Below are 54404 nucleotides of genomic sequence, written 5' to 3' on the forward strand. Positions count from 1 at the left end.
CCGCCCGCGACCACGCCGCCTCGGGACGATCGGCCACCGCATCGAGGATCCTCGTGTACACGGGGACCGCCTCGCCCTCCCGCCCCTGGGCCGCCAGCACGCTCGCGCGGGCGGCGAGGAGATCCCGCTCGGCGGCGGGGTCCGGGTCCGATTCGAGGTCCTGTGCCAGCCCGTCGACGGCGTCCTGGGCCGCGCGCAGCCGCCCGGCCCGCACCAGGGTGAGGACGTGTTCCAGCATGACGGCGGCCCTGAGCGCGGGCGGTTCCTCGAGCAGCCGGGTCGCCTCGTGCCGGGCCGTGTCCGTGGCCAGGGGATCGAAGGACGACAGGAGCGAGGCGAACCTGCGCGCCACCTCGTACTGCATCACCGGGTCACGCGAGAACTCGGTGCGGGCGAGGTGGAAGGCCTCGTTGGCCACGTCGAAGGCCTTCTCCCACTCGCCCAGCTCGCTGTAGACGCCGCTGAGGTCGGCCCTCGCCAGAACGCGGATGTCCCGGCGGGCTCCCGGCTCCTCGTCGGCCGACCGGATTGCCTCCTGGAACTGGATCACCGCCTGGTCGCGGTCCTCGATCTGCCACAGCAGGGTGCCGAGGCTCTTGCTGCTCAACGGGTCGTTGTAGACGTCGACACCTCGCCAGGTGGTCGCGAGTTCCTGGCGCGCGCGCAGCGCCTCGGGGGTCTTGAGCTCCAGCTCGTAGGTCGAGGCCAGCTCGCCCAGAGCCCATCTGCGCAGGACCTTGGGCAGCTTCTCGTCCTGCGACAGCCGGAGGAAGGTCCGCTCGGCGTGGGCGACGTCGTAGGCGTCTGTGGCCCGGCTCAGACGCTCGTCGAAGTAGTCGATCCAGGCCAGGTGCTCGGGCTGCTGCTGGTCAGGCGGCAGGCGGGTCATGAAGTCCCGGCCGGCCGTGATCAGTGACTTGTTCAGGCCGATGTCGTTGGTCGCCTCCAGCCGCTCGAACTGCATCTGCAGGAAGCTCATCCCACCGTCGAGAGACGCCAGCAGCCGGTGGTAGAGCGAGCCGAGCAGCAGGGCGCTACGCCGCGAGCGGATGAGGGAGTTCAGGCGGCGGAACCGCGCGGGGTCGGCGCGCTTGATCAGGGCGGCCAGCTCCCTGAGGTGCTGATCGGCCTCGACTGCCTCGTCGTACTGCCCCTGGTAGTGGTCGGCCAGGCGCAGATTGAGATTGACGAAGCGTTCCTCGTCCTCGGGGGTCGCGCGCCACCCCCGGAGCAGCGCGTCGCGGGTGTTGTCATGGAGGACGAAGCCGCCCTCGGCGCGGGGCAGCGCGAAGGGGTACTTCACGACCAGGTCGAGCAGTTCCCGGTCCCGCCGTGGATCGCTGTGCTCGCCCCGCAGCACCGAGAAGACCTGCTCATCGACGTGCCGCGGGAGGGCGCAGATCCGGATGGCTTCGGGCAGGTCGGCGTCCCGGCGGCCGGCAGCCTGCAGCACCTGGTCGACGAAGGCACGTTCGATGTCCTCGACGCCCTCGAACTGGGCGAAGAGATCCGTCAGCCTGCTCATGACTGCGGCCGCAGGTAGTCGTCGATGAAGGTGAGGATCTTCTCCAGCGACCAGCCGAGCTGCAGCTTCGACTGGATGAACCGGATGTCGTCATCGTCCGGCGCCGGGCAGCCGTTGAGGACTAAGAACTTGCTGACGTGCTCGGCCTCCCACTCGCTCAGCGACTTGACCGACCGCACGGTGGCCTCGAGCTCCTCCTCCGAGTCGAACAGGGGGCGGAACTCGTCGGGGCGCAGACCGTATCTCGTGTCCGGGGGATCGTAGGGGCGTCCGGCCACCACGACGACGAGCCGGTCGGGCCGCAGGCCGGGGTCGGGATGCAGCGCGTGATTGGCCAGGAACTCGTCCCGGATCCAGTCGCGCAGCTGCAGGTTGCACCGTTCCCAGGTGTCGAACATGACCACGACGGACTGAGTCGCGCAGACCACGCGGAGGTCATCGAAGAACGCCTCGACGCACCTCTGCTGCGCCCGCAGCTCCTGTTCCTCGGTGAACTCCGCGCGCTGCGTGATCTGCGTGATCTGCGCGTTCTGGACGTTTTCCAGGTTCACGCCGGCCGCGCGCGAGCCCTCGGAGACGGTGCCGATGGCGGCCATCGCCGACACGCGGACTCCGGAGGGGCCGTCACCGCTCTCCTCGAAGAGCGTGAAGTCCCTCAGCTCCCTGGCCCCGTTGAGCCGATTAAACTTGGCGAACCGCTTCTGCATCTCGACGCCGGTCACCTTCGTGAGGCCCTTGTGGATGCTCTTGACGAGCGCGAACGGCGAGGGATTGGCAGCCAGCCGGTCCAGCTCGACGAGGCAGCCGGAGGCCTGAGGCTTCATATCGAACTGGCAGTTGTACAGGAGCCGCTTCAGGAGGCTGCTCTTTCCCCGGCCGCCCCGGTCGCAGATCGTGAGCATGCGGCCCTGACCCGTCTCGGTCGACTCCGCCCCGGGAACGATGCGGCGGAACTCCTCCTGCTCGGCATGCCGGTCGATGAGGTCTCGAGGATCGAGTTCGGGCATGGTCCTGCCTCTTCCCGGCAGCCCGTCAGCTCCGACGGCCGGACGGCGGAGGGCGGGCACGGCGACCTGCTGCAACGGCGCGAGGAAGTTCAGGTTAGGTCGCCGCTCTAGCCGGGCCAAGGCAATTCGTCCTGACCGATGCATGGCCGCGCCACCGGCCCTTCCCGTGGTCACCCCGGAGTGCGGCGGGCGGCGGGCGGCGGGCGGCTGGCGGCGGAACTGTCAGCGGCCGGCTTCCGGACTCGACGGGCAGGGTTGACGTAGCCGGCTGGCTCCGAACAATGCCGGAACGGTTGTCTGGACACCTTGCACCGACTCGATCTGGCAAGAGTCGGGTGGCTCAGGACGGTGGCAGCCCAAGCGGCCGGGTCCTTCACGCCAAGGACGGCTGCGGAGTGGTCGCGGTGTGGTCGCGCACTGCCCATAACCGGGCGACAGGCGGCAGGACCCGGTGACCCGAAGGACGGCACCGACCAGCACAGGCGTCATCGGCCGCCACCATCCGACACGTCCGAACTGGGACTTTTAATCCGCAGGCTGGTTGTGGAGGCGGATGGCTCCAGGGCGAGTGGGGTGAAGGCGGCCCACGCATGTCTGTTCGCACAGACGTCACTGCTCAACTGCCTGTGCGCGGCGATCCCCGCACGCGAGCGCGTCATCACGGCCGAGGAGGTCTTCGAGCTCCGCGTACCGCTCCCGGACGTCGTCGCGATGCAGACCCGCCAGCCCAACCTCGAGGGCGCCGGGGAGATCCCGCTGCGCCGGCTGGTCAAGGAGGCGCTGCGGATGCGGCCCTCGCGGATCGTCGTCGGCGAGGTCCGGCAGGAGGAGTGCCTGGACCTGCTCATCGCGCTGAACAGCGGCCTGCCCGGCATGTGCACGCTGCACGCCAACAGCGCCCGCGAGGCGGTGGTGAAGATGTGCACGCTGCCGCTGCTGGCCGGCGACAACATCGGCCACGCGTTCGTCGTCCCGACCGTCGCGGCCAGCGTCGACCTGGTCGTGCACGTCGCCACCGAGCCCTCCGGGCAGCGCCGGGTGCGCGAGATCGTGGCCGTGCCGGGCCGCGCAGAGGACGGCGTGGTCGAGCTGGCCGACGTCTTCACCACCCGCGACGGGCGGCTGGTCCGGGCTGAGGGCTTCCCGCCGCACCCGGAGCGCTTCGCCGCCGCCGGCCACGACCTGGCCGCCCTCCTCGAGGCGCCGGCGTGGACCTGACCGGCGCGCTGCTCGGGTTGCTGCTCGGGGTGGGACTGCTGCTGGTGTGGCGCAGCGGGTCGCGAGCCCCGCAGCCGAGGACGGGACCGCGCCCGCCCGGACGCCGCGCACGGTTGCTCGCCGCGGCAGGCCTGACCGGCATCAACCCGGCCCAGCTGGTCGCCCTGCAGGTGGGGCTCGGGGCGCTGGCGACGGTCGTCGTCCTGCTGACCACCGGCACGGTCACCGTCAGCCTGGCCTTCGGCGTGTTCGGGTTCGTCCTGCCGCTCGTGCAGGTGCGCCGGCTGGCCGCCCGCCGCCGCGCCGACCTGCGCGAAGTGTGGCCGGAGGTGGTCGACAACCTCGCCTCCGCCGTCCGCGCCGGCCTGTCGCTGCCCGAGGCCCTCTCGGCACTGGGCACCCGCGGCCCCGAGGTGCTGCGGCCGCCGTTCCTCCGCTTCGCCGCCGACCACCGCTCCAGCGGCCGCTTCGGCGAGAGCCTCGACCGGCTCAAGACCGACCTCGCCGACCCGGTGGGCGACCGCATCGTCGAGACGCTGCGGGTGGCCCGGGAGGTCGGCGGCAGCGACCTCGGTCGGGTGCTGCGGACGCTGGCCGGCTTCCTGCGCGAGGACGCCCGCGCCCGCGCCGAGCTCGAGACCCGGCAGGGCTGGGTGGTGCAGGCCGCGCGGCTGGCCGTCGGCGCGCCCTGGGTCGTCCTCCTGCTGCTGGCCACCCAGTCGGCGACGCTGGCCGCCTACGACTCCCCGCTGGGCACCGGCCTGCTGCTCGGCGGCGGCGCGGTCTGCCTGGTGGCCTACCGGCTGATGCTGCGGATCGGCCGGCTGCCGCAGGACGTGCGGGTGCTGCAGTGAGTCCGGCGCTGCTGGGGATGCTCCTGGGCGGTGCCGCGGCCGCCGGGCTGCTGCTCGCCGTCGCGTTCGCGCCGCCGTTCCGCTCGGTGCGGCTGGTCGACCGGCTGGCGCCCTACGTGCACGACACCCCACCGCCGTCCCGGCTGCTGGGGACGGCGACCGAGCCCGGGCTGCTCACCGCCGCGCGCCGCGTGTTCGGCCCCGCGGTCACCGACGGCGCCCGGCTGGTCGACCGGGTGCTCGGCGGCCGCGCCGCCGTCCGCCGCCGGCTCGACGCCCTGGGCAGCGACCAGACGGTCGAGGACGTGCGGGTCGAGCAGGTCGTGTGGGGCGGCCTGGGCCTGCTCGGTGCGGCGCTGCTGACCGCGGTCGGGTCGCTGGCGGCCGGCGGCGTCAACGTGCTGTCGGTCGCGCTGCTGTGCCTGGCCGGGGTGCTCGGCGGCGTGCTGGGCCGCGACTGGTGGCTGACGCAGCAGGTGCGCCGGCGGGAGGAGCTCCTGCTCGCGGAGTTCCCGGTGGTGGCCGAGCTGCTGGCGCTGGGGGTGACGGCGGGGGAGAGCCCGACCGCGGCGATCGCCCGCGTCACCCGGCTCTCGGGCGGTGAGCTGGCCCGTGAGCTCGGCTCGGCGCTGGGCCGGGCGCGGGCCGGCGTGCCGCTGACCGAGGCGCTGCAGCAGGTGGCCGACCGGACGTCGGTCGACGCGCTGGCCCGCTTCGTCGACGGCCTGCTCGTGGCCATCGAGCGCGGCACCCCGCTGGCCGAGGTGCTGCGGGCCCAGGCCGCCGACGTCCGGGAGGCCGGCAAGCGCCGGCTGCTGGAGGCCGGCGGCCGCAAGGAGATCCAGATGATGGTCCCGGTCGTGTTCCTGGTGCTGCCGGTCACCGTCCTGTTCGCCCTGTTCCCGGGGCTGATCAGCATCGTCTCGCTGGCGCGGTGAGTGCCGGTGCACAACGGAGGAGGACGAGGGATGGCGGCGTGGGCCTGGGTGCTGACCCTGACGGCGCGGCTGCGGGAGGACGATCCCGAGCGGGGCGACGTCCCCGGCTGGGTGATGATCACGGTGATGACGGCGGCGCTGGTGCTGGCCATCCTCGTCCCGTTCCGCGAGGCGATCGTGGCGGCGGTGACCAACGCGCTGGCGTCGGTCACGAACGGTTGAAGGACCACCCTTCCCCCCACGCCTCGCACGCTCGGCGCGGGCCCCTAAAGGGTGGCCGTTCCAGCACGGTGCGGGACGGCGAGCGGGGGAGCGCGGTCGTCGAGTTCGTGCTGGTGTCGGTGCTGGTCGTGGTGCTGCTCCTGGCGGTGCTGCAGGTGGCCGTCTACGTGCACGTGCGCAACGTGGTGACCGCCGGCGCGCAGGAGGGTGCGCGGTACGCGGCCAACGCCGACGTGCCGGCGTCCGAGGCGGCCGGCCGGACGCTGGCGGTGGTGGCCCGGGCGACGTCGGTGCGGACCGCCGAGGGGCTGGCGTGCACCGCCGCGGAGGAGGTCGACGGCTCCGGGCTGGTGCTGGTGACCGTGCGCTGCCGCGGGGCGGTGCCCACGCTGCTGGCCGGGCTGGGCGACGTGCTGCCGCTGCAGGTGACCGGCCGGGCGGTGGAGGAGGCGCCGTGAGGTGGCTGCGGGCGCGGCTGGGCGGCGGTGAGCGCGGGTCGGCGCTGGTGGAGTTCGTGTTCGTGGCGCTGGTGGTGTTCGTGCCGCTGGTCTACGTGGTGGCCGGGTTCTCGGCGGTGCAGCGCGGGGTGTTCGCCTCGACGGCGGCCGCGCGGGAGGCCGGGCGGGCGCTGGCCACCGCGCCCGACGTCGCCACCGGCCTGGCGCGGGCGCAGCGGGCGGCGCAGCTGGCGGTGGAGGACCAGTCGGTCGAGGCCACCGACGTGCGGGTGGTCTACGCGCCGGCGGGCGCAGGATGCGACGCCGCGGGTGCGTACGCGCCGAGCCTGCTGCCGGGGGAGGAGTTCTCGGTCTGCGCGACGGTGACCGTGCGGATCCCGCTGCTGCCGGAGTTCGTCGACGCCAACACCGCGACCGGGCAGTTCGTCGTCGAGACCGACCGCTACGTCGACCGCTGACCGTGGCCGGTCCCCTCAGTTGATGCAGCTGGTGTCGCCGGCGGTCCGCCCCGGCTCCGCCGGGCCCTCGGCGGCCGACGTCACCGGCGTCACCGCCTGGCCGATGCCGGCGAAGTCCGCGCCGAGGACCAGGTCGACGGTCCCGGCGGTGGCCTCGTCGTCCACCTCGACGACGGCGCCCGGGACCTGCGCGGCGAGCGTGGCGGCCAGCGCCTCGTCGCCAGGGGCGTGCCGGACCGTCGTCCGGTCGTAGTCGCTGCGGTCGGCGTTGCCGAAGCCGCTGACCGGGAAGCCGGCGTCCTCCAGGTCGGCGGCGGCCGCGGCGGCCACGCCGGAGATCCCCGAGCCGTTGTCGACCTGCACCGGCACCTCGGAGGGCGCGACCGTGTCCGGCGCCGCCGGCGCCTCGGGGGCGTCCGGGGACTCCTCGGGCGGTGTCTCGGGCTCGGCGGACAGGTGGGCGAAGAAGTCGTGCAGCGTGTCCTCGTCGGCCAGCTCGACGATGGAGCGGCCCTGCTCGTCCTCGGCGGCGGCGTCGGCGATCGGCACGGTCTCGAACCGGATGCTGTCGGGGGTCACCGACTGCACCTGCCGGGCGAGGTCGAGCAGGTCGAGGTCGCGGTCGACGGTGAGCGACCGGGAGGCCGCCTGGACCAGCCTCCGCTGCGTGCCCAGGTCGAGCAGCACGTCGTCGGAGAGCATCTTGCGCAGCACGCCGGCGAGGAACACCTGCTGGCGGACGATCCGGTCGAGGTCGCCGCGGGGCAGGCCGTGGCGCTGCCGCACGAAGCGCAGTGCGTCGGCGCCCTCGATGACCTGCTCGCCCGCGGGGAAGACCGCGCCGGAGTAGGCGGAGTCGTCGACGGCCTCGCAGAGGTTGACCTCCACGCCGCCGACGACGCTGCTGAGCTGGAAGAAGCCGAGCAGGTCGACCTCGGCGTAGTGGTCGATCTGCAGGCCGGTGAGCCGGCTGATCGTCTGCACCAGCAGCTGCGCGCCCGCGGCCCGCCTCTCCTCGTCGGTCGCGGAGTCGGCTGCCCCCGACCAGCCGTGGGCGTAGGCGGCGTTGAGCTTGTCCCTGCCGTAGCCGGGGATCTCCACGTAGGAGTCCCGTGGGAACGAGACGAACGAGGCCTGCGACCCGTCGGCCGGGACGTGCGCCAGGATCATCGTGTCGGTGTTGATCCCGGAGTCGGTGCCGGCGTCGAGCTCGGCGAGCTGCTCGGGCGTGAGGTCGGCCCGGCTGTCGTTGCCGACCAGCAGCAGGTTCAGCGCCTCGGGGGCGTCCCCGGTCTCGGCGTTCCCCTCGGCGGGGAGGGCGTCGGTGCGGTTGACCGTCGCCTGCGCGACCCGCCCCAGGTACCAGCCCCAGCCGCTGCCGGCCAGCAGCACCAGCGACAGGACGGCGGCCACGGCCCGGGCGAGGACGACGGCCCGTCCGGTGCGGCGTCCGGTCCGGCTGCCGGCGGCCCCGGCGGCGTCCCGGCGGGAGCGGCCAGTGCGGGGGTCGAGCCGCGCAGGGAGCGGCCGACCCGGGAGGTCGCCGTCCTCGGTGCGGTCTGGGCCCACCGCACGGAGGGTAGGGACGAGCGGACCGGGCCAGAAGGGCCTGCGACGCGGGGAGCGCGCCCCGGGGGCCGTGAGCGGACGGCGCGGACGGCGGCCGGTGGCTCCGCCGCGGCCCGTCGTGCTCTGCCCACAGGTGTGGGCAGAGCACGACGTCGCACGGACCCACCGTGTCGGTCCGCCTGGTCCCGGTCGGCGCGGGAGCCGGGGAGGACGACGGGTCCGCGCTCGACGTGTCGGACCACGAGACGACCGAGGCGAGCGACCTGGTCACCGGCTGACCGCCCTCAGCGGACGTACGTCGTCCCCCCGCCGAGGGCGGTCAGCACGATCATGCCGGCGAAGGCGAGGACCAGGAACGCCACCACGACGGCGAACAGCAGCCAGCCGCGCTCCTCGAGTCCGCGCCGCTCGGGGTCGGCCGCGGCGTGCCCGGGCTCGTGCTCGGGCGCCGTGGGTGTCAGGGCGGCGGGGGAGTCCGGTACCTCGGGAGCCGGCGGCGCTCCTGCCGCCGGGCGGTGCGGTTGGTCGACGGGCGCGCTCATGGCGACTCCCTGCGGGGACCGGCCGACGGGGCCGGCAGCCGGGCGCCGGCGGCTCGGCGTCCGCCGCCCACGCTAGGACGGCCGGACACGGCCCGGAGGGGTCGGAGGTCCCTCACGGCAGGGACCGCACGGCACGCCCGGCCCGCCCCGCGGTGGTCAGCCGACGCGCAGCCCCAGCAGCTGGGCCAGCACCACGGCCTGCTCGGCGCGGATGCGGGCGCCGTCCAGGGGCAGGTCGCGCGGGTCGAAGGCGGTGAGGTCGCTGCCGCGCAGGTCCGCCCCCTGCCAGCGGCTGCCCTCCAGTGCCGCGGCCGACAGGTCGGCGTCGGTGACCGTGGCGCCGGTGAGGTCGGCGCCGCGCAGGTCGGCCTCGCGCATCCGCACGCCGGTGAACACGGTGCCGCGCAGGTCGGCGTCGACCAGCGTGACGAACGACCAGTCGCCGCCGCTCACCCGCAGCGGCCGCAGCGAGCAGCCGGCGAAGGCGCTGCCGAGGAAGGTGCAGTCGGTGAACTCCGCGGTGGTGAACGAGCAGCCGGTGAAGCGGCAGCCGCGGAACGCCGAGGCCTCGTGCCGGCCGGCGGACAGGCGGCAGTCGGTGAACGCGCAGTCCTCGAACGTCGCGCCCACCGACCCGGTCTCGCTGAGGTCGACGTCGACGAGGGTGCAGCGGAGGAACGACCGGCCCGACAGGTCCTCGCCGTACCAGTCCTCCCCGCGCAGGGTCTCGTCATCCCGGGCTCCGGTCACCGCGCGGCCCCGGGACGCTCCGGCGGCGGCCGTCGCACGCGGGCGGGGTCAGCCGCCGCGCTTCACCTCGCCCTGCACGATGCCGCCTATCGCCAGCCGCAGCGCCTCGTTGGAGGTGTCTCCCTCGGCCAGCGCGGCGCGCGCGTCCTCGGTCAGCAGCCCGGGGTCGACGTCGTCGAGCCAGGCGACGTCGTCGCCGTTGCGGCGGCCCACCTGCAGCCCGGTGTCGCCCTTGCGGACCACGTACCGGTCACCGTCGATGTCGAGGGTCAGGTCGTCGTTCATGGGCGGCCCCTACCCGCGCGGACGGCGGTACGCACCCGCACGATGACCGGCGTGGAGCCCGAGGACGTGGTCGAGGTGGTCGTCACCGGTCCGGACGCCGGCTGGCTGGCCGGGTACACGCGGACGCTGGTCGAGGAGCGGCTGGCCGCCTGCGGCCACCAGTTCGCCGCGATCCGGTCGGTGTACCGGTGGGAGGATCGGGTGCACGACGACCCCGAGGCCCGCGTCGCCCTGCACACCCGCCGGTCCCTGGTGCCGGCGGTCGTCGCCCGCACCGCCGAGCTGCACCCCTACGACGTCCCCTGCGTGCTCGCCCTGCCGGTGAGCGGCGGCAACGCCGACTACCTGCGCTGGGTGGTCGACCAGACCCGCGAGCCGTAGTCAGACGGAGAGGGCCAGCTTGCCGCGCACGTGCCCCTCGCGGGCCCAGCTCCGCGGCGCCGAAGTCGGCGATGATGACGACCCTGCCGGGGTCGCCGGTCAGCGCGACGAGGTCGCGCACCGAGCCCCTGCCCGCGGTGTCGACCGCGCCGTCGACCCCGTCGGGCGCGATCGCGCACCCGGTCGGCGAGCCCCTCGCCGTAGGGGGTGTGCAGAGCGCCCAGCGAGCGGACGAAGTCGGCGTTCGCCGGACCCGACGTGCCGATCACCTGCAGACCGCGGCTACGGCCACCTGCACGGTCGCGATGCCGACCCCGCCGCTGGCGCCGTCGACGACGACGGTCCGGCCCTCGGGCAGGCCGAGCAGGTCGAGCACCCGCACGGCGGTCTCCCCGGCCACGCCCAGTCCGGCGGCGGCCTCGAAGGAGACGTTGGGCGGCTCGGGCGCCCACGCGCGGAGGACGGCGTGCTCCTCTCGGACGGAGGTGATGTGCCGGCACGGCCCCTGCACGGTCCCGCGCCGAGCCTGCGAGGCGCGGGGGCAGGGGGTCCTCCCTCAGCCCGGCTCGCCGCGCAGCTTGCGCCGGGCCACCACGGCCAGGTCGACCAGCGCCACCGCGCCGAGGACGAACAGCACCACCGCCGGCCAGGTGGGCAGGTCGGTGCGCAGCCACAGGACGCCGGAGACGACGCAGACGACGAGGCCGAAGGCGGCCAGCACCAGCCGCAGCGTCAGCGCGGACTGCGCCGGGGCCGCGCCGAGGATGCCGGCTGTCGGGTCGTGGTGGTCGGGCAGACCCCGCGCGTACTCCTCACGGGTCCGCTCGCGCCGCGGTTCGCTCATGCCGTGGACCTACCCCCGCCGCGAGCGCACTACCCTGGATCGACGTGGCCGCTGACTTCGCCGTCGTCCTGGACGAGCTCGACACGACCCTGACGTCGATCGAGGCCGTCCTCGACGTCGACCGACTCCGCCGGGAGGTCGCCGAGCTCGAGGAGCAGGCCGCCGCCCCGGACCTCTGGAACGACGTCGAGGCCGCCCAGGCGCTGACCTCCAAGCTGTCCTACCTGCAGGGCGACCTGCGCCGGGTCGAGGACCTGCGCCGCCGGCTCGACGACGTCGGCCTGCTGCACGAGATGGCCGCCGAGGAGAGCGACGAGGCCGTCACCGCCGAGGCCGAGCGGGAGCTGAGCGCGCTGCGCAAGGAGATCGACGAGCTCGAGGTCCGCACCCTGCTCAACGGCGAGTACGACTCGCGCGAGGCGCTGGTCACCATCCGGTCGGAGGCCGGCGGCGTCGACGCGGCCGACTTCGCCGAGATGCTCATGCGGATGTACCTGCGCTACGCCGAGCGGCACCGCTACCCCGTCGAGGTCTACGACATCAGCTACGCGGAGGAGGCCGGCATCAAGTCGGCCACCTTCGCGGTCAAGCAGCCCTACGCCTACGGCACGCTGTCGGTCGAGCAGGGCACCCACCGGCTGGTGCGCATCTCGCCGTTCGACAACCAGGGCCGCCGGCAGACGTCGTTCGCCGGGGTGGAGGTGCTGCCGGTCGTCGAGCAGACCGACCACGTCGACATCCCGGAGAACGAGATCCGCATCGACGTCTTCCGGTCCTCCGGCCCCGGCGGGCAGAGCGTCAACACCACCGACTCCGCGGTGCGGATCACCCACCTGCCCACCGGCATCGTCGTCTCCTGCCAGAACGAGAAGAGCCAGATCCAGAACCGCGCCGCGGCGATGCGCGTGCTGCAGGCGCGGCTGCTGGCCAAGCGGCAGGAGGAGCAGCGGGCCGAGATGGACGCGCTGCGCGGTGAGGGCAGCAGCTGGGGCAACCAGATGCGCTCCTACGTCCTGCACCCCTACCAGATGGTCAAGGACCTGCGCACCGAGCAGGAGACCGGCAACACCGGCGCGGTCCTCGACGGTGACATCGACGGCTTCATCGAGGCCGGCATCCGCTGGCGCCGTCAGCAGGAGTCCGTGGCCGCCGGCTGACGGCCGGAGGACGCCGTCCGCCGGCGTCCTCGTGGGGTGCGAGTGACGGCCGGTCAGCCGCCGCGCGACCCGGCCTGCGCGTCCGTGGCGAACCGGTCATCCTGCGGCCCCGGGCAGGTACCGTGGCGCCTCGTGATCGAATTGCAACACGTCACCAAGCTCTACCCGGCCAGCAACCGGCCGGCCCTCGATGACGTGTCGACCGAGATCGACAAGGGCGAGTTCGTCTTCCTCATCGGCTCGTCCGGCTCGGGCAAGTCGACCTTCCTGCGGCTGCTGCTCAAGGAGGACGACCCCACGCGCGGCACGGTCGTCGTCAACGGCAAGACGCTCAACGGCATGAGCAAGTGGCAGGTGCCCAAGCTGCGCCGCTCCATGGGCTGCGTGTTCCAGGACTTCCGGCTGCTGCGCAACCGGACCGTGGCCGAGAACGTCGCCTTCGCGCTCGAGGTCATCAACAAGCCGCACCGCACCATCAAGCGCGTCGTCCCCGAGGTGCTGGAGATGGTCGGCCTCGACGGCAAGGCCAACCGGTTGCCGCACGAGCTCTCCGGTGGTGAGCAGCAGCGGGTCGCGATCGCCCGCGCGTTCGTCAACCGGCCGCTGGTCCTGCTCGCCGACGAGCCCACCGGCAACCTCGACCCGGAGACCAGCGAGGGCATCATGCTGCTGCTGGAGCGGATCAACCGCACCGGCACCACGGTGATCATGGCGACGCACGACTACCACATCGTCGACTCGATGCGCCGCCGCGTGATCGAGCTCAACGGCGGCCAGATCACCCGCGACCAGTCGCGCGGCGTCTACGGCGTCGGCCGGTAACGCCCCTCCGTCGACCCGCACCTCACGCAAGGGAACCCATGCGCGTCAACTTCGTCCTCTCCGAGGTGGCCACCGGGCTGCGTCGCAACCTGACCATGACGGTCGCGATGATCCTGACCACGGCCATCTCGCTCGGTCTCATGGGCACCGGCCTGCTCATCGCCGGGATGATCTCCGACATGAAGGAGATCTACTACGACAAGGTGCAGGTCTCCATCTTCCTGGCCGACGACGTCACCGACGAGCAGCGCAGCGCCATCGAGGCGCAGCTGGCCGACTCCCCGGAGGTGGCCAGCTACATCTACGAGTCCAAGGAGGAGGCCTACGAGCGCTTCCGGCAGCAGTTCAGCCAGCAGCCCGAGCTGGTCGAGAACACCCCGCCGGACGCGCTGCCGGAGAGCTTCCGCGTCGAGCTGGTCAACCCCGAGCGCTACGCGGTCGTCGCGGCGGCGTTCCCCAACGGGCAGAACGGCGTCGACCAGGTGCGCGACGAGGGCGACTTCCTCGACCGCCTGTTCAGCCTGCTCAACGGCGCCCGCAACGCGACCATCGCCGTCGCGGTGGTGCAGGCGCTGGCGGCGTTGCTGCTGATCTCCAACACCATCCAGCTGGCGGCGTTCAACCGGCGCAACGAGACCAACATCATGCGTCTGGTGGGGGCCTCGCGCTGGTACACGCAGCTGCCGTTCATCCTGGAGGCGGCGCTGGCCGGTCTCATCGGCGCGCTGCTCGCCGTCGGCGGGCTGGTGCTCACCAAGGTGCTCTTCGTCGACAAGACGCTCGCCGGTCCGATCAAGGCCGGGATCATCCCGCCGGTCGACTGGAGCGCGATCGCCACGATCAGTCCGATCATCGCCGCGGCCGGCGTGGGCCTGGCCGCCGTGGCCGCCTACGTGACGCTGCGCCTCTACGTCCGGCTCTGACGCCGCGACCCGAGGGACGCCGCGGACTCCGAGGCCCGTGCGTTCCGCGGCCCACGGTGGGTAGTACCGGGCCGGAGCGGACAGGGGAGGGCGGCATGACGACGGTCGACGTCGCCGGGGTGCGCGAGCACGCGGTGGCCGGTGCGGAGGACGTGGACACGGGCCGGGCCGACGTGCGGCCGGCGCTGCGCCGGCTGGGTGCCGTCGGGGCGCTCGGCGCCGAGGACGACGACCCCACCGCGGCGCTGGTGGCCTCGGTCCGGCTGGTCCGCGAGGTGGCGGCGCTGTCCCTGGCCACCGCGTTCTCCGTCTGGTCGCAGCGGATGGTGATCGAGTACCTGCGCTTCTGCCCGCCGCCGCCGTCGATGGCCGGCCTGGTGCGCCAGCTGCGGGCCGGGGAGGTGACCGGGGCGACCGCGCTCGCCCCGGCGGTCGCCGACCCCACCGGCGCCTCCGAGCTGCCCGTGTCGGCGCGGCCGGACGGCAGCGGGTGGCGGCTGTCCGGGACGGTCGGCTGGGCGTCGAACCTCTTCGACGACGCGGTCGTCGTCGTCCCCGTGCAGGCGCCCGACGAGGGCCGGCTGGTCGCGCAGTTCCGGCGCACCGACGACGGCGTCACGCCCACCGAGCCGCACCGGCTGCTCGGGCTCAACGGCACCGGCACCGGCGGGCTGCACCTCGACGGGGTCGCCGTGTCCGCCGACCAGGTGCTCAGCGAGGACCTCACCTCCTTCGTCGCGATGTGCCGGCCGACCAAGCTGCTGCTGCAGACGTCGCTCACCCTGGGCGTGGCCGACGCCGCCCTGGCCGCGGCCGCCCGGCACGCGGGCGGGGTCCTGCGCACCGAGCACGAGGAGCTGGTCGCCGCCCGCGACGACGTCGGCCGGCGGGTGGAGGACCTCGCCGCCGACCGGGTCGGGCTCGGGCCCGGGGGCCTGGCCCGGCTGCGGCTGGCCGGCCTGCAGGTCGCCGCGGACGCCGTCCGGCTGGAGGTGGCCGTCACCGGCGCCGGCGGCTACCGCGCCGGCAGCGCCACCGCCCGCCGGGTCCGGGAGGCGGCGTTCCTGCCGGTGCAGGCGCCCACCTACGCCCAGCTCCGCCGCGAGGTCGCGGCGTCCTGACCGCGCGACCGGGAGGAGCGCCGCGGCGCGCACGGTTAACCTGACGGCATGCCGCGTGAGACAGGGCGCAAGCTCATCGCCCAGAACAAGAAGGCGCGGCACGACTACTCGATCCTCGACACCTACGAGGTCGGCCTGGTGCTCACCGGCACCGAGGTGAAGAGCCTGCGGGCCGGGCGCGCCTCGCTGGTCGACGGCTTCGCCACCGTCGACGACGGCGAGGTGTGGTTGCAGCACGTGCACATCCCCGAGTACACGCAGGGCACCTGGACCAACCACGCTCCGCGGCGCAAGCGCAAGGTGCTCATGCACCGCGAGGAGATCGACAAGCTGATCGGCAAGACCCGCGAGGGCGGCCTGACGCTCGTGCCCCTCGACATCTACTTCAAGGACGGCAAGGTCAAGGCCACGCTCGCGCTGGCCAAGGGCAAGAAGTCCTACGACAAGCGGCAGGACCTCGCCGAGCGCGACTCGCGCCGGGAGATCCAGAAGGCCTTCGGCCGGTACGTGAAGGGACGTCGTTGAGGGGCATCGCGTACGACCGCTTCGGCGGCTCCGAGGTCCTGACACTGCGCGAGGACCTGCCCGAGCCGCCGGTGGGGCCGGACACGGTGCTCGTGCGCGCGCACGCCGCCGGGGTCAACCCGGTCGACGTCGGGATCCGCGAGGGGCACCTGGCCGGGTTCTTCCCGCACCACTTCCCGATCGTCCCGGGCTGGGACCTGGCCGGCACCGTCGAGGCGGTCGGGCCGGCGGTCCACGACCTCGCGCCCGGTGACGAGGTGTTCGGCTACCTGCGTCGTGACGACGTCCAGTGGGGGACCGCCGCCGAGCTGGTGCCCGCGCCACAGCGCTGCGTGGCGCGCAAGCCGGCGTCGCTGTCCTTCGCCGAGGCCGGCGCGCTGCCGCTGGCCGGGCTGACCGCCTACCAGGCGCTCACCGAGGCGCTCGACGTCGGCGAGGGCGACCGCGTGCTCGTCCACCGCGCGAGCGGCGGCGTCGGGTTCTTCGCCGTGCAGATCGCCGTCGCGCTCGGCGCGCACGTCGTCGGCACCGCCAGCCCGCGCAACCACGGCTTCCTCCGCGACGCCGGCGCCGAGGTCCTCGACCACTCCGCCGGGCCGATCAGTGGGCAGCTGTCCGAGCCGGTCGACGCCGTCCTCGACCTCACCGGCGGCGACGCGCTCGCCGACGCGCCGGCTCAGGTGCGCGACGTCGCCCGGATCGCCAGCGTCGTCGACCCGTCGGTCAACGACACGGGTGGGCGCTACGTGTTCGTCCGCCCCGAGCGGCACGACCTCGAGGAGCTCGGTCGCATGGCCGACGCCGGCCAGCTGCGCGTGGCGATCGCCAAGGCGTTCCCGCTGGAGCGCACCGCCGAGGCGCAGGACCTGGTCGCCGGCGGGCACGTGCGCGGCAAGGTCGTCGTCACGCTGCGCTCGTGAGCGTCCCGCCGCCGGCCGACGACGCCGACGTCCCCCGCTTCTGGCGGGAGCTGGGGCTGCCCGGCCTGGTGGACCTGCACGTGCACTTCCTCCCGCCGCGCGTGCAGGCGAAGGTGTGGTCGTACTTCGAGGCGGCGCACACGCACTACGGCACCGAGTGGCCCGTGCAGTACCCGCTGCCCGAGGACGAGCGGCTCGCCGTCCTCGGCCGGCTCGGGGTCCGGGCCTTCCCGACGCTGCCCTACCCGCACAAGGCGGGGATGGCCGCCTGGCTCAACGACTGGTCGCAGGACTTCGCCGCCGCCCACCCGCAGGTGCTGGCGTCGGCCACGTTCTTCCCCGAGCCGGAGGCGCCGCACTACGTCGCCGAGGCGCTCGACCGCGGCGTGCGGGTGTTCAAGGTGCACGTGCAGGTGGGCGCCTTCGACCCGCGCGACGCGCTGCTCGAGCCGGTGTGGGCGCGGTTGGAGGAGACCGGGACGCCGGTGGTCATCCACTGCGGGTCCGGTCCGCTGCGCGGCGAGCACACCGGCCCGGCGCCGATGACCGGCCTGCTCGAGCGCCACCCGCGGCTGCAGCTGGTCATCGCCCACCTCGGCATGCCGGAGTACCGGGAGTTCCTCGACCTGGCCGAGCGGTACGAGCGGGTGCACCTGGACACCACGATGTTCGCCACCGCCTTCACCGAGCGGCTGATGCCCTTCGACCCCGCCGATCGGCCGCGGCTGGCCGCGCTGCGCGACAAGGTGCTGCTCGGCAGCGACTTCCCGTCGATCCCGTACCCCTACGCCGAGCAGCTCGCGGCGCTGGCCGGCCTCGACCTGGGTGACGACTGGCTGCGCTCGGTGCTCTGGCACAACGGCGCCCGCCTGTTCGGGGTGGCCGCCTGAGGCTCCGCCGTCCCCGGCGCCCCCGTGCCCTCGCCGAGGAGGCCGGCGCCCGACGCCTCGGCGGCTACACCGAGCCGCACGAGGACGTGCGGATCCACGCCGACCCCGACGGCCACCCGTTCTGCCTGTTCATGCGGCCCGGCGAGCGCTGACCCGAGCGGCACAGGGCACTTGGCCACTGGTCCCGCGGACCGCCGCGGGTGTCGGCTGGACGCGTCGTCCCACCGGGAGGAGCGGACATGACCGGGACCCCTGCCGACCGGACGGTCGCCGTCGAGGACGGCACGGTCACCGTTGCCGGCGTCCGCTCGCCGTACCTGCACGCGGGCCCGGCGGACGCCGACGAGGCCGTCGTGTTCGTGCACGGCAACCCCGGTCCGGCCGAGGACTGGCGGCGCCTGGTCGGCCGCACCGGCGCCTTCGCCCGCGCCGTGGCGCCGGACATGCCCGGCTTCGGCGGCGCGGACAAGCCCGACTCCTTCGTCTACACCGTCGACGGCTACGCCCGGCACCTCGGCGGCGTCCTCGACGAGCTCGGCATCCGTCGCGCGCACCTGGTGCTGCACGACTTCGGCGGGGCGTGGGGGCTGTGGTGGGCGGCCGACCACCCCGACCGCTTCGCCAGCGCGACGCTGCTGGACATCGGGGTCCTCCGCGGCTACCGCTGGCACTCCCTGGCGCGCATCTGGCGCACCTCGGGACTGGGCGAGGTGTTCCTGCGGACCAGCACCCGCGCGGCGTCGCAGCGGTTGCTGCGCCGAGGGACTCCCCGCGGCCTGCCGCGCGAGGCGCTGGACCGGATGTACGACAGCCTCAAGGACCGCGGCACCCAGCGCGCCGTCCTCCGGCTGTACCGGGCCACCGACATCGCCGCCGTCTCCGAGGACCTGCACCGGCGACTGCACGGCAGCGACCGGCCGGTGCTGGCGGTGTGGGGACGGCACGACCCCTACCTGCCGGTGGCCTACGCCGACCGGCAGCGCGAGACGTTCCCCGGTGCAGAGGTCGTCGTGCTCGACGACAGCGGCCACTGGCCGATGCTCGACGACCCCGTGGCCCTGGAGGCCGCCGTCCTCCCGTTCCTGGAGCGGGTCACCGCCGGCAGCCGGGTGCCGGCGGACTCCCGGTAGCGACGGCGGGACGTCGCCACCGGTGCCGCCCGCGTCCCGGGCTGCGGCCCCGTGCCCGGACCCTCGCGGCCGCACCGAGCCGCACGAGGACGCGCGGGTCCACGCCATCCCGGCGCGTCACCCGTTCACCTCGTCGTGCGGCTGGGCCGGCCGCGCGGCCGACTACGCGCTCGGCGGCTGGTAGTGCGCCTGCACCTGACCCGCGGCGTCGACCTCCTCGGGGGTCATGAGGACGACGGTGCGCACGTGGACCGCCGCGCTGGCGTTGACCGTGAGCGCGATCGCGGCCGCGGTCCGGGCGTCGGGGAGGTCCACGATCGTGTAGACGTCGTCGGTGCCGAAGGCGAAGTCGAAGCTCTCCACCCGCCCGCCGGCGTCGGCGCACATCTTCTCGATGGCCGCGCGCCGGGCCGTGCCGCCCGAAGCCAGCACGGCCTTCGACCCCTGCGGTGTGTAGGTGGCGATGAAGAGGTACCGGGGCATGTCGACCTCCTGGGCTCGACCCCCGTGCGACCCGGATGCTCCCGACGGGCGCCGCCCGGCCGCAACGCCCGTGCGCGCGGCGACACCGGCGACGGCGTGGCGGCGACACAGCGTCGGGCCGCGGAACTCGGTCGCAACGCCGCCTGAGCGGACCTACCCTCCGGTGCCGTGCCCGACCTGCCCGACCTGCCCGACCTGCCCGACCTGCCCGACCTGCCCGACCTGCCCGACCTGCCCTACGGCCTCACCGGCCGGCCCCTCACCCTCGCCGACGCGGACGCCGCTGCCGGGTTGCTGGCCGCCGCCGAGGCCGTCGACGACACCGGTGAGCACGAGGACGCCGCCGACCTCACCGAGTGGTGGAGCCGCGAGACCGTCGACCTGGCCCGCGACGGCCGGGCCGTGGTCGACGCCGACGGCCGGCTGGTGGCCTGGGCGACGTCGATCGTCCCGCGCGGTGGTCGTGACGCCTTCCGCATCTGGTCCGAAGGGCGGGTGCACCCTGCCGCGCGCGGCCGTGGCGTGGGTCGGGCGCTGGTGGCCTGGCAGGTGCGCCGTGGCACCGAGCAGCACGCCGCGCTCGGGGGCGGGCTGCCGGGCCGGCTGGTGGCGGACACCTCCCCGGCGATGACGACAGCGGCGCGGCTGTTCGCCCGTGCCGGGTTCGAGGTCGAGCGGTACTACCACGTGATGGAGCGCCCCCTCGACGACCGGCCGGCGCCCCGGCCGCTGCCGGGCGTCGACCTGGTGCCCTTCCCCTGGGCCCGCGACGACGAGGTCCGCCGCGTGCACAACGCCTGCTTCACCGCGCACCACGGGTCCGCCGAGCGGGACGAGGTGGCCTGGCGGAACTGGTTCACCGGGCAGCGCGCCTTCCGACCCGACCTGTCCGTGCTGGCGCTCGTCGACGGCGCCGTCGCCGGCTACGTGCTCGGCTACGTGTACGAGGCCGACACCCGGGCCACGGGCGTGCCGACCCTGCACCTCGGCCAGGTCGGCGTCCTGCCCGCCGCGCGCGGCCGGGGCGTGGCGACGGCGGCCATCGCCGCGGCGCTGCGGGCCGCGGCGGACGACGGCTGTGCCAGGGCCTCGCTCGACGTCGACACCGAGAACTCCACCGGTGCCCTCGCCCTGTACGAGCGGGTCGGCTTCCGCACCGTCCGCACCCGGACGGCCTGGGCGTACCCGCTGCCCCGGCCGGCTGACCCGGCCGCTGGCTAGGGTGCCCGGCATGGTCAGTGCCGATCAGCTCGCGTCCCTCGACCCCGCTGCCGTCGGCCGCGCGCACCGCGCCGTCGAGCCGCTGCACAACCACGTGTACTTCGTGCCGGAGACCGAGCAGCACCTGACCGCCGCCGGGCTGCGGCCGGGGCGGATGGTCTACTTCGCCGGACGGTCGGCCCCCATGGGCGCCGTCGGCCCGGGCGTGGTGACGGCGACCTTCTCCAACTTCTCGCCGGCGATCGTGGCCCGGCACGTCCCGCGGGCGTGGACCCTGGCCTCTCCCGAGCAGGTCGTGACCGCGCGGCTGGCCGCCGCGCGCGCCTCGCTGACCCGGCTGCTCGGCGGCGAGCAGGCCGCGGCCGCACCGGAGGTCGCCGAGCTGGGCGACCTGCTCGCCGAGGCCTGCACCGTGCTCACCGCCGAGGGCCGCCCGCTCTACGCCGGCCACGCCGACCTGCCCTGGCCCGAGGACCCGGTCGGCCGGCTGTGGCACGGCGCCACCCTGCTGCGGGAGTGGCGTGGCGACGCGCACGTCGCCGTCCTCGTGCGACACGAGCTGTCGGGGATGGAGGCGCTGCAGACCCACGTCGCCACCGGCCGGGCCTTCCTCGAGCCGGTCGCGCAGACCCTGCGCGGCTGGACCGACGAGGAGTGGGCCGCCGGCTGGGCGCGGCTGGCCGGGCGCGGCCTGGTCGCCGACCGCACCCTCACCGAGGCCGGGCAGCGGCTGCGGGCCGACCTCGAGGCCGAGACCGACGCGCTCTCGACCACCCCGTGGTCGCACCTGGGCCCCGAGCGCACCGCCCGCGTGGTCGAGCTGGGCAAGCAGCTGTCGGGCACCGTCGTGGCGGCCGGCGCCTACCCGGCCGGGGTCTTCGCCGGCCGGTGACCCGCCTGCCCGAGGCCCCGGACGAGGGCCCGACCGCCGACCTGCTGCGCGCCCGCCGGCGGGGCGTCCTGACCACCCTCGACCGGCTGCTGCTGCACAGCCCGCCGGTGGCCGAGGGCTGGAACGCGCTGCTCGGCGCGCTGCGCGGCGGGACGACGCTGCCCGACGACCTGCGCGAGCTGGTGGTGCTGCGGGTCGCCGTCCTCAACGCCGCCAAGTTCGAGTGGACGTCGCACGCGCCCATCGCCCGCCGCGCCGGGCTCACCGACCTGCACCTGCGGGTGCTGCGCGCCGACGACGCGCTCGCCGAGCCGGTCTGGTCGCCGGTGCAGGCCGCCGTCCTGCGCTTCACCGACACCTCGACCCGCAGCGTCGCCGTCCCCGACGCCGTCTTCACCGCACTGCGGGAGCACCTCGACGACCGGCAGGTCGTGGAGCTCGCCGTGCTGGTCGGCGGCTACGCGATGGTGTCGCGGTTCCTCGTCGCCCTGGACGTCCCGCCGTCGACGGGAGAGGTCCCCGGCTGAGCCGGTCCTCTCCGGAGGGTGGGTGCCGACCATGACCCGGCCGAGGGGCACCTCACCCGGGGGAGTGCGGCGGCACGGTGCCGGGGCGTGTCACGATGGACGACGGCCCGCGCGATGCCGGCCGCCGCCGACGGGGAGGGAGAGCGAGCGCGTGCGCAGCGAACCGCCCAGTCCCAGTCCCGAGGTCCTCCCCGCCTGAGCCCCGGTCGCCGCGCGCGCCGGTGAGCTGCGCGGTGAGGACCTCCGCTGCGTCCTCGCCGTCCAGCGTCCCCCGGAGCCCCGTCATGGCCGACCGTCGCCTCGCGCCCCTGAGCGCCCTGTCCACCCTCGGGCGCCGTCCCCGTGCGACCACCCGCACCGTCGTCGTCGCGCCGCCGGCCGAGCCGGCGCACGAGGAGCGCCCGTCGCCGGTCGTCGACAACGCCGTCTACTCGACCGGCCGCCGGGTGGCCACGCCGGACTCGCCGGCCGAGAGCCACGAGTGGCTGGCCGAGGACCCCGACCGCCTGGTGTGGCTGGGCCTCTACCGTCCCGAGCCGGCCGAGCTGGGGGAGCTGGCCGAGCAGTACGACCTGCCCGAGCTCGCCGTCGAGGACGCCATCAAGGCCCACCAGCGGCCGAAGTTCGAGCGCTACGGCAGCACGCTCTTCGTCGTCCTCAAGGCCGCCCGGTACCTGGACGCGGCCGAGGAGGTCGAGTTCGGGGAGCTGCACCTGTTCCTCGGCCGGAACTTCGCCATCACCGTGCGGCACAGCGAGTCGCCGGACCTCTCGCGGGTCCGGCGGCGGCTGGAGAGCGAGCCGGACCTGCTCGAGAAGGGCAGCGAGGCGGTGCTGTACGCCATCCTCGACGCCGTCGTCGACGGGTACGCGCCGGTCGTCGCCGGGCTGGCCACCGACATCGACGAGATCGAGACCGAGGTGTTCCGCGGCGACCCCGGCGTCTCCCGGCGCATCTACGAGCTGTCGCAGGAGGTGCTGGAATTCCAGCGGGCCGCGCGACCGCTGACCGGCATCCTCGCCGCGATCACCGCCGGGTTCGACAAGTACGGCGTCGACGAGGAGCTGCGCAGCTACCTGCGCGACGTCGCCGACCACGTCGTCCAGGTCAACGAGCGGGTGGAGGGGTTCCGGCAGCAGCTGCGCGACATCCTCACCGTCAACGCGACCCTGGTGGCGCAGCGGCAGAACGAGGAGATCCGCGAGCTCACCGAGGCCTCGATCGCGCAGGGCGAGGAGGTCAAGAAGATCTCCGCGTGGGCGGCCATCCTCTTCGCGCCCACGCTGGTGGGCACGGTGTACGGGATGAACTTCCAGGACATGCCCGAGCTGTCGTGGCACCTGGGCTACCCGTTCGCCCTGGTGCTGATGCTGGGCGTGAGCCTGACGCTGTACGCCGTCTTCAAGCGCCGCGACTGGATCTGACGCCTCCGCCGCGCGTGCGCATGGGACCGGCCGGGGCGCCGGGGGAACAACCCGCTGGTGGTGCCGGTTAGGATGGGTGCACAACTGCACAGGGGGTGAATGGTCTCGACTGCGGTCGGGTGACCAGGGGAAGCGAGCCGAGGAAGCCGACGATGAGCTCGTTAACCACGCGTCGGAAAACACACAAGCGCCGACTCCAGTCAGCGCGAGTTCGCCCTCGCTGCCTAAGTAGCGAGGCGACTCTGTCAGCCCGGGTTCGTCATCGGCCCGGATCCTGGCATCAGCTAGATGACTCACCGTGAGCGCCGGTCGCGGGCGCGCGCGGGACACCGCACAGCGACTGGGCCCGTCACACCGACCTGTTCGCGGGATCGGTGGGGCCGAGCAGAGACGGAGCGGACTGCGCTCGGAGAAGCCCTGGGTATGCGTCGCAGGACGCGGGTTCGATTCCCGCCACCTCCACCCCGACGAGAGCCCGGGAGGACGTCGTCCTCCCGGGCTCTCGTGCGTCCGCGGCCCGGTGCTCAGCCGACGACCACGACGTCCTCGGTGAAGGCCGTCGTCAACCGCGGGTCGGCGAAGTTGTCGACGTCCTCGACGGCGGCGGCGAACTCCGCGGAGGTCCCCGCGGTGGCGAAGGCCTCCTGGTCGTCGAAGTACATGCTGGCCACCCCGAGGAACGGGGGCTCGCCCTCGGGCGCGGCCACGGCGTGCTGCTGCACGTAGCGGCGCACGCCCGGCACCTTCGCGGCGATCGGGCCGTGCGTCTCGCGCCAGTAGCGCAGCGCCTCCGCGCGGTCCATGCCGGGCTTCTCGTTGAGCACGAAGGTGACGGTGAACATCGTCGTTCCTGCCTCTCCGGTGGCCGCCGCAGCAGCGCGCGACGGTCGAGGTCGTCGGTACGGGAGGCAGACGCTAGCCCCGCCGGGCACCTGGTGCCCGCCGGGTGCGGGGGAGCCCCGCGCGGACGTCGTCCGCGCGGGGCCGCCGGCGGCCCGGGGCGGTCAGCCGCCGACGGGCGGGGTGGCCGGGACCGAACCGCCCGGCGCGTTGGGGGCCGCGCCCTGCCCCTGGGCGTCCTGCGCGTCCTGCGTGCCCACCAGTTCGCTCACCGCGTCGGTGGAGTCCCCGTCGTGCCGGTCGCGCCCCTTCGTGTCGTCGCTGCGGGGGTGGTCGACGGCGCTCTGTCGTTGCTCCACTGCACACCTGCCTCGGTCGGGTCCGGGACCTGGTCCTACCCCGGCCACCGCCGCGGTACCGCCCCGGTCGTGCTCCTGCGCCCGAGACCTCCCGTGCGTGCGGCGTGGCCCGAGCGGCGGGGCCGGCGGTCGGGGTGCTGGTCCGGCGGCGCCTGCCGGAGGTCACGCTGAGCTGGCCGGAGGCATGCCGGTCCGTCAGAGTGACGGTCGTCACCCCGCCCGAGGAGAGGGAGCCGCCGTGATCGAGAACGCCTTCTACACGCCCGAGGTGCAGGGCGCCTACCAGCTGCACTCCCTGGGCGGGTTCGACCTCGAGGAGGGCGGGCGGATCCCGGACCTGCGGCTGGCCTACGCCACCTACGGCGAGCTGAACGAGGCCAAGGACAACGCGGTCCTCATCCCCACCTGGTTCAGCGGCACGCACGCCACCTGGGAGCAGGTCTACATCGGCCCCGGCCGGGCGCTGGACCCGACGCGCTGGTTCATCATCGTGGTCAACCAGATCGGCAGCGGGCTGTCGACCTCGCCGCACAACACCGATGACGGGATCGGCATGTCGCGCTTCCCGCACGTCCGCATCGGCGACGACGTCCGCGCGCAGCAGCAGCTGGCCGCGGAGCTGTTCGGCATCGAGCGCTGGGCGCTGGTCGTCGGCGGGTCGATGGGAGCGCAGCAGACCTACGAGTGGGCGGTCCGCTACCCCGACCAGGTGCTGCGCGCCGCCCCGATCGCCGGCACCGCGCAGAACACCCCGCACGACTCCCTCTTCACCCGCACGCTCATGGAGGCGATCACGTCGGACCCCGGGTGGAACGGCGGTGAGTACCGGTCGCACACCGAGGTCGCCGACGGGCTGCGCCGGCACGCCGACATCTGGGCGGTCGTGGGCCTGTCGACCGAGTTCTGGAAGACCGAGTTCTGGCGCGGCGTGGAGCTGCCCGACGTCACCTGGTCGACGTTCGAGGAGTTCCAGGAGCGGTTCGTGCAGGCCACGTTCTGCGCCATGGACCCCAACGCGCTGCTGGTCATGGGCTGGAAGTGGCAGCGTGGCGACGTCGCCCGGCACACCGGCGGTGACCTCGCCGCGGCGCTGGGCCGCATCACCGCCAAGACCTTCGTCATGCCGATCGACGAGGACATGTTCTTCCCCGTCCGCGACTGCGCGGCCGAGCAGGCGCTCGTCCCGGGCAGCGAGCTGCGGGTGCTGCCGAGCATCGCCGGCCACTTGGGGCTCTTCGGCTTCGAGCAGACCTACCTGGCCGAGGTCGACCGCAACCTCGGCGAGCTCCTCGACGCCCGCGTCTGACCCGCGGGCAGGCGGCTCCCGCCGGGAGCCGCCTGCCCGCGACCCGTCCGGGCGTCGCCGGAATGACTCCACGGGCGTCCCGGTTGGTGCCCGGCGCCAGCGCCCGCCCGACCGAGGAGCCCCCGCATGACCACCTACGCCGTCACCGGCGCCACCGGACACCTCGGCCGCCGCGCCGTCGAGGAGCTGCTCGACCGCGGGGTCGCCGCGGGCGACGTCGTCGCCGTCGCCCGCCGTCCGGAGGCCGCCGACGGTCTCGCCGCCCGCGGCGTGCAGGTCCGCGAGGGCGACTACTCCCGTCCCGAGACCCTGCCCCCGGCGCTGGCCGGCGTCGACCTGCTGCTGCTGGTCTCCGGCAGCGAGCCCGGACAGCGGGTGGCCCAGCACCGGGCGGTGATCGAGGCGGCGGCCGCGGCCGGCGTGCAGCGGATCGTCTACACGAGCATCGCCCACGCCGACACCTCGACCAACCCGCTGGCCGAGGAGCACCGCGGCACCGAGGAGGTGCTGCGCGGAGCCGGAGTCCCGGCAACCGTGCTGCGCAACAGCTGGTACGTCGAGAACTACACGTCCCAGCTCGACAGCTACCTGGCCACCGGCGAGATGCTGGGCGCCGCGGGGGAGGGGCGGGTGTCGGCCGCGCCGCGCGCCGACTACGCCGTCGCGGCCGCCGCCGCCCTCCTCGCCGACGACGAGGGCACGGTCGTCCGCGAGCTCGGCGGCCCCGGGGTCACGCTCGCCGACCTCGCCGCCGCCGTCAGCGAGGTCACCGGCACCACCGTCCGCTACCGCGACCTGCCGGCCGAGGAGCTCGTCACCGCCCTGCAGGACGCCGGCCTCGACGCCGGCACCGCCGGGTTCGTCGCCGCCATCGACACCTCCATCGCCCGCGGCGAGCTCGACACCGGCGACGCCGACCTCGCCGCCCTGCTCGGCCGCCCGGTGACCCCGCTGGTCGAGGCCGTCCGGGCGGCACGGGGCTGACGACCCGGTCCCGGGCGCCGGCGTGGCGCGGCCGGCGCTGAGCCCGGCCGACGTCGCGGTGTTGCAGGAGGTCGACGTCTTCCCCGGCTCCCGCGGGCGCGGGAACGGGAACGCGCTGCTCGAGGCCCTCCGCCGGCTGCTCGTGGCCGAGGGCGTCACCCGGCTCGTCGTCGCCGCCGACGAGGGCGACTGGCCGCTGTCCTGGTACCGCCGCCGCGCCTTCACCGACGTCGCCCGCGTCCCGGCCACCACCGCCTGACCGCTCGCCGCCGGGCGGTCGCGCCCCGTGGATCCGCGCGGGGGCGCATCAGCTCCCGGCCGCCGCGCCTCCTCCTCCCGAGGGGTGAGGTCCGGCGCAGCGCTCCAGGTCCGCGCCGTCCGTGCCGATCCCCTGTGCACGGACGACAGGAGAGACCCATGAACCCCATCGCGTGCCGCGCCGTGGCGCAGGCCGGCCTGGTCGCGGCGACCGCCTCGGCCGACGACGAGCAGCCCTGGCCGCTGCTCCTGGTGGCCGGCTGGCACACCACCGCCGTCGACCTCGTGCTCCAGGACGGCCGGCTGGCCGACGCCCTGGCGGAGCTGGAGCTGCTGGTCTGACCGGTCGCGCGGCTACGCGCGCGCGAGGGAGAAGCTGCCGTCGGGGCCGTGCGAGCGGACCACCACGAGCACGTCCTCGCTCTGCAGCGTGCCGATCAGTGGGTCGTCGAAGCGCAGCGTGCGCCCGCCGCGGGTCACCGAGAGGACGACGTCGCGCAGGTCGCGGGGACCGAGCCCGACCTCCCCGGAGGTGACCACGCGCTGGGAGAGGTCGAGCCCCTGCCCGCCGGTGAGCAGGTCCTCGACGACGGACACCACCCGCGGGCTGTCGGTGGACAGGCCCAGCAGCCGGCCCGACGTCGCCGAGGTGGTGATCACCGTGTCGGCACCCGACTGACGCAGCAGCTGCGCGTTCTCCTCCTCGCGGACGCTGGTGGTGATCGGCACGGTGGGGTTGAGCTGGCGCACGGTGAGGGTGATGAGCACCGATGCGTCGTCGCGGTTGGCCGCCACGATCACCGCCCGCGCCCGCTCCACGTGCGCCCGGCGCAGCACGTCGGTGCGGCCGGCGTCGCCGACGATGCCGTTCAGGCCGATGGAGTTCGCCTCCTCGATGGCCCGGGGTTCGGCGTCGACGATGACGATGCTCTCCAGCGGGGTGCCGGTGGCCCGCAGCGAGCGGACGGCGCTGCGCCCCTTAGTGCCGTAGCCGCACACGATGACGTGCTGGCGCACGCGGGACCTCCAGCGTCGGATGCGGAACTCCTCGCGCGAGCGCGCGGTCAGCGCCTCGAGCGTCGTCCCGATGAGCACGATCAGGAACATGACGCGCAGCGGCGTGATGAACAGGATGTTCACCAGCCGCGCGCCCTCGGTGAGGGGCGTGATGTCGCCGTAGCCGGTGGTCGAGAGGGTGACCGTGGCGTAGTAGAAGGCGTCGAGCAGGTCGATGCCGACCTCGTCACCGTCGCGGTAGGCGTCGCGGTCCAGCCAGACGATGAAGACCGTCAGCGCCAGGAAGAACGCCGCGAGGGCCACCCGCCACAACACCTGCCGCACCGGCGACTGCTCGACGTGAGCGATCTGCACCCCGGTGTGCGGGTCCTCCGCCCCGTGTCCGCCCATCACGACGCGGACCCTAGCGATCGGAGGCGGTGGACACCGGCAGGCCGGCACCCACCGCCCCCGTTCGGGTCAGGCGCCGGCGGCCGCCCGCTCGCGGGCGGCCAGCTCCCGCTTGAGCACCTTGCCCGCCGCCGACACCGGGATGGCGTCGATGAAGACGACGTCGCGCAGCCGCTTGTAGTGCGTCACCCGGTCGTTCACCGCGGCCATGACCGACTCGGCGGTCAGCGCCGCCCCGGCGTCGTCGGCCCGGCGGACGACGTAGGCCACCGGCAGCTCCCCGGCACTCTCGTCGGGCCGGCCGACGACCGCCGCGCCGGCCACGCCGGGCACGCCGAAGAGGACCTCCTCGAGCTCGCGCGGGAACACGTTGTAGCCCTTGTAGAGCAGCATGTCCTTGGTGCGGTCGACGATCGCCAGGTAGCCGTCCTCGTCGAGGATGCCGACGTCGCCGGTGTGGAACCAGCCGTCGGCGTCGATGCTCTCCGCCGTCGCCTCGGGCCGGTGCGCGTAGCCGCGCATGACCTGGGGCCCGCGGATGCACACCTCGCCGCGCTCGCCCACCGGCAGCGGGTCGCCGCCGCCGAGCGGGCGGATGCTGATCTCGGTGTCGAACACCGGCACGCCCACCGTCCCGGCCTTGCGGGTGTCCGAGCGGAACGAGGGGTTGCCGGTGGCCTGCATGGTGACCTCGGTGAGCCCGTAGCCCTCGCCGATGACCGCGCCGGGCAGCAGCGCCTGCAGCCGCTCGATCAACGGCACCGGCAGGGGCGCGGCGCCGCTGGACACCCCGCGCACGGAGGAGAGGTCGGCGTCCTCGATGCCGGGCACCTGCAGCAGGGCCACGAACACCGGCGGCGCGCCGCCGATCGAGGTCACCCGGTGACGGACGGCGTCCTCCACGTACTCCACCGGGTCGAAGCGCATGTGGACGACCGTCGTCGTGCCGCCCATGACCATGCCGTTGAGGTAGCCGATCGCGCCCATGGCGTGGAACCACGGCGTCAGGTTGATCAGCCTGCCCTGGCCCAGGCGGACGGGGTACTCGTCCTCGTCGAGCACCTGGCGTACGGTGACGTCGCCGGCCTCGTCGAGCTCGGGCAGCGAGCCCGACGTCCAGCACGCCGACTGCAGCACGTTGGTGACGACGGTGCGGTGCGGCAGCTCCACGCCCTTGCTCACCCCGGTGGTGCCGCCGGTGTAGGCCAGGTGCGCGAGGTCGGCGACCGGGTCGATCCCGGCGTCGAGGTGCCGGTCGGTCGGGTCGGCGGCGAGCAGGTCGGCGAGGTCGACGTCGCTGCTCTCCAGGCGCTCGAGCCGGGACGCGAAGTCCAGGGTGTGCGCCTCGCCGGTGACGACGACGGTCCGCACCGGGCTGGCCGCCAGCGCGGGGCGGACGAGCGGCAGGACCTGGTCCCAGGTGACGAGCACCGTCGCGCCGGCGTCGGTGAGCTGGGCGGCGAGGTCGGCCGCGGGCAGCAGCGGGTTGGTGGGGGAGAAGACGGCGCCGGCCATCACCACGCCGTAGTAGACCGCCGGGTACTGGCGGCAGTTGGGGATGTGCACCGCGACGACGTCGCCGCGGCCGACGCCGTGGTCGGCCAGCCAGTTGGCGACGGCGGCCGCGCACTGCCCGAGCTCGGTGAAGGTCAGCTCGACGTCGTGGTCGACGAACGCCGTCCGCGTCCCCCAGCGGCGCACCGCCGCGCGCAGGATCGACCCCACCGGGACCAGGGGGTACTCCAGCGAGCGCGGCAGCCCGGGCGGCCAGCTGGCGGCGGCCGGGCCCTCCGTGGGGGTGGGTGCGGGTCGTACGGCGGTCATGCGGGTCCTTCCGTCCGGAACGGTCCCGGACAGCGTGGCTCAGCTCACAACCCGTTGTCGAGGTCCCGATCCGGAACCGGAGGGGCGGCGACGACGCGCAGGCGCTCGGTGTGGGCGCGCGGTCCGGCAGGGCTGACACGGGGGTGGGTCCGCGCGCACGACGCGCACGGACCCACCCCGGTACCGGGTCAGTCGCGGCGCCAGAGCCAGAAGCCGACCCCGGCGAACCACAGCGGCAGCAGGTACGTGACGATCCAGCTCACCGGTGGTGACGCGAGGCCGACGCAGAACGCCGCGCTGACGACGGCGAGGATCCGCGAGGCCCCGGTCGACCAGGCCGCGAGCGCCGTGGCGCCGGTGAGGGCCGCGCCCGTCCAGGAGGCGAGCGGGAAGACGACGTTCACCAGCAGCAGCGCGGTCTCCACGGCCGTCGCCGTGACCCCGGTGGTGAACACGCCCGTGCCGACGCCCACGGCCGCGGCGGGAGCCGTGAAGGCCGCCGCCAGCAGCAGCAGGTGCGAGCCGCCGAGGACCGGCAGCAACCGGACGGCCGCACCGTCGGTGTCCCTGCCCAGGCGCGCTGCCAGGCGGCCGACGATGACCAGGGCGAGGAGGGCGTACACCGCGAGGAGGAGCGCGGTCCGCGCCACGGGGACCTCGGCCAGCACTGCTGCTGCCGCCGCCGGCGTCGCCGCGCCGCGCAGCGGGTCCGCGTAGCTGGTCGCCGCCGCGACGGCAGCGGCGAGTGCTCCGGCCCCCGCGAGCGCGGGGACGAGTGGTCCGGACCCGCGCGGCCGGGTGCGCGGGGTGGCGAACGGCGTCGACGTCGTCATGGTGGCTCCTCGTCGGATGGGTCCATCGGGTGCCGTCCACGCTGGTGGTGGGCGCCGGCGGGTGCGTCCGCCGGCCGGGGGATCCAGCGGGGAGGTCTCCCGTCCGCGCCTCTGCCGGAGGGCAGAGGCGGGATCCGCCCACGGGCAGGTCCGCGCGGCCCTCCGCGGTCCTACGCTCCCGCCATGCCCGGCGTCAGGACGCGGTGGCACGCGCTGCCGCTGGTGGTGCGCGACGGCCTGCTGGCGCTCGTCCTGAGCGTCGTCGGCCAGGTGGAGCTGCTCGTGCAGGCCCACGAAGTGGTGGGGCCGCGGCTCCTGCAGCACGCGGCGTTCCTCGTGATGACGGCGAGCGTGGCAGCCCGCCGCACCCGCCCTCTGGCCGCCGCGGCCACCCTGGCGGCCGGGCTGGCCGGGCAGACCCTGCTGGGTGCGGCGCCCGCCGCCGCGGGGTACGTCGCGACGCTGGTGCTCACCTGGTCGGTGGCGCAGTACACCGACCGCCGCCGGGACGCGCTCCTCGGCCTGGCTGCGGTGCTCGCCGCGGTGGAGGTCTACCCGTTCGTGGCCGACGAGGTCACCCTCGGCGACGAGGTGGTCAACATCGCGGTGCCGGCTCTGGTGTGGTTCTTCGCCCGGCTGGCCCGCGAACGGCTCGACCGCGCGGTGCAGGCCGAGCGCGAGGCGCTGGCCGCCCGTGAGCGGGCCCGGGACGAGGGACGCCGGCGCGCTGACGCCGTCGCCGCCGAGCGCCGGCGCATCGCCCGGGAGATGCACGACGTCGTCGGGCACGGCGTCACGCTCATGCTGCTGCACGCCGACGCCGCGCAGGCCGGCCTCGCGGGACGGGAACCGGCAACCGCGCAGGCACTGGACGTCGTCCTCACCGCCGGGCGGACCGCGCTGGCCGACCTGCACCGGCTGCTGCGGGTCCTCCGGGCGGGCGAGGACCCGGACGACCGGCAGGCCGGTGGGCTGGCCGACGTCGACCGGCTCGTCGACGGCGCGGTCGCCGCGGGCCTGGCGGCGACCCTGGTCCGCGAGGGCGGTGACCACCTCGTGCCGGCGGCCGTCGGCGCGACCGCCTTCCGGGTGGTGCAGGAGGCCCTCACGAACGTGCTGAAGCACGCCCCCGGCGCCTGCGTGCAGGTGCGGCTGACGACCACGGGCAGCGCACTGGCGGTCGAGGTCGTCGACGACGGCGGGACGCGACCGGGAGCGGTGGGCGTGCCCGGCTTCGGGCTGGCCGGCATCCGGGAGCGGGTCGCCCTCTTCGACGGTCAGGCCGTCGCGGGGCCGCGCACCGACGAGCCGGGCTGGCAGGTGCGGGCGGTCCTGCCGCTGGCCGTCGGGGTGCCGGCCGCGGCATGAGCGTGCGGGTCGTGATCGCCGACGACGAGGCGCTGGTGCGCGCCGGCCTGCGGATGATCCTGGAGGCGGAGCCGGATCTCGAGGTGGTGGCCGAGGCCTCCGACGGCGGGGAGGCCGTCGCGCTGTGCCGGCAGCTGCGTCCCGACATCGCGCTCGTCGACGTCCGGATGCCGCGCGTCGACGGCATCACCGCCGCTCGGCGCATCGCGGCCGACCCCGAGGTGCCGACCGGCGTCGTCATGCTCACCACGTTCGACGCCGACGAGCTCCTGGTCGAGGCACTGCGTGCCGGAGCCCGCGGCTTCCTGCTCAAGTCGATGCCCCGCGAGCAGTTGGTCGCCGCGGTCCGGACGGCGGTCGGTGGCGACGCCCTGCTGGCACCGGAGCTGGTGCGGCGGCTGCTCGACGACCTGCTGACGCGCGCAGCGCCGGCGCCGCTGCCGGGGGTGGAGCAGCTCACCCCTCGGGAGGCGGAGGTGCTCCGGCTGATCGCCCGCGGCCTGTCCAACGCCGAGATCGCCGGGCGGCTCGTGCTGGGGGAGGGCACGGTCAAGACCCACGTCGCCCGCGTGCTGGCCAAGCTCGGCGTCCGGGACCGCGTCCAGGCGGTGGTCGCCGCCTACGAGTCCGGCCTGGTCCGCCCCGGCGACAGGTGAGCCGAGTGCCACGGGCGTGATCCCCGTGAGGTGGGGCCCGGTCCGGGCCGGCTCCACCTGCGGTGCGCGCGACGCTCCCGCTCGCGTCCGCGCCGCCGGGCTGGGATGGTCGCCAGGCCGGCGGCGACGGTCGCCGTCCGAGCCCGGGGGAGTGCACCCATGCCACGTGCCCACCGCCGGACCGTCGTGCTGAGCGCCGCGGTCCTCGCCGTCCCGCTGTTCCTGACCGGGCCGGCCACGGCCGCCCCACCGCCGGAGGTGGACGACGAGACCGGCGCCGGCGAGCTGCTGGTCATCGGCCACCGGGGCGCATCGGGGTACCGGCCCGAGCACACGCTGGCCTCCTACGAGCTGGCCGCCCGGATGGGCGCGGACTACATCGAGCCCGACGTGGTGAGCACCTCCGACGGCGTGCTGGTCACCCGCCACGAGAACGAGATCTCCGGGACGACCGACGTCGCCGAGCACCCCGAGTTCGCCGGCCGGCGCACGACGAAGACGATCGACGGCGTCGAGCTGACCGGCTGGTTCACCGAGGACTTCACCCTCGCCGAGCTGCGGACGCTGCGGGCGGTGGAGCGGCTGCCCGACATCCGCGGGGAGAACACGCTCTACGACGGGCTCTACCAGGTGCCGACGCTCGACGAGGTGCTCGAGCTGCGCGCGGAGCTCAGCCGCGAGCTGGGCCGCGAGATCGGCGTCTACGTCGAGACCAAGCACCCGACGTACTTCGACGGCATCGGGCTGTCGCTGGAGGAGCCGCTGCTGGCCGCGCTCGACGAGGCGGGGCTCGACCACCGTCGCTCGCCGGTGTTCATCCAGTCGTTCGAGACGACGAACCTGCGCGAGCTCGACCAGGTGGTCGACGTGCCACTCGTCCAGCTGCTCTCGGCGACCGGTGCGCCCGCCGACCTGGTGGCCGCCGGTGACCCGCGGACCTACGCCGACCTGTCCACCGCCGCGGGGCTGGCCGGCGTCGGGGAGTACGCCGACGGGGTGGGTCCGGAGAAGGCGCAGATCATCCCGCGCGAGGCCGACGGCACCCTCGGGGAGCCGACGTCCTTCGTGGCCGACGCGCACGCCGCGGACCTGCTCGTGCACCCCTACACGTTCCGCAACGAGAACACCTTCCTGCCCACGGAGCTGCAGGAGGGCGCGGCGCCCGACGACTACGGCCGGGCCATCGACGAGCAGCTGATCTTCTGGGAGACCGGCATCGACGGGCTCTTCACCGACAACCCCGACACCGGCGTCGTCTCGCGTGACCTGTTCCTGGACGAGGAGCAGGCGGCCGCCTGAGCCCCTGGCGATCGCGGCGCCGCGACCACCGATCCGGCCCCGGACGTGGTCGCGGCGCCGTGGTCGTCGGGAAGAGCGGGCGGCCACCGCGGCGTTGTCGTCGCACGTGAAGGTGGAGATCTGGTCCGACGTCGTCTGTCCCTGGTGCCACATCGGCAAGCGCCGCTTCGAGGCCGCCCTGGCCCGCTTTCCGCACCGCGACGCCGTCGAGGTGGAGTGGAAGGCGTTCGAGCTCGACCCGGGTGCGCCCTCGGCCCCCGCCGGCGAGGCGGTGTCGTCCACCGAGTACGCCGAGCGGCTGGCCCGCAAGTACGGCACCTCGGTCCCGAGCGCGCAGCAGATGACCGACCACATGACCCAGCAGGCCGCCGCCGAGGGCCTGGACTTCCGGTTCGACCGCGCGGTGCGCGCCAACACCTTCGACGCCCACCAGGTGATCCACCTGGCCGCCGAGCGCGGGGTGCAGGACGCCGTCAAGGAGCGGCTGCTGACCGCGTACTTCAGCCAGGGCGAGGCGGTCGGCGACCGCGAGACGCTCGTCCGGCTCGCCGCCGAGGCGGGGCTGTACGCCGACGAGGTGCGCGCGGCGCTGGAGGAGCAGCGCTACGCGGGCGCGGTCCGGGCCGACGAGGCCGAGGCGCAGGCGCTGGGCATCAGCGGCGTCCCGTTCTTCGTCGTCGACCGGAAGTACGGCGTCAACGGCGCGCAGCCGGCCGACGACCTGCTGCAGGTGCTCGAGCGGGCGTGGGCCGAGCGCACCCCGCTCATCCCGGTGATCAGCGGCGGCGAGGTCTGCGGCCCCGACGGCTGCACCGTCTGAGAAAGGACCTCCCTGCCCCCCGCCCCTCGCAGGCCCGCGGCGGGCCCCTGCAGGGAGGCCGGGGTCACACCACCGGTTCGGCGACCAGGGAGCCGGCCGAGTGCTCCTCGCGCAGCCGGGTCTTGAGCACCTTCCCGCTGGGGTTGCGCGGCAGTGCGCCGACGATCGAGTACTCCCGCGGGTTCTTGTAGCGGGCCAGCCGCTCGCGGCACCACGCGGTGAGCTCCTCCGGCGTCGGGGGGTCGGCCGGGTCCCGCGGGGCGACGACGGCCAGCGGCGCCTCCCCGTAGCGCGCGTCGGGGACGCCGATCAGCGCGACCTCGGCGACCTTCGGGTGGGCGGCCAGCACGTCCTCGACCTCGGCGCAGTACACGTTCTCGCCGCCGGTGATGATCATGTCCTTCTTGCGGTCGACCACGTAGTAGTAGCCGTCCTCGTCCTGCCGCACCAGGTCGCCGGAGTGGAACCAGCCGCCGGCGAAGGCCTCCGCGGTCGCCTCGGGCTTGTTCCAGTACTCCTCCATCACCATCGGGCTGCGGTAGACGATCTCGCCCACCTCGCCCCGCGGGACGTCGTCCATCGCCTCGTCGACCACGCGGACCTCGACGTTGAGCATCGGCGTCCCGATCGAGCCGATCTTGCGCACCGAGTCCTCGCCGCGCAGGAAGCAGGTCACCGGGCTGCACTCGGTCTGTCCGAACGCGGTGACCACCTCGGCCTGCGGGAACGTGTCGATCATCGTGCGCAGCAGCGTCGTCGACGCCGGGGCCGCGCCCCAGGAGATCCGCCGCAGCGAGGACAGGTCGCGGTCGGCGATCCCGGGCACGGCGACCACCGCGGCCCACATCGCCGGCACCAGGAAGATGCTGCTCACGCGCTCCCGCTCGATGAGGTCGAGCGTGGCCACCGGGTCGAAGCCGCCGGACCGGAGGATCACGTGGGTGCCGCCGAGCAGCAGCGGCGGCAGGCCGCCGGCCAGGCCGGCGATGTGGAACAGCGGCGCACCCGGCACACCCACCCGGTCGTCGGGGTTCCAGCCGAGGTGGGTGACCTGGCTGAACACGTGCATGAGCAGGTTGTGGTGGGTGAGCACGGCGCCCTTGGGGCGGCCGGTCGTGCCCGAGGTGTACATGATGAACGCGGGGGAGCTCTCGTCGACCTCGACGTCGAGCGGCTCGGCTGACGCCGCGGCGATCGCCTCCTCGAGGTCCCCGCCGATGGTGAGCACCGTCTGCAGCCCCGGGGCCTGCTCGCGGGCCTTGGCGGCCACCTCGGCCAGGCCGGTGTCGACGACGAGCGCGGTGGCGCCGGAGTCGGCGAGCACGTAGGCCACCTCGTCGGCGACCAGCCGGAAGTTCACCGGGACGACGACGGCGCCCAGCCGGACGCCGGCCAGGTGGGCCTCCCACACCTCCATCGAGTTCAGGCCCAGCACCGCCACGCGGTCGCCCGTGCCGACGCCGCGGTCGGCCAGGACGCGGGCCAGCCGGGTGACCCGCTCGTCGACCTCGGCGTAGGTGCGCCCGCCGCCCTCGAAGCGCAGCGCCCAGGCGTCCGGGGTCCGGCGGGCCCAGCGGGCGAGCTGGTCGGCCGCCGTCATGCCACGGCCCTGCAGGGTGGGGATCGGGGCGCTCACGGGTCCTCCTCGGTCGGGGTGTGACGCGCGTCATGCTGCTGGGCGCCCGAAGCGGCGGTCAACCCTGACCGGACCGGACGCGGGGTCAGCCCGGGGGGAAGAGCATCCGGGCGGCGAGCCGCTTCCACAGCGCCAGGTGCGGGTCGGTGGCCGCCGGGCGGTCGGCGAAGGCGTACACGCAGGCCACGCCGCGCATGCTGGTGAACAGCAGCTCGCACAGCTCGGCGTACAGCGGCGCGGCGGCGACCTCCGGGCCCCAGATCCCGTCGGCCACCCGGCGGATCGCCGCGCGCAGCCGGCGCTCCTCGACCTGCAGCGCCGCGCGCAGCCCCGGGTCGGTGCGCGCCGCCGTCCACAGCTCCATCGCCGCCCAGAAGGGTGGCTCGTGGAAGGTCGCCCACAGCAGGTCGATGGCGCGGTCGACCCGCTCGGGCCCGGGCGGCTGGTCGGCCATCAGCGCCGCCGCGCGCCGCTCGACCCCGGCCAGCAGCGTCGTCGACAGGTGGGCGGCGGCGGCCACGAGCAGCTCGGCGCGCGAGGGGAAGTGGTGCAGCAGCCGGCCGCGCGACACCCCGGCCCGGGCCTGGACGGCGAGGGTGGAGGCGCCCGCGTAGCCGTCCTCGACCAGGCAGGCGACGGCGGCGTCGAGGATCAGCGCCCGGCTGCCGGCCGAGCGCGCCGAACGGGTCGGCGGCGGTCCCTCGCCGGGCACGGGGGCGGTCACCCGGCGCAGGGTAGGCGTGACACGCGTCCGCCAACAGTCACCGTTGACCGTTCGGGGTGACCGCTGTCACGCTGCGGCGGTCCCGCCGACGACGAGAGGTGCTGCCCGTGGACTTCGACGACACCCCCGACGAGGCCGCCTACCGCGCGCAGGTGCGCGCCGTGCTGCAGGAGCACGACGCCGAGCTGCTGCACGTGCGGCCGGGCGAGTCGGCCGACGCGCGGCTGCGGGAGGCCGAGCTGCGCGCCACCCAGCGGGTGCTCGCCGACGCCGGGCTGGTCGGCGTCACCTGGCCCCGGGAGTACGGCGGGCAGGGCGGCACGTTGGTGCAGCAGGCGATCGTGGCCCAGGAGCTCTCCCGCGCCCGGGTGCCCACGCTGATCAACCACATCGGCATCGGCATGTGCGGGCCCACCGTCATCGCGCACGGCAGCGACGACCAGCGCTCCCGCTACCTCGCCCGGCTGCTGCGCGCCGACGACGTGTGGTGCCAGCTGTTCAGCGAGCCGGCGTCGGGCTCGGACCTCGCGGCGCTGCGCACCTCCGCCGTCCGCGACGGCGAGGACTGGGTGGTCAACGGCCAGAAGGTCTGGACGACGCTCGCGCACGTCGCCGACCACGGCATCCTGCTCACCCGCACCGACCCCGAGCGGCCCAAGCACGCCGGGCTGACGATGTTCGTCGTCGACATGCACGCCCCCGGCGTCACCGTGCGGCCGCTGCGCCAGATGAGCGGGGACGCCGGGTTCAACGAGGTGTTCTTCGACGACGTCCGCATCCCCGACTCCGAGCGGCTCGGCGAGCCCGGCGAGGGCTGGCGGGTGGCGCTGACGACGCTGATGAACGAGCGGGTGGCCATCGGCGGCGCCGGCAGCGACATCGGCCAGTCCGCGGAGGCGCTGGCCGCGCACGCCCGCGACCGGCTGCCCGCCCTCGACCCCGAGCGCCAGGTGCTGGCCCGGCAGGCGGTGGGTCGCGCGCTGGTGGCCTCGCTCGCCACCCGCTACACCGGCTACCGCCGGTTCACCACGCTGTCGCAGGGCGGCGTGCCCGGGCCGGAGGCCAGCGCCGGCAAGCTCGGCGGCACCGCCGCGGCCCGGCTGGTCTCCGACGCCGGCGTCCGGCTGCTCGGGGACGACGCGGTCCACGCGGCCACCGCCGACGGCGACGAGACCTGGCAGAAGGCGGCGGCCTACGTGCCCGGCATCGCCATCGCCGGCGGCACCGACCAGGTGCTGCGCAACATCCTCGGCGAGCGGGTGCTGGGCCTCCCCTCCGAGCCGCGCACCGACAAGACCGCTCCGTTCTCGGGAGGACGCAGGTGAACTTCGACCTCTCCGACGACCAGCGCGACGCCGCCGCCGGCGCGCGCGCGTTCTACACCGGCTCGGTGTCGCTGTCCGCGGCCCGCGCGGCGCTCGAGGGCGACGGTGCGCCCGCGCCCGGCCGCAAGGCGCTGGCCGACATCGGCTTCCTCGGCATCACCGTGCCCGAGTCGGCCGGCGGAGCGGGCGGCAGCGTGCTCGACCTCGCCGTGGTCGCCGAGCAGGGCGGCGCGGTGCTGGCCGGGCCGTCCCTGGTGACCGCGGCCCGGGCGGCGGTGCTGCTGGAGGGCGCACCCGACCTCGCCGCGCAGCTCGCCGACGGCTCGGCCGCGATCGCCGTGCTCGACGGGCCGGTCACCGGCTCGGCGCCGTCGGTCGACGCCGCCGACGCCACGCTGTTCCTCGGCCTCGACGACGGCGCGCTCGTCGTCGGCGAGGGCGAGGTGGTGCGCGGCCGGCCGCTGGACGCCACCCGCGGCCTGGCCTCGGTGCGGCTGACCTCCCGGCGGGTGCTGGTCGAGGACGCCGCCGAGCTGTGGGCCCGCGCCCGCGCGGTGGGCGCGGTGGTCATGGCCGCCGAGGACCTCGGGGCGGCCGACCGGGCGGTGCTCATGGGCGTCGACTACGCCCGGCAGCGCGAGGCGTTCGGCCGGGTCATCGGCTCCTACCAGGCGGTGAAGCACATGCTCGTCGACGCCTGGGTGGGCGTGGACCAGCTGCGCTCGCTGGTGTGGTGGGCGGCCTGGGCGGCCGACTCGGCACCCGCGGAGCTGCCACTGGCCGCCTCCGCCGCGAAGGCCTACGCCGCGGAGGTGTTCGAGCGGGCCGCCGAGACGGTGGTGCAGGTGCACGGCGGGATCGGCTTCACCTGGGAGCACGACGCCCACCTGTACTGGCGCCGCGCCAAGGTCGACCGGCTGCTGCTCGGGGACGCCGCCGAGCACCTCGACGCCGTCGCCCGGCTCGCCGTCGCCGGCGCCCTGGGATGACCCCCGAGCAGCTGCGGTACGAGGTCGCCGACGGCGTCGCCACCCTCACCCTGCACCGGCCGGGGAAGCTGAACGCCTTCACCCCCGGGATGGCCGCCGAGCTCGCGCAGGCCGCGGCGGCCGCCGACGCCGACGACGCGGTACGGGTCGTCGTCGTCACCGGGGCCGGGCGGGCGTTCTGCGCCGGCGCCGACCTGAGCTCGGGGTCCGGCTCCTTCGCCGACCGCGCGCGGCCGGTCCCCACCGACGGCGGGGGCCCCGGCCGGGGCAGCATCGACGGCCTCCCGCGGGACTGGGGCGGCGTCGCCGCACTGCCCTTCGCCGCACTGCGCAAGCCGGTGATCGCCGCGGTCAACGGCCCGGCGGTCGGCATCGGCGCCACGATGACCCTGCCGATGGACGTGCGGATCGCCGCGGAGTCGGCCCGGTTCGGGTTCGTCTTCACCCGCCGCGGCATCGTGCCGGAGGCCGCGTCCTCGTGGTTCCTGCCGCGGGTGGTCGGCATCAGCCAGGCGATGGAGTGGGTGGCCACCGGGCGGGTGTTCGACGCCGCCGAGGCGCTGCGCGGGCGGCTGGTGTCGCGGGTGGTGCCCGACGCCGAACTGCTGCCCACCGCGTACGCGCTGGCCCGCGAGATCGCCGACAACACCTCCGGGGTCGCCGTCGCCGCCGCCCGGCAGATGCTGTGGTCGATGCTCGGCGCGGCCTCGCCGTGGGACGCCCACCGGGTGGAGACGCGGGCGCTGCTCGAGCTCTACGGCGGGCCCGACGTCGCCGAGGGCGTGGCCGCCTTCCTCGACAAGCGGGCGCCGGAGTTCACCGCCCCGCTCGGCCATGGCGAGGTCGCCGGGGTCCCGCGCTGGCCGGCACCGCCGGAGGACGCCGTCCTCGGCTGACAGTGAGGGACGGGGCCGGGCTCAGTCCGGGTCGAGGTGGCGCAGCAGCGTCTCGCCGATGTCGCGCACCGCGGCGACCTGCTCGGGGGAGAGCTGGTCGAACAGGTGGGTGCGCACGCCCTCGACGTGCACCGGCGCGGCGGCCTCCAGCGCGGCGAACCCGTCGTCGGTGAGGACGGCGAGCAGGCCGCGGCCGTCCTCGGCGCACTCCTGCCGGCGCACCCAGCCGCGCTCCTCCAGCCGTGAGACGGCGTGGGAGAGCCGGCTGCGGGAGGACAGGCAGCGGTCGGCGAGCTCGCTCATCCGCATCTGCCGGCCCGGCGTCTCCGACAGCTGGACGAGGATCTCGTAGTAGGCGTGCGGGATGCCGGTCGCCCGGGTGAGCTCGCGGTCGAGCCGGTCGTGCAGCAGCTGGGTGCTGTAGAGCCAGGCCCGCCAGGCCCGCTGCTCCTCGGCGTCGAGCCAGCGTGTCCCGCCGGCGGGCAGTCCCGCGCCGCCGGCGGGCGACACCTCCGTCGTCATGTCCCCAGGGTACTAGCGGAATAGATGAGCACTCAACTACGCTGTGCAGGTAGAAGGTAAAACGCTCAATCACCTGGAGTCCCCATGACCAGCACCACCGCCGTCCGGATCCCCGGCTACCTCGCCGGCACCTGGGACATCGACGCCGCCCACTCGACCGTCGGCTTCTCCGTCCGGCACATGATGGTCAGCAAGGTCCGCGGCTACTTCACGCGCTTCTCCGGCGAGATCGTCACCGCCGCGGACCCGGCGCAGTCCTCGGTCACCGCGACCATCGACATGGACTCGATCGACACCCGCCAGGAGCAGCGCGACGCGCACATCCGCTCGGCGGACTTCTTCGACGTCGGCAACCACACCGTGATGACCTTCCGCTCCACCGGCGTCGTGGCCGACGGTGACGACTGGACCGTCGAGGGCGACCTGACCATCAAGGGCATCACCAAGCCGGTCACCCTGGCCCTCGAGCTCAACGGCTTCGGCCCGGACGCCTACGGCGGCACCCGCGCCGGCTTCAGCGCCAAGACCTCCATCTCCCGCAAGGCCTACGGCGTCGACATCGACATGCCGATGGACGGCGGCGGCGTGGTCGTCGGCGACAAGATCGACGTCGAGCTCGAGATCGAGGCCGTGCTCCGCACCGCCTGAGGAAGGACCACCCTTCCCCCACGCCTCGCTCCGCTCGGCGCGGGCCCCTGAAGGGCGGCCGTTCCAGCACGTCACCGGGCCCCGGACGCGCAGAGCGTCCGGGGCCCTGTCGCGTCCGGGGGCGTGCCGCCAGGATCTCCGGGGTGAGCGTCGCGCGGACGGTCCCCCTGGCCACGACCGTCGAAGGGCAGGGGCCGCCCCTGCTCCTCGTGCACGGCCTCGCCGAGGACCGGTCGTTCTGGGACCCACTGGTCCCGGCGCTGGCCGGGTCCGCCACCGTCGTCCGGATGGACCTGCGGGGCCACGGCGACTCACCCGACGGCGACGGCTACGAGCTCGCGGACATGGCCGACGACGTCCAGGCTGCCTGGGCCGCGACCGGGCTGCAGGGTCTCCCCCTGGTGGTCGGGCACAGCCTGGGCGGGCTGGTCTCCTGCGTCCACGCCGGGCGGCATCCCACCCGCGGGCTCGTCCTCGTGGACCTGCCGCTGACCCTGGCCCGCCTGCGGGAGAGCGTGCGGACGGCCGTGTCGATGGTCGAGCAGATCGGCTTCGACGCCGTCATGGCGGCGGTGTTCGAGTGGGGCCGCGGCGCCATGGACGACGAGACGACGGCCGCCCTCGCCCGGCGCCGCCGGTTCCGGCAGGAGGTCGTCCTGGCGACCTGGGCGCTCTACCTCGAGGGGACGCCGGAGTCGCTGACCGCGCTCGCCGAGGGCATCGCCGCGGGGATGACCGTGCCGGTGCTCGCGCTGCACGGCCGCGACCCGGGACCGGGGTACGCCGCGTGGCTGGCCGACCGGGTGCCCACCGCGACCCTCGAGGTCTGGACCGACGAGCGGGGCCGTCCCCTGGGCCACCACCTGCACCTCGTGGCGCCCGAGCGCTTCCTCGCGCGGGTGCAGGAGTTCGCCGCGACCTGCTGACGAGGAACCGCTACGCCGCCGCGGGGTCGAGCAGCTGGAACAGCACATGGTCCTGCCAGCGGCCGGCGATGCGCAGGTACCGCCGCGCCAGGCCGTACCGGGAAGTCTCGGTCCGCATTGGCGATCTCCAGCAGCGCCGGGGCGTCGGCGGGATCCAGGAGGCGCGCGGCGGTCACCGCCGGACCCCCGCAGGGCCCGCGCGGATCCGGGGACACTGGGGGCATGACGACGTCCGCGCTGACCCGTGCCCGCACCCGGCTGTCCTCCGCCGCCCTCGTCGCCGTCGGGCTGGCGGCCGGCTTCGGCGTCGCGCAGGGCACCGGCATCCGCGCCCTGGGTGGTGCGGTGTTCCTCGCCGGCGGGCTGGGCGCGGGCCGGCTGTGGGTGCAGCGTCGCGGCTGGGCGGTCGCGCTCGGACTGGGAGCCCTCTACGTCGGCGCGTTCGTCCTCGCGCACGTGCTCGCCCTCGGCGTCGGGCTGTCGGCCTGGCTGGCGGTCGGCCTGGTGACGCTGGCCGCCGCCGGCGTGAGCTACGCGGTGGCCGACCGGCCGCGGCCCGGGGAGCTCACCCGCTGACCACCCCGCTGACCACCCCGGTGGGCCGCCCGGGCCCGTGAGCCTGCTCACGGATGGCCGCTGTCACGGGTGGTCGGGTCTCCGTGGCGGCAGGGGAGCACCGGCTGAGCGCCTAGCATGGGAAGGTCGCCGGGCCGGCGGCCGTTACTCGTGATGCCGCGTGCGCGCACTGCCGCGGCGTCCCCAGACTCCCCGAGGTGCCCTCCCGCATGCCCACCCGCGACGACCTGCGCAACGTGGCGATCATCGCCCACGTCGACCACGGCAAGACCACCCTGGTCGACGCCCTCCTCCGCCAGGCGGGCGCCCTCGGGCGCGCCAAGGGCGAGGGGACGGACAACGACTCCACGCAGGACCGCGTCATGGACTCGATGGACCTCGAGCGCGAGCGCGGTATCACCATCCTCGCGAAGAACACCGCCATCCGGCTGGCCGACGAGGACGGCAACCCGGTGACGGTCAACATCGTCGACACCCCCGGCCACGCCGACTTCGGCGGCGAGGTGGAGCGCGGGCTGTCGATGGTCGACGGCGTCGTCCTGCTCGTCGACGCCTCCGAGGGCCCGCTGCCGCAGACCCGCTTCGTGCTGCGCAAGGCGCTCGGCAAGGGGATGCCGGTCATCCTCGTGGTCAACAAGACCGACCGCTCCGACGCGCGCATCGGCGAGGTCGTCGACGAGACCTACGAGCTGTTCATGGAGCTGCTCGAGGACTCCGGCATGGACGTCGACAACCTCGACTTCCCGATCGTCTACAGCAACGGCAAGACCGGGCAGGCCTCGCTCACCCGGCCGGCCGACGGCACCAGCCCCGACAGCCCCGACCTCGCGCCGCTGGTGAAGACCCTGCTGGACACCATCCCGGCGCCGACCTACGACGCCGAGGAGCCGCTGCGCGCGCAGGTCACCAACCTCGACGCCTCGCCCTACCTGGGCCGGCTGGCGCTGCTGCGCATCCACTCCGGGACGATGAAGAACGGCCAGACGGTCGCCTGGTGCCGGACCGACGGCACCATCAAAAACGTCAAGATCACCGAGCTCCTGGTCACCGAGGGGCTCACCCGCACCCCGGCCGAAAGCGCCGGCCCCGGCGAGCTCGTGGCCGTCGCCGGCATCGAGGACATCATGATCGGCGACACCCTCGCCGACCCGAACGACCCGCGCCCGCTGCCGCCGCTGACCGTCGACGAGCCGTCGATCTCGATCACCATCGGCATCAACACCGCGCCGCTCTCCGGCCGCTCGGGCAAGAAGCTCACCGCCCGGCTGATCAAGAACCGCCTCGACCAGGAGCTGGTCGGCAACGTCTCGGTGCGGATGCTGCCCACCGAGCGCCCCGACACCTGGGAGATGCAGGGCCGCGGCGAGCTGGCGCTGGCCATCCTGGTCGAGCAGCTGCGCCGCGAGGAGTTCGAGCTGACCGTCGGCCGGCCGACCGTGGTCACCAAGACCATCGACGGCAAGCTCCACGAGCCGGTCGAGCGGGTCACCATCGACACCCCCGGCGAGTACGTGGGCACGCTGACCCAGGCGCTGGCCACCCGGCGCGGGCGCCTGGAGAACCTGGTGCACCACGACACCGGCTGGGCGCGGATGGAGTACATCGTCCCCTCGCGCGGCCTGATCGGGTTCCGCACCGAGTTCCTCACCGAGACCCGCGGCACCGGCGTCCTCAACCACAACCTCGAGGGCTACGAGCCGTGGCTGGGCGACATGCGCGCCCGCCCGACCGGCTCGCTGGTCGCCGACCGGCAGGGCGTGGCGACGACGTACTCGATGTTCTCGCTGCAGGAGCGCGGCTCGATGATGGTCCAGCCGGGCACGGACGTCTACGAGGGCATGATCGTCGGTGAGAACTCCCGTCCGGACGACATGGACGTGAACATCACCAAGGAGAAGAAGCTCACCAACATGCGCAAGTCCACCTCCGAGGAGCTGGAGCGGCTGATCCCGCCGCGCATCCTGAACCTGGAGCAGGCGCTGGAGTTCTGCGCCGAGGACGAGTGCGTGGAGGTCACCCCGGCCTCGGTCCGCATCCGCAAGGTGGTGCTCGACCAGACCGAGCGCGGCAAGGCCAAGAACCGCAAGCCCAAGGCCTGAGCCGCAGGCTCCCGAGGCCCCCGACCGCCGCTGCGGTCGGGGGGCCTCGGCGCGTTCCCGGGACGTGCCGGGGCGGCGCCGTCACCGGGCCGTGACGGCAGGTGATGACGAGCCGGGGAGCGGCGACAGGCCCGGGCGGAACGCGCGGGGGCGCGCCGGGCCGCCGACCTACGGTCGACGCGCGGACCCGGACGCGGGCCCGCGGTGCAACGAGCGGGAGGCTGACGCTGATGACGACGACCCGGGTGGTGCATGGCCCCGAGGGCTTCCGCGGTGGCATCGACGTCCGAGTGAGCCTGCGCGCCGACGTCGGGTCGGGCGAGAACCCCTTCGACGGGGCGTGGTTCCCGCGCAGCCGGGACCTGGCCGTCGAGGTGCCCGAGCTCGTGGCGGCGCTGGATCGGCGCGGCCTGCGCATCGAGCGCTTCACCTATCCGCTCGCCCCGTGGCTCCCGGCCCCGCGCAAGGTCGTCGTCGACGACCGGATCGTGCGCACCGGCGGCTTCAGCAGCATGGACCCCGGCGTGGTCTGCCTGAGCTGGGCGGGGGGGAACCGGCGCGCCGACCTGCTCGTCGTCCCGCCGGAGACCGACGTCATCACCGGGGTCCGCGCGCTGCGCCTGTGCACGCGGCGCGGGCTGCCCCGCTCGCCGCAGATGGTCATGGCCGCCGCGCGGTCCCAGCCGCTGCCCCAGGTGCCCGACCTGCCGGCGACCCGGGCGGTCTGAGGGACCTCCCAGCACTCCGCGCGGGCCGCGCGATGATCAGGTGACCTGATCGTGCGGTGTCCTCCCTCACGTCCCACGGTGAGGGAGGACGCTCGATGATCAGGTCACCTGATCATCGCCCCGCTCCCGGGACGGCAGGAGGCCCCGTCCGGCAGCTGCCGGACGGGGCCTCCTGCGTCGTGCTGGGTCCGCCTCAGTCGCGTGGGTCGGCGGGACGGCCGGCGCGCAGGCTGCGCTCCAGGTCCGCGGCGTCGGCGGCGTCGGCCGGCGGGACCGGGTGCTCGTCGGCGTCCGCCTCGGCCAGCCGGGCGGCCTCGACGGCCAGGGCGTCGGCCGACTCCTGCGCGCGGTCCTTGCGGTACTGGCGGTAGGAGTGGACGACGGCGGCGGCCCAGATCGCGTAGATCACCGCGTAGACGGCGTAGCGGACCGGGTCGGAGGCGTCGATCCAGTCGCTCTTGAGCAGCGTGCGGGTGTTGGTCAGCACGATGATCCCGCCGACCAGCGAGCCCAGCAGCCGCGGCGGCACGTGCCGGACCAGCCAGGCGGCGAGCGGGGCCGCGACCAGGCCACCGGCCAGCAGGCCGAGCGCCCACAGCCAGTTGACGCCCTGCGTGCCGAGGGCGAGGAGGAAGCCCACGCTGGCCGCCAGGGCGACGAGGAACTCCGAGGTGTCGATCGAGCCGATGACCTTGCGGGGCTCCATCCGGCCGCTGGCCAGCAGCGCCGGCGTGCCGACCGGGCCCCAGCCGCCACCGCCGGTGGCGTCGACGAAGCCGGCGACCAGGCCGAGCGGGGTGAGGAAGCGCTTGCGCACCGGCTTGCCGAGGTTGCGCCGGTCGATGCCGCGGAGGGTGAAGCGGACCAGCAGGTAGGTGCCGAGCGCGAGCAGGATCAGCGACATCACCGGGGCGGCGACCTCGGTGGAGAGGCTCGAGAGCACGTTGGCGCCGATGAAGGCGCCGACCGCACCCGGGATGCCGACCTTGGCGACGACCTTCCAGTCGACGTTGCCGAACCGCCAGTGCGCGGCGCCCGACATGAGGGTGGTGCCGATCTCGGCGAAGTGGACGGTGGCGGAGGCGGCGGCGGGGTTGGTGCCGAAGGCGAGCAGCAGCGTCGTCGAGGTGACGCCGTAGGCCATGCCGAGGCTGCCGTCCACGAGCTGCGCGCCGAGGCCGGCGACCGCGAGCAGGACGAGGGTCTTCACGGGTGGGGCTCCTGGTCTTCAGGGAGGTGGCGGGCCGCGGGCGCGCGGGAGGGCGCGACTCGTCGCGGGACGTGTGTGCTGGGCAGCGGCGCCGGGACGGCGCGGGACGTCAGCGCCGCGGACAGGCGGCCGTGCAGACGCGCAGCAGGTCGACGTGGATGCGCCCCACCAGGAGCACCGCCGTCCCCGCCATGGGTCCTATGTCTACCAGATCGATCGACAATCGCCGACCCGGGGCCGGGAGGTCCGGGTCACCCGGCCAGGACGTCGCGGCGGATGGTCACCCACGACACCAGCCCGCCCAGGGTGAAGAGCCCGGCGCAGACCAGCAGGGCCGCCCGGAAGCCGCCGGTGAACGCGGCGGGGTCGGCGTAGTCGTCGCCCGAGAGCCCCACCGCCACCGGCAGCGCGGCGACGACGAGCAGCTGCGCGGCCCGCGCGACGGCGTTGTTCACCCCGCTGGCCACCCCGGTCATCGACTCGGGAGCCGCGGCCAGCACGGTCGCGGTCAGCGGCGCCACGGTCAGCGCCATGCCCAGCCCCTGCAGCAGCGACCCGGGCAGCACCTCGACGGCGTAGGGCGCGGTGCCGTCCACCCCGGCCAGCCACAGCGTGCCGGCCGCCGCCACCAGCGGTCCCACGGTCATGGGCAGCCGGGGCCCGGTCCGCGCGGCCAGCGCCCCGGCCCGCGACGACAGCAGCGTGATCAGCAGGATCGAGGGCAGGACGGCGGCGCCGGCCGCGGTCGCCCCGTAGCCCAGCACCGTCTGCAGCTGCAGGACGAGGAACAGCGACAGCCCGCCCACCGCGGCGTAGACGGCGAAGGTGGCCAGGTTCGCGCCGGTGAACTGCCGGGACGCGAACAGCCGCGGCGGCAGCACGGGCTCGGCCACCCGGCGCTCGCGCACGACGAACGCCGTCCCCGCCGCCAGGGCGGCCGCCACGGGCGGTCCGACGGCGAGGACCGAGGCACGCTCCCCGGCGGTGATCAGCGCGTAGGTCAGGCAGCCCAGGGCCGCGGCACCCAGCGCGGCGCCGGCGACGTCGAAGCGCCCGTGCCGGCCGCCGCCGCGGCTCTCGGGCACGTGCCGCCCGGCGACGGCGAGCACGACGACGGCCACCGGCACGTTGAGCAGGAAGACCAGTCGCCAGCTCCCGGCGTCCACGAGCGCGCCACCGAGCAGCGGCCCGGCCAGACCGGCGATGCCGCCGAGCGCCGACCACAGGCCGATGGCCCGGGCGCGGTCGGCCGGCCGGAACGAGGACTGCACCAGCGCGAGGCTGCCCGGCGCGAGCAGCGCCCCGCCGACACCCTGCAGCACGCGCGCGGCGACCAGCTGCGCGGTGCCCGGGGCCAGGCCGCACAGCAGCGAGGCGCCGGCGAACCAGCCGACACCGACCAGGAACACCCTGCGGCGACCCAGCCGGTCGCCCAGCGAGCCCCCGAGCAGGATCAGCGAGGACAGCGCCAGCGTGTAGCCGGTGACCGTCCACTGCAGGCCGGCCAGGCCGGCGTCCAGGTCCGCGCCGATGGCCGGCAGGGCCACGGTGACGGCGGTGGCGTCGAGGAAGGCCATCCCCGAGGCGAGCACCGTGGCCAGCAGCAGCCACCGCCCCCGCGCCGTCCCCAGCTCGACCGGCGCGGACGCCGGGCCGGTCACGCCCGGCTCAGGAGACGACGAGGTGGGTGAGGAAGTAGGCCAGCGCGGCCACCGCGCCGGCGGCCGGCAGGGTCACGACCCAGGCGACGACGATGTTGCCGGCCACGCCCCAGCGCACCGCCGACAGCCGCCGGGTGGCCCCGACACCCATGATCGACGTCGTCGTGATGTGCGTGGTCGAGACCGGGACGGCGAACACCGTCGCGGTGGTGACCATGACGCCCGAGGCCACGGTCTGCGCGGCGAACCCGCCGGCCGGGGTGAGCTGGATGATGCGGCGGCCCAGCGTGCGCATGATGCGGAAGCCGCCGGAGTAGGTGCCCGCGCTGATCGCGCCGGCTGCCGCCAGCACGACCCACAGCGGCACCTCGAAGGTGTCGATCTCCCCGGCCGTGTACAGCGCCAGGGTCATGATGCCCATCGTCTTCTGCGCGTCCTGCAGGCCGTGGCCCAGCGCCATCGTCGCCGAGCTGGCGATCTGGGCGTACCGGAAGCCGCGGTTGGCGCGGGTCACGTTGGCGCCCCGGAAGGTCCACAGGATCGCCAGCATGAACAGGTAGCCCAGGCCGAAGCCGACCAGCGGCGAGAGCACCATCGGGATGACGACCTTGTCGAGGATGCCCATCCACTGCACCGAGTGCGCCGCGGCCAGCGCGGCGCCGACGAGCCCGCCGATGAGCGCGTGCGAGGACGACGAGGGCAGCCCGAAGTACCAGGTGATCAGGTTCCACACGATCGCGCCGATGAGCGCGGCGAAGACGATCTCCAGGCCCTCGCTGCCCTGGGGCGCGTCGATGATGCCGGCGCCGACGGTCTTGGCCACCTCGGTCGAGAGCAGGGCCCCGACCAGGTTCATCACCGCCGCCAGCCCCAGCGCCACCCGCGGGGTGAGCGCCTTGGTGGAGACGGCGACGGCGATCGCGTTCGCCGCGTCGTGGAAGCCGTTGGTGTAGTCGAAGGCCAGCGCGACGACGATGATGGCGACGAGCGCGAGGAAGACCGCGTCCATCGCCGGTCAGGACTCCTTGACCGTGATCGTCTCGACGACGTTGGCCACGTGCTCGAAGGCGTCGGCGGCCTCCTCGAGCTGGTCGGCCACCTCCTTGAGCTTGAGGATCTCCAGCGCGTCGAACTCGCCGCTGTAGAGGCGGGAGAGCAGCCGGCGGTAGAGCTTGTCGGCCTCGTTCTCGATGCGGTTGACCTCGATCCAGTACTCGGAGAGGTCCTTCATCGTGCGCAGCCGCGGCATGGCCTCGGCGGTGGTCTGCGCCGCCCGCTGCAGCAGCGCCGTCTGCTGGCTCATCTCCGCCGGCAGCGTGCCCAGGCCGGTGAGGACGACCAGGTCGGCGGCGGCCTCCACGAAGTCCATGACGTCGTCGAGGTCGCTGGCCAGGTTGTAGATGTCCTCGCGGTCGAACGGCGTCACGAAGCTGGAGTTCAGCTGCCGGAAGATGGCGTGCGTCGACTGGTCGCCGGCGTGCTCGAGCTCGCGCAGCCGCGCGGCGAGCTCCTCCCGGCGGGCGTGGTCGTGGATGAAGTCGCTCAGGACGTCGGTGGCGGCCACCAGGTTCTCCGCCGAGGCGGTGAACAGCGGGTAGAAGCTCTGGTCCTTGGGCGTGAGGCTGAAGGGCACGCGTGGCTCCGGTCATACGTCGGGACGGCGTCGGTCCAGGCGTACCGGCCGACGACCGCCGGGGAGCCTATGTGGGCCCGTGCGGCCCCGCCTGGCCGGTGCCCGCCGTTCACCTGTTGTTCAGACGCCGTCAGGTGCCCGTTCACCGGGCCCGGCGGGCGTCGTCCTCCTGCCCGGTGACGGCCTCGACCAGGTCGGCCCGTGCGCGGGCCACCCGGGAGCGGATCGTGCCGACCGGGCAGCCGGCCACCTCCGCCGCCTCGGCGTAGGGCAGGCCCAGTAGCTGCGTCAGGACGAAGGCCTCGCGGCGCTCGGGGTCCAGGCGGCCCAGCAGGTCGGTGACGGCGGCGCCCTCGCCCACCCGGTCGGCGCCGTCCGCGGGGCCGAGCGCCTCCAGCTCGGCGTCGTCGCGGACGAGGGTCAGCCGCCGCCGGCGGCGGGACCGCAGGGCGTCGGCGCACACCCGCCGGGCGATCGCCAGCAGCCACGTCCGCAGCGAGGAGCGGCCCTCGAAGCGGTGCAGGGAGGCGAACGCGCGCGCGTAGGTCTCCTGGGTGAGGTCGTCGGCCGACTCCCGGTCACCGAGCGCCGCGCACAGCCGCCAGACGTCGGACTGGGTGGCCCGGACGAGGGTGGCGGCGGCCAGCGGGTCGCCCTCGACGGCGGCCGCGGCGGCGCGCTCCAGCTCGTCCACGTTCCTCCTTCGTCGCACGAGTCGGACCGGTCGGGAACCGGACGGCCCTCCGCGACGACTACTGCTGCATGCAGTGTGCACCGTTCCGCGAGGCCGCCTCGGCACGACTCGACGGCGAGCCGCTGGGCATGCCCGCCGTCGATCTCGACCGGCACCTGGCCGCCTGCCCCGACTGCGCCGGCTGGGTGCGGGCGGCCGGGCAGGTCACCCGCCGCGCCCGGCTGGCCCCGGCGCCCCCGGTGCCCGACCTCACCGCCGCCGTCCTCGCGGCCCTGCCGCAGTCGCTGCCCGGGACGGCCGCCGCCGCCCGCACGCGCCTGGTGCTGTCCGCGCTGCGGCTGGCGCTGCTCGCCGCGGGCGTCGGCCAGGCCGGGCTGGCCTGGCCGGCCCTGGCCAGCGGCAGCGCGGCGATGAGCGCGCCGGTGCACATGGCGCACGAGACCGGGGCCTGGAACCTCGCCGTCGCCGCCGCGTTCGTCGCCGTCGCGGCCCTGCCGCGGCTGGCCGCCGGCGCCCTGCCGCTGCTCGCGACCTTCACCGTGCTGCTCACCGTCACGACCGTGCGCGACCTGCAGGCCGGGCACGTGCACGCCGACCGGGCCACCGCGCACCTGCTGCTGCTGGCCGGGGCGGTGCTGGTCGCCGTCGTCGCCTGGCGGCAGCGCCCGCGCCGCGGACCGGCCGGGGTGCTGGGCGGGGAGCGGGTGCCCGCGTGAGCACCCCCGCCCTGCGACGGCGCCCGGCGCTGCTGCTGCTCGCGCTGCTCGTCGGCTGGCTGGGGCTCGGCGTCGTCACCGCCGGGCCGGCCGCCGCGCACGCCGAGCTGGTCTCCACCGACCCGGGGGAGGGCGCCCGCCTCGACGCGGCGCCCGGCGCGGTGACCCTGCGCTTCACCGAGGGCGTCTCCCTCGGCGCCGGCTACGCCCGCGTGCTCGGCGAGGACGGCGAGCGCGTCGACACCGGCGCGCCCTCGGTCGACGGTGACACGGTCACCGTCCCGCTGCGCGACGGCCTGCCCGACGCCAGCTACGTCGTCACCTACCGGATCGTCTCGGCCGACTCGCACCCGGTGAGCGGGGCCTACGCCTTCGTCGTCGGCGACGGCGAGCTGGCCGACGCCGCCGCGGTGGCCGACGACCCCGACGTCGACCCGTTCGTGGCGGCGGCGCTCCCGGCCGCGCGGACCCTCGGCTTCGCCGGGCTGGCCGCCGGCCTCGGCGTCCCGGCGTTCCTGGTGCTGTGCTGGCCGGCCGGCTGGGCCTCGCCGCGGGTGCGCCGGCTGACCACCGCCGGCCTGCTCGCCGTGGCCGTCGGCGCCGTGCTCACCTTCCTGTCCCAGGGCCCCTACGCGGCCGGTTCCGGGCCGGGCTCGGTGCTCGACCCGGCGCTGCTGGCCACCACGGCCTCCGCGGCGTTCGGGCTGACCACGCTCGGCCGGGCGGCGCTGGCGCTGCTGCTGGCCGCCCTGCTCGTCCCGCTGTGGCGGCGTGGCGCCGGGCCGCAGCCGCAGGAGACCGCCGGCCTGGCCGTGCTCGCCGGCGGCGTCGTCCTCACCACCGCCGCCGTGGGGCACCCGGTCGCCGGGTCGCTGCCGGTGGCCGCCACCGCGGTCGCGGCCGTGCACGTCGCGGCGATGGCGCTGTGGCTGGGCGGGCTGGCCGTGCTGCTGGCCGGCCTGCTCCGGCCCGGCGCGGAGGCCGGCGAGCTGGCCGGCGCGCTGCCGCGGTGGTCGCGGGTCGCCTCGGGCTCGGTGGCCGCACTGGTGGTCACCGGCGTCGTCCAGTCGGTGCGCGAGGTCGGCTCGCCGGCGGCGCTGGTGTCGACGACCTACGGCTGGGTGCTGCTGGCCAAGCTCGCCCTGGTGCTGCTGCTCCTGGCCGCCGCCGGGGTGTCGCGGGTGTGGGTGCAGCAGCACCTCGGGCTCGCCCGGCCGCGGCCCGGCGGGCGCCGCCGGGTCACCGCGCACGCCTTCGCCGCCGCCGCCGCCGCCGGAGCCGGCGCGGAGGAGACCGTGGCCACCGCGGCGCGCGAGCGGGCGGCCGCGCAGGCCCGCGGCGCGGTCGAGGACGTCGCGCCGCTGCGCCGCTCGGTGCTGGTCGAGGCCGCCGTCGCCGCGGTCGTGCTGGCGCTCTCCGCCGTCCTGGTCGGCACGCCGCCGGCCCGCTCCGCGGTCGCCGAGCCGGTCGACGTCACGCTGCCGCTGCAGTCGGCGGCCGGCGCGTCCGGCAGCGTCCAGGTGTCGGTCGACCCGGCCCGCCCCGGCGCCAACACCCTGCACCTGTACCTGTTCGACGACGCCGGGCAACTGGACCAGCCCGCCGACCTGCGCGTGACGCTCACCGAGCGCGAGCAGGAGATCGGGCCGCTCGACGTCGACCTCGAACCCGCCGGACCGGGTCACTGGGTGGCCGACGGGATGAGCATCCCGGGCGCCGGCACCTGGACCCTCGCGGTGAGTGTCCGCCTCGACGAGTTCACCGCGGCCACCGCCAGCACCGCCTTCCCGGTGCGCTGAGAGCTCGCGCACCGCGAGTGAGTGAGTGAGTGAGGAGAACCGTGACCCTGTTCCTGCGACCGCTGGCCCGCGCCGGTGTCGTGCTGACCGCCGTCCTCGCCGCCCTGGTCGCGTCCGTCGTGCTCGCGACCGTCGCGTCGGCGCACGTGACGGTCGCCTCGGACGACGCCACCCCCGGCGGCTACGGGAAGCTGACCTTCCGGGTGCCCAACGAGAGCGACACCGCGAGCACGGTCGACGTGCGCATCTCTATCCCCGCCGACGCCGCGATGGCCTCCCTGCAGACGCAGCCGGTGCCCGGCTGGACGGTCTCCACGACCTCGGCGACGCTCGACGAGCCGGAGGAGGTGCACGGCCAGCAAATCAGCGACTACGTGTCGGTCGTGGAGTTCCGCGCCGACGCCGGCGGCGGCATCGCCCCCGGCCAGTTCCAGGAGTTCTCGCTGTCGGGCGGCCCCTTCCCCGACGCCGACTCCCTGAGCTACCCGGTGGTGCAGACCTACAGCGACGGCACCGAGTCGGCCTGGATCGAGCCCACCGTCGAGGGCCAGGCCGAGCCGGAGAAGCCCGCTCCCGCGCTGT

60 protein-coding genes, 1 other RNA gene and 1 pseudogene (2 of these 62 running past the window's edge) are annotated in these 54404 nt (G+C 74.7%); 40 read left to right on the top strand and 22 right to left on the bottom strand.

The features are described from left to right. Positions 1-1525, bottom strand: partial view of an FHIPEP family type III secretion protein gene (locus ACWIZO_RS12710; protein ID WP_448642792.1) — the 5' portion only. 2207 nt of this gene lie to the left of the window's left edge; 1525 of the gene's 3732 nt are visible here — the first part of the coding sequence; the start codon lies at positions 1523-1525; its stop codon lies beyond the left edge, outside the window. Then, positions 1522-2532: a hypothetical protein gene (locus tag ACWIZO_RS12715; protein WP_448642793.1), complete on the bottom strand. Its 1011-nt coding sequence runs from the start codon at positions 2530-2532 to the stop codon at positions 1522-1524. Before ACWIZO_RS12715 ends, ACWIZO_RS12710 begins: the two co-directional genes overlap by 4 nt. Before the next feature lie 573 nt (positions 2533-3105). On the opposite strand from ACWIZO_RS12715, the gene ACWIZO_RS12720 reads away from it, so the two are divergent. From ACWIZO_RS12720 to ACWIZO_RS12745, 6 genes are all read left to right on the top strand, one after another. Then, positions 3106-3750 carry a CpaF family protein gene (locus ACWIZO_RS12720; protein WP_448642794.1) on the top strand — a complete coding sequence of 215 codons (645 nt, stop codon included), beginning with the start codon at positions 3106-3108 and terminating at the stop codon, positions 3748-3750. Continuing rightward, positions 3741-4604 (top strand): type II secretion system F family protein, encoded by an 864-nt coding sequence (locus tag ACWIZO_RS12725; protein ID WP_448642795.1) that lies wholly within the window; start codon positions 3741-3743, stop codon positions 4602-4604. The genes ACWIZO_RS12720 and ACWIZO_RS12725 overlap by 10 nt, the downstream gene beginning before the upstream one ends. Beyond that, positions 4601-5542 carry a type II secretion system F family protein gene (locus ACWIZO_RS12730; RefSeq protein WP_448642796.1) on the top strand — a complete coding sequence of 314 codons (942 nt, stop codon included), beginning with the start codon at positions 4601-4603 and terminating at the stop codon, positions 5540-5542. Before ACWIZO_RS12725 ends, ACWIZO_RS12730 begins: the two co-directional genes overlap by 4 nt. Before the next feature lie 30 nt (positions 5543-5572). Beyond that, positions 5573-5764, top strand: a complete 192-nt coding sequence (locus ACWIZO_RS12735) for a hypothetical protein (RefSeq protein ID WP_448642797.1) — start codon at positions 5573-5575, stop codon at positions 5762-5764. 68 nt (positions 5765-5832) lie between these two features. Continuing rightward, positions 5833-6222 carry a TadE/TadG family type IV pilus assembly protein gene (locus ACWIZO_RS12740; RefSeq protein ID WP_448642798.1) on the top strand — a complete coding sequence of 130 codons (390 nt, stop codon included), beginning with the start codon at positions 5833-5835 and terminating at the stop codon, positions 6220-6222. Further along, positions 6219-6680, top strand: coding sequence for a hypothetical protein (locus ACWIZO_RS12745; protein ID WP_448642799.1), 462 nt, complete (start codon positions 6219-6221; stop codon positions 6678-6680). The genes ACWIZO_RS12740 and ACWIZO_RS12745 overlap by 4 nt, the downstream gene beginning before the upstream one ends. 15 nt (positions 6681-6695) lie before the next feature. Here the strand turns inward: ACWIZO_RS12745 and ACWIZO_RS12750 are convergent, their stop codons facing one another. The 4 genes from ACWIZO_RS12750 to ACWIZO_RS12765 all read right to left on the bottom strand — a co-directional run bounded on the left by ACWIZO_RS12750 (position 6696) and on the right by ACWIZO_RS12765 (position 9826). Further along, a complete protein-coding gene (locus tag ACWIZO_RS12750) occupies positions 6696-8249 on the bottom strand; it encodes an LCP family protein (RefSeq protein ID WP_448642800.1) in 1554 nt (517 codons plus the stop codon). A 284-nt stretch (positions 8250-8533) separates the two neighbouring features. Continuing rightward, positions 8534-8791 carry a hypothetical protein gene (locus ACWIZO_RS12755; protein WP_448642801.1) on the bottom strand — a complete coding sequence of 86 codons (258 nt, stop codon included), beginning with the start codon at positions 8789-8791 and terminating at the stop codon, positions 8534-8536. Between the two features lie 156 nt (positions 8792-8947). Continuing rightward, positions 8948-9541, bottom strand: a complete 594-nt coding sequence (locus tag ACWIZO_RS12760) for a pentapeptide repeat-containing protein (protein ID WP_448642802.1) — start codon at positions 9539-9541, stop codon at positions 8948-8950. Between the two features lie 48 nt (positions 9542-9589). Continuing rightward, positions 9590-9826: a hypothetical protein gene (locus tag ACWIZO_RS12765; RefSeq protein WP_446759052.1), complete on the bottom strand. Its 237-nt coding sequence runs from the start codon at positions 9824-9826 to the stop codon at positions 9590-9592. Between the two features lie 42 nt (positions 9827-9868). Between ACWIZO_RS12765 and cutA the strand changes: the two genes are divergently transcribed. Beyond that, complete coding sequence (cutA, locus tag ACWIZO_RS12770; protein ID WP_448642803.1) at positions 9869-10207, top strand: divalent-cation tolerance protein CutA; 339 nt, start codon at positions 9869-9871, stop codon at positions 10205-10207. On the opposite strand, the pseudogene ACWIZO_RS12775 reads toward cutA, so the two are convergent. Together ACWIZO_RS12775 and ACWIZO_RS12780 are read right to left on the bottom strand one after the other, a co-directional pair. Beyond that, a pseudogene (locus ACWIZO_RS12775) lies at positions 10113-10679 on the bottom strand (zinc-binding dehydrogenase); the annotation flags it as partial. The gene cutA and the pseudogene ACWIZO_RS12775 sit on opposite strands and share 95 nt — an antisense overlap. An 84-nt stretch (positions 10680-10763) precedes the next feature. Further along, positions 10764-11051, bottom strand: a complete 288-nt coding sequence (locus ACWIZO_RS12780; protein WP_448642804.1) for a DUF6343 family protein — start codon at positions 11049-11051, stop codon at positions 10764-10766. Between the two features lie 44 nt (positions 11052-11095). On the opposite strand from ACWIZO_RS12780, the gene prfB reads away from it, so the two are divergent. From prfB to ACWIZO_RS12825, 9 genes are all read left to right on the top strand, one after another. Next, on the top strand, positions 11096-12208 hold the full coding sequence (gene prfB, locus ACWIZO_RS12785) for a peptide chain release factor 2 (RefSeq protein WP_448642805.1): 1113 nt from the start codon (positions 11096-11098) through the stop codon (positions 12206-12208). 132 nt (positions 12209-12340) lie between these two features. Then, a complete protein-coding gene (gene ftsE / locus ACWIZO_RS12790; RefSeq protein WP_446759057.1) occupies positions 12341-13030 on the top strand; it encodes a cell division ATP-binding protein FtsE in 690 nt (229 codons plus the stop codon). Between the two features lie 38 nt (positions 13031-13068). Beyond that, positions 13069-13953, top strand: coding sequence for a permease-like cell division protein FtsX (ftsX, locus tag ACWIZO_RS12795; protein WP_446759058.1), 885 nt, complete (start codon positions 13069-13071; stop codon positions 13951-13953). A 95-nt stretch (positions 13954-14048) separates the two neighbouring features. Continuing rightward, the gene (locus tag ACWIZO_RS12800) at positions 14049-15074 is read left to right on the top strand and encodes a hypothetical protein (protein WP_448642806.1); all 1026 of its coding nucleotides are present in this window, start codon (positions 14049-14051) and stop codon (positions 15072-15074) included. Between the two features lie 48 nt (positions 15075-15122). Then, the gene (gene smpB, locus ACWIZO_RS12805) at positions 15123-15599 is read left to right on the top strand and encodes an SsrA-binding protein SmpB (protein WP_448642807.1); all 477 of its coding nucleotides are present in this window, start codon (positions 15123-15125) and stop codon (positions 15597-15599) included. Then, on the top strand, positions 15596-16519 hold the full coding sequence (locus ACWIZO_RS12810; RefSeq protein WP_448642808.1) for an NADP-dependent oxidoreductase: 924 nt from the start codon (positions 15596-15598) through the stop codon (positions 16517-16519). The genes smpB and ACWIZO_RS12810 overlap by 4 nt, the downstream gene beginning before the upstream one ends. Further along, positions 16516-17409 (top strand): amidohydrolase family protein, encoded by an 894-nt coding sequence (locus ACWIZO_RS12815; protein WP_448642809.1) that lies wholly within the window; start codon positions 16516-16518, stop codon positions 17407-17409. Before ACWIZO_RS12810 ends, ACWIZO_RS12815 begins: the two co-directional genes overlap by 4 nt. Then, complete coding sequence (locus tag ACWIZO_RS12820) at positions 17406-17561, top strand: VOC family protein (protein WP_448642949.1); 156 nt, start codon at positions 17406-17408, stop codon at positions 17559-17561. Before ACWIZO_RS12815 ends, ACWIZO_RS12820 begins: the two co-directional genes overlap by 4 nt. A gap of 87 nt (positions 17562-17648) precedes the next feature. Then, the gene (locus ACWIZO_RS12825) at positions 17649-18539 is read left to right on the top strand and encodes an alpha/beta fold hydrolase (RefSeq protein ID WP_448642810.1); all 891 of its coding nucleotides are present in this window, start codon (positions 17649-17651) and stop codon (positions 18537-18539) included. 162 nt (positions 18540-18701) lie between these two features. Here ACWIZO_RS12825 and ACWIZO_RS12830 read toward each other — a convergent pair whose 3' ends face one another. Further along, a complete protein-coding gene (locus tag ACWIZO_RS12830) occupies positions 18702-19022 on the bottom strand; it encodes a GYD domain-containing protein (protein WP_448642811.1) in 321 nt (106 codons plus the stop codon). Between the two features lie 168 nt (positions 19023-19190). On the opposite strand from ACWIZO_RS12830, the gene ACWIZO_RS12835 reads away from it, so the two are divergent. From ACWIZO_RS12835 to ssrA, 5 genes are all read left to right on the top strand, one after another. Then, positions 19191-20243 (top strand): GNAT family N-acetyltransferase, encoded by a 1053-nt coding sequence (locus tag ACWIZO_RS12835; protein ID WP_448642812.1) that lies wholly within the window; start codon positions 19191-19193, stop codon positions 20241-20243. A 10-nt stretch (positions 20244-20253) separates the two neighbouring features. Next, a complete protein-coding gene (locus ACWIZO_RS12840) occupies positions 20254-21135 on the top strand; it encodes an SCO6745 family protein (RefSeq protein ID WP_448642813.1) in 882 nt (293 codons plus the stop codon). Then, positions 21132-21662, top strand: a complete 531-nt coding sequence (locus ACWIZO_RS12845; RefSeq protein ID WP_448642814.1) for a carboxymuconolactone decarboxylase family protein — start codon at positions 21132-21134, stop codon at positions 21660-21662. The genes ACWIZO_RS12840 and ACWIZO_RS12845 overlap by 4 nt, the downstream gene beginning before the upstream one ends. A 284-nt stretch (positions 21663-21946) precedes the next feature. After that, positions 21947-23086, top strand: coding sequence for a magnesium and cobalt transport protein CorA (locus tag ACWIZO_RS12850; protein WP_448642815.1), 1140 nt, complete (start codon positions 21947-21949; stop codon positions 23084-23086). 91 nt (positions 23087-23177) lie between these two features. Continuing rightward, positions 23178-23551: a transfer-messenger RNA gene (gene ssrA, locus ACWIZO_RS12855) on the top strand. Positions 23552-23610: 59 nt separating this feature from the next. On the opposite strand, the gene ACWIZO_RS12860 is transcribed toward ssrA, so the two are convergent. Next, on the bottom strand, positions 23611-23928 hold the full coding sequence (locus tag ACWIZO_RS12860) for an EthD family reductase (protein ID WP_448642816.1): 318 nt from the start codon (positions 23926-23928) through the stop codon (positions 23611-23613). A 162-nt stretch (positions 23929-24090) separates the two neighbouring features. After that, the gene (locus ACWIZO_RS12865; protein ID WP_448642817.1) at positions 24091-24285 is read right to left on the bottom strand and encodes a hypothetical protein; all 195 of its coding nucleotides are present in this window, start codon (positions 24283-24285) and stop codon (positions 24091-24093) included. A 238-nt stretch (positions 24286-24523) separates the two neighbouring features. Here ACWIZO_RS12865 and ACWIZO_RS12870 point away from each other — a divergent pair, with 238 nt between their 5' ends. From ACWIZO_RS12870 to ACWIZO_RS12885, 4 genes are all read left to right on the top strand, one after another. Continuing rightward, the gene (locus tag ACWIZO_RS12870) at positions 24524-25591 is read left to right on the top strand and encodes an alpha/beta fold hydrolase (protein ID WP_448642818.1); all 1068 of its coding nucleotides are present in this window, start codon (positions 24524-24526) and stop codon (positions 25589-25591) included. A 126-nt stretch (positions 25592-25717) separates the two neighbouring features. After that, positions 25718-26575, top strand: a complete 858-nt coding sequence (locus ACWIZO_RS12875) for an NAD(P)H-binding protein (protein ID WP_448642819.1) — start codon at positions 25718-25720, stop codon at positions 26573-26575. A gap of 22 nt (positions 26576-26597) precedes the next feature. After that, the gene (locus ACWIZO_RS12880; RefSeq protein WP_448642820.1) at positions 26598-26834 is read left to right on the top strand and encodes a hypothetical protein; all 237 of its coding nucleotides are present in this window, start codon (positions 26598-26600) and stop codon (positions 26832-26834) included. A gap of 158 nt (positions 26835-26992) precedes the next feature. Beyond that, a complete protein-coding gene (locus ACWIZO_RS12885) occupies positions 26993-27175 on the top strand; it encodes a hypothetical protein (protein WP_448642821.1) in 183 nt (60 codons plus the stop codon). 12 nt (positions 27176-27187) lie between these two features. On the opposite strand, the gene ACWIZO_RS12890 is transcribed toward ACWIZO_RS12885, so the two are convergent. The 3 genes from ACWIZO_RS12890 to ACWIZO_RS12900 form a co-directional block, all read right to left on the bottom strand. Further along, positions 27188-28240, bottom strand: coding sequence for a potassium channel family protein (locus ACWIZO_RS12890; protein ID WP_448642950.1), 1053 nt, complete (start codon positions 28238-28240; stop codon positions 27188-27190). Positions 28241-28309: 69 nt separating this feature from the next. Beyond that, positions 28310-30064, bottom strand: coding sequence for a class I adenylate-forming enzyme family protein (locus ACWIZO_RS12895; RefSeq protein WP_448642822.1), 1755 nt, complete (start codon positions 30062-30064; stop codon positions 28310-28312). 188 nt (positions 30065-30252) lie between these two features. Then, a complete protein-coding gene (locus tag ACWIZO_RS12900; RefSeq protein ID WP_448642823.1) occupies positions 30253-30897 on the bottom strand; it encodes a hypothetical protein in 645 nt (214 codons plus the stop codon). A gap of 183 nt (positions 30898-31080) precedes the next feature. On the opposite strand from ACWIZO_RS12900, the gene ACWIZO_RS12905 reads away from it, so the two are divergent. The 4 genes from ACWIZO_RS12905 to ACWIZO_RS12920 all read left to right on the top strand — a co-directional run bounded on the left by ACWIZO_RS12905 (position 31081) and on the right by ACWIZO_RS12920 (position 35040). Then, positions 31081-32265, top strand: a complete 1185-nt coding sequence (locus ACWIZO_RS12905; protein WP_448642824.1) for a sensor histidine kinase — start codon at positions 31081-31083, stop codon at positions 32263-32265. Beyond that, entirely contained in the window at positions 32262-32921 is a 660-nt protein-coding gene (locus ACWIZO_RS12910; protein WP_448642825.1) for a response regulator, read from the top strand. Before ACWIZO_RS12905 ends, ACWIZO_RS12910 begins: the two co-directional genes overlap by 4 nt. 159 nt (positions 32922-33080) lie before the next feature. Beyond that, on the top strand, positions 33081-34220 hold the full coding sequence (locus ACWIZO_RS12915; protein WP_448642826.1) for a glycerophosphodiester phosphodiesterase: 1140 nt from the start codon (positions 33081-33083) through the stop codon (positions 34218-34220). Between the two features lie 106 nt (positions 34221-34326). Next, positions 34327-35040: a DsbA family oxidoreductase gene (locus ACWIZO_RS12920; protein ID WP_448642827.1), complete on the top strand. Its 714-nt coding sequence runs from the start codon at positions 34327-34329 to the stop codon at positions 35038-35040. A 64-nt stretch (positions 35041-35104) separates the two neighbouring features. Here ACWIZO_RS12920 and ACWIZO_RS12925 read toward each other — a convergent pair whose 3' ends face one another. Together ACWIZO_RS12925 and ACWIZO_RS12930 are read right to left on the bottom strand one after the other, a co-directional pair. Beyond that, positions 35105-36676, bottom strand: coding sequence for a long-chain-fatty-acid--CoA ligase (locus ACWIZO_RS12925; RefSeq protein ID WP_448642828.1), 1572 nt, complete (start codon positions 36674-36676; stop codon positions 35105-35107). 85 nt (positions 36677-36761) lie between these two features. Beyond that, positions 36762-37400, bottom strand: coding sequence for a TetR/AcrR family transcriptional regulator (locus tag ACWIZO_RS12930; protein ID WP_448642829.1), 639 nt, complete (start codon positions 37398-37400; stop codon positions 36762-36764). A gap of 107 nt (positions 37401-37507) precedes the next feature. On the opposite strand from ACWIZO_RS12930, the gene ACWIZO_RS12935 reads away from it, so the two are divergent. From ACWIZO_RS12935 to ACWIZO_RS12945, 3 genes are read left to right on the top strand one after another with little or no spacing between them, the layout of a single operon-like run. Then, entirely contained in the window at positions 37508-38725 is a 1218-nt protein-coding gene (locus ACWIZO_RS12935; RefSeq protein ID WP_448642830.1) for an acyl-CoA dehydrogenase family protein, read from the top strand. Then, the gene (locus tag ACWIZO_RS12940) at positions 38722-39714 is read left to right on the top strand and encodes an acyl-CoA dehydrogenase family protein (protein WP_448642831.1); all 993 of its coding nucleotides are present in this window, start codon (positions 38722-38724) and stop codon (positions 39712-39714) included. The genes ACWIZO_RS12935 and ACWIZO_RS12940 overlap by 4 nt, the downstream gene beginning before the upstream one ends. Further along, entirely contained in the window at positions 39711-40610 is a 900-nt protein-coding gene (locus ACWIZO_RS12945) for an enoyl-CoA hydratase-related protein (protein WP_448642832.1), read from the top strand. Before ACWIZO_RS12940 ends, ACWIZO_RS12945 begins: the two co-directional genes overlap by 4 nt. A gap of 21 nt (positions 40611-40631) precedes the next feature. On the opposite strand, the gene ACWIZO_RS12950 is transcribed toward ACWIZO_RS12945, so the two are convergent. Continuing rightward, entirely contained in the window at positions 40632-41132 is a 501-nt protein-coding gene (locus ACWIZO_RS12950; protein ID WP_448642833.1) for a MarR family winged helix-turn-helix transcriptional regulator, read from the bottom strand. A gap of 84 nt (positions 41133-41216) precedes the next feature. Between ACWIZO_RS12950 and ACWIZO_RS12955 the strand changes: the two genes are divergently transcribed. From ACWIZO_RS12955 to ACWIZO_RS12975, 5 genes are all read left to right on the top strand, one after another. Further along, a complete protein-coding gene (locus ACWIZO_RS12955; RefSeq protein WP_448642834.1) occupies positions 41217-41780 on the top strand; it encodes a YceI family protein in 564 nt (187 codons plus the stop codon). A 143-nt stretch (positions 41781-41923) separates the two neighbouring features. Then, positions 41924-42706, top strand: a complete 783-nt coding sequence (locus ACWIZO_RS12960) for an alpha/beta fold hydrolase (RefSeq protein WP_448642835.1) — start codon at positions 41924-41926, stop codon at positions 42704-42706. Between the two features lie 222 nt (positions 42707-42928). Continuing rightward, on the top strand, positions 42929-43282 hold the full coding sequence (locus ACWIZO_RS12965) for a hypothetical protein (RefSeq protein WP_448642836.1): 354 nt from the start codon (positions 42929-42931) through the stop codon (positions 43280-43282). A gap of 197 nt (positions 43283-43479) precedes the next feature. Further along, on the top strand, positions 43480-45381 hold the full coding sequence (gene typA / locus ACWIZO_RS12970; RefSeq protein WP_448642837.1) for a translational GTPase TypA: 1902 nt from the start codon (positions 43480-43482) through the stop codon (positions 45379-45381). A gap of 230 nt (positions 45382-45611) precedes the next feature. Next, positions 45612-46109, top strand: a complete 498-nt coding sequence (locus ACWIZO_RS12975; protein WP_448642838.1) for a DUF5994 family protein — start codon at positions 45612-45614, stop codon at positions 46107-46109. A 193-nt stretch (positions 46110-46302) separates the two neighbouring features. Here the strand turns inward: ACWIZO_RS12975 and ACWIZO_RS12980 are convergent, their stop codons facing one another. The 5 genes from ACWIZO_RS12980 to ACWIZO_RS13000 all read right to left on the bottom strand — a co-directional run bounded on the left by ACWIZO_RS12980 (position 46303) and on the right by ACWIZO_RS13000 (position 51307). Then, on the bottom strand, positions 46303-47319 hold the full coding sequence (locus tag ACWIZO_RS12980; RefSeq protein ID WP_448642839.1) for a sulfite exporter TauE/SafE family protein: 1017 nt from the start codon (positions 47317-47319) through the stop codon (positions 46303-46305). 251 nt (positions 47320-47570) lie between these two features. Then, complete coding sequence (locus ACWIZO_RS12985) at positions 47571-48980, bottom strand: MFS transporter (protein ID WP_448642840.1); 1410 nt, start codon at positions 48978-48980, stop codon at positions 47571-47573. A gap of 7 nt (positions 48981-48987) precedes the next feature. Further along, positions 48988-49989, bottom strand: coding sequence for an anion permease (locus ACWIZO_RS12990; RefSeq protein WP_448642841.1), 1002 nt, complete (start codon positions 49987-49989; stop codon positions 48988-48990). 6 nt (positions 49990-49995) lie between these two features. Next, a complete protein-coding gene (locus tag ACWIZO_RS12995) occupies positions 49996-50613 on the bottom strand; it encodes a DUF47 domain-containing protein (RefSeq protein ID WP_448642842.1) in 618 nt (205 codons plus the stop codon). A gap of 142 nt (positions 50614-50755) precedes the next feature. Then, on the bottom strand, positions 50756-51307 hold the full coding sequence (locus ACWIZO_RS13000; protein ID WP_448642843.1) for a sigma-70 family RNA polymerase sigma factor: 552 nt from the start codon (positions 51305-51307) through the stop codon (positions 50756-50758). A 68-nt stretch (positions 51308-51375) separates the two neighbouring features. Between ACWIZO_RS13000 and ACWIZO_RS13005 the strand changes: the two genes are divergently transcribed. The 3 genes in view from ACWIZO_RS13005 to ACWIZO_RS13015 are tightly spaced (at most 41 nt apart) and all read left to right on the top strand, a layout consistent with a single transcriptional unit that may run on beyond the window. Then, positions 51376-52023, top strand: coding sequence for a zf-HC2 domain-containing protein (locus tag ACWIZO_RS13005; RefSeq protein WP_448642844.1), 648 nt, complete (start codon positions 51376-51378; stop codon positions 52021-52023). Continuing rightward, positions 52020-53822: a copper resistance CopC/CopD family protein gene (locus ACWIZO_RS13010; RefSeq protein ID WP_448642845.1), complete on the top strand. Its 1803-nt coding sequence runs from the start codon at positions 52020-52022 to the stop codon at positions 53820-53822. Before ACWIZO_RS13005 ends, ACWIZO_RS13010 begins: the two co-directional genes overlap by 4 nt. A 41-nt stretch (positions 53823-53863) precedes the next feature. Further along, positions 53864-54404, top strand: partial view of a YcnI family copper-binding membrane protein gene (locus ACWIZO_RS13015; protein WP_448642846.1) — the 5' portion only. Its footprint extends 194 nt past the window's final position; 541 of the gene's 735 nt are visible here — the first part of the coding sequence; it begins with the start codon at positions 53864-53866; its stop codon lies beyond the right edge, outside the window.

It is taken from the genome of Geodermatophilus sp. URMC 63 (assembly GCF_053502565.1).

What these genes read in the sequence shown, in the direction of transcription:
- ACWIZO_RS12715 (WP_448642793.1), bottom strand. Translation starts at nt 2,532, where the DNA reads ATGCCCGAACTCGATCCTCGAGACCTCATCGACCGGCATGCCGAGCAG.
- ACWIZO_RS12735 (WP_448642797.1), top strand. Translation starts at nt 5,573, where the DNA reads ATGGCGGCGTGGGCCTGGGTGCTGACCCTGACGGCGCGGCTGCGGGAG.
- ACWIZO_RS12755 (WP_448642801.1), bottom strand. Translation starts at nt 8,791, where the DNA reads ATGAGCGCGCCCGTCGACCAACCGCACCGCCCGGCGGCAGGAGCGCCG.
- ACWIZO_RS12765 (WP_446759052.1), bottom strand. Translation starts at nt 9,826, where the DNA reads ATGAACGACGACCTGACCCTCGACATCGACGGTGACCGGTACGTGGTC.
- cutA (WP_448642803.1), top strand. Translation starts at nt 9,869, where the DNA reads ATGACCGGCGTGGAGCCCGAGGACGTGGTCGAGGTGGTCGTCACCGGT.
- ACWIZO_RS12780 (WP_448642804.1), bottom strand. Translation starts at nt 11,051, where the DNA reads ATGAGCGAACCGCGGCGCGAGCGGACCCGTGAGGAGTACGCGCGGGGT.
- ftsX (WP_446759058.1), top strand. Translation starts at nt 13,069, where the DNA reads ATGCGCGTCAACTTCGTCCTCTCCGAGGTGGCCACCGGGCTGCGTCGC.
- ACWIZO_RS12800 (WP_448642806.1), top strand. Translation starts at nt 14,049, where the DNA reads ATGACGACGGTCGACGTCGCCGGGGTGCGCGAGCACGCGGTGGCCGGT.
- smpB (WP_448642807.1), top strand. Translation starts at nt 15,123, where the DNA reads ATGCCGCGTGAGACAGGGCGCAAGCTCATCGCCCAGAACAAGAAGGCG.
- ACWIZO_RS12825 (WP_448642810.1), top strand. Translation starts at nt 17,649, where the DNA reads ATGACCGGGACCCCTGCCGACCGGACGGTCGCCGTCGAGGACGGCACG.
- ACWIZO_RS12830 (WP_448642811.1), bottom strand. Translation starts at nt 19,022, where the DNA reads ATGCCCCGGTACCTCTTCATCGCCACCTACACACCGCAGGGGTCGAAG.
- ACWIZO_RS12840 (WP_448642813.1), top strand. Translation starts at nt 20,254, where the DNA reads ATGGTCAGTGCCGATCAGCTCGCGTCCCTCGACCCCGCTGCCGTCGGC.
- ACWIZO_RS12850 (WP_448642815.1), top strand. Translation starts at nt 21,947, where the DNA reads ATGGCCGACCGTCGCCTCGCGCCCCTGAGCGCCCTGTCCACCCTCGGG.
- ACWIZO_RS12860 (WP_448642816.1), bottom strand. Translation starts at nt 23,928, where the DNA reads ATGTTCACCGTCACCTTCGTGCTCAACGAGAAGCCCGGCATGGACCGC.
- ACWIZO_RS12875 (WP_448642819.1), top strand. Translation starts at nt 25,718, where the DNA reads ATGACCACCTACGCCGTCACCGGCGCCACCGGACACCTCGGCCGCCGC.
- ACWIZO_RS12885 (WP_448642821.1), top strand. Translation starts at nt 26,993, where the DNA reads ATGAACCCCATCGCGTGCCGCGCCGTGGCGCAGGCCGGCCTGGTCGCG.
- ACWIZO_RS12890 (WP_448642950.1), bottom strand. Translation starts at nt 28,240, where the DNA reads ATGGGCGGACACGGGGCGGAGGACCCGCACACCGGGGTGCAGATCGCT.
- ACWIZO_RS12895 (WP_448642822.1), bottom strand. Translation starts at nt 30,064, where the DNA reads ATGACCGCCGTACGACCCGCACCCACCCCCACGGAGGGCCCGGCCGCC.
- ACWIZO_RS12900 (WP_448642823.1), bottom strand. Translation starts at nt 30,897, where the DNA reads ATGACGACGTCGACGCCGTTCGCCACCCCGCGCACCCGGCCGCGCGGG.
- ACWIZO_RS12905 (WP_448642824.1), top strand. Translation starts at nt 31,081, where the DNA reads ATGCCCGGCGTCAGGACGCGGTGGCACGCGCTGCCGCTGGTGGTGCGC.
- ACWIZO_RS12910 (WP_448642825.1), top strand. Translation starts at nt 32,262, where the DNA reads ATGAGCGTGCGGGTCGTGATCGCCGACGACGAGGCGCTGGTGCGCGCC.
- ACWIZO_RS12915 (WP_448642826.1), top strand. Translation starts at nt 33,081, where the DNA reads ATGCCACGTGCCCACCGCCGGACCGTCGTGCTGAGCGCCGCGGTCCTC.
- ACWIZO_RS12945 (WP_448642832.1), top strand. Translation starts at nt 39,711, where the DNA reads ATGACCCCCGAGCAGCTGCGGTACGAGGTCGCCGACGGCGTCGCCACC.
- ACWIZO_RS12950 (WP_448642833.1), bottom strand. Translation starts at nt 41,132, where the DNA reads ATGACGACGGAGGTGTCGCCCGCCGGCGGCGCGGGACTGCCCGCCGGC.
- ACWIZO_RS12955 (WP_448642834.1), top strand. Translation starts at nt 41,217, where the DNA reads ATGACCAGCACCACCGCCGTCCGGATCCCCGGCTACCTCGCCGGCACC.
- ACWIZO_RS12965 (WP_448642836.1), top strand. Translation starts at nt 42,929, where the DNA reads ATGACGACGTCCGCGCTGACCCGTGCCCGCACCCGGCTGTCCTCCGCC.
- ACWIZO_RS12975 (WP_448642838.1), top strand. Translation starts at nt 45,612, where the DNA reads ATGACGACGACCCGGGTGGTGCATGGCCCCGAGGGCTTCCGCGGTGGC.
- ACWIZO_RS12990 (WP_448642841.1), bottom strand. Translation starts at nt 49,989, where the DNA reads ATGGACGCGGTCTTCCTCGCGCTCGTCGCCATCATCGTCGTCGCGCTG.
- ACWIZO_RS13005 (WP_448642844.1), top strand. Translation starts at nt 51,376, where the DNA reads ATGCAGTGTGCACCGTTCCGCGAGGCCGCCTCGGCACGACTCGACGGC.